The 50370-nt window shown below is 67.4% G+C and carries 40 protein-coding genes and 3 pseudogenes; 17 read left to right on the forward strand and 26 right to left on the reverse strand.

What is annotated here, in order from left to right:
- On the reverse strand, window positions 1-1123 hold a 1123-nt coding region (locus tag AX730_RS00580), incomplete at its 3' end, for a M56 family metallopeptidase (protein WP_232310136.1).
- A gap of 1 nt (window position 1124) precedes the next feature.
- A complete protein-coding gene (locus tag AX730_RS00585) occupies window positions 1125-1520 on the reverse strand; it encodes a BlaI/MecI/CopY family transcriptional regulator (protein ID WP_062350392.1) in 396 nt (131 codons plus the stop codon).
- Between the two features lie 164 nt (window positions 1521-1684).
- On the opposite strand from AX730_RS00585, the gene motA reads away from it, so the two are divergent.
- Together motA and motB are read left to right on the forward strand one after the other, a co-directional pair.
- Window positions 1685-2539, forward strand: a complete 855-nt coding sequence (motA, locus tag AX730_RS00590) for a flagellar motor stator protein MotA (protein WP_062350395.1) — start codon at window positions 1685-1687, stop codon at window positions 2537-2539.
- A 9-nt stretch (window positions 2540-2548) separates the two neighbouring features.
- Window positions 2549-3520 (forward strand): annotated as a pseudogene (motB, locus tag AX730_RS18240) (flagellar motor protein MotB); the annotation flags it as partial.
- 148 nt (window positions 3521-3668) lie between these two features.
- On the opposite strand, the gene AX730_RS18685 reads toward motB, so the two are convergent.
- On the reverse strand, window positions 3669-4214 hold the full coding sequence (locus tag AX730_RS18685) for a DUF6630 family protein (protein ID WP_062350493.1): 546 nt from the start codon (window positions 4212-4214) through the stop codon (window positions 3669-3671).
- Window positions 4215-4372: 158 nt separating this feature from the next.
- On the opposite strand from AX730_RS18685, the gene AX730_RS00610 reads away from it, so the two are divergent.
- The 4 genes from AX730_RS00610 to AX730_RS00625 all read left to right on the forward strand — a co-directional run bounded on the left by AX730_RS00610 (window position 4373) and on the right by AX730_RS00625 (window position 8477).
- Window positions 4373-5083 (forward strand): DUF6445 family protein, encoded by a 711-nt coding sequence (locus AX730_RS00610; RefSeq protein ID WP_062350403.1) that lies wholly within the window; start codon window positions 4373-4375, stop codon window positions 5081-5083.
- Between the two features lie 52 nt (window positions 5084-5135).
- Window positions 5136-5384, forward strand: coding sequence for a DUF3297 family protein (locus AX730_RS00615; protein ID WP_062350405.1), 249 nt, complete (start codon window positions 5136-5138; stop codon window positions 5382-5384).
- A 79-nt stretch (window positions 5385-5463) separates the two neighbouring features.
- Window positions 5464-5838 (forward strand): YciI family protein, encoded by a 375-nt coding sequence (locus AX730_RS00620; protein WP_062350407.1) that lies wholly within the window; start codon window positions 5464-5466, stop codon window positions 5836-5838.
- A gap of 233 nt (window positions 5839-6071) precedes the next feature.
- Window positions 6072-8477 carry a hypothetical protein gene (locus AX730_RS00625; RefSeq protein ID WP_062350408.1) on the forward strand — a complete coding sequence of 802 codons (2406 nt, stop codon included), beginning with the start codon at window positions 6072-6074 and terminating at the stop codon, window positions 8475-8477.
- Window positions 8478-8566: 89 nt separating this feature from the next.
- Here the strand turns inward: AX730_RS00625 and AX730_RS00630 are convergent.
- The 7 genes and pseudogenes from AX730_RS00630 to AX730_RS19285 form a co-directional block, all read right to left on the reverse strand.
- Window positions 8567-8898 (reverse strand): annotated as a pseudogene (locus tag AX730_RS00630) (VOC family protein).
- Window positions 8899-8908: 10 nt separating this feature from the next.
- Window positions 8909-9334: a YciI family protein gene (locus AX730_RS00635; RefSeq protein WP_062350410.1), complete on the reverse strand. Its 426-nt coding sequence runs from the start codon at window positions 9332-9334 to the stop codon at window positions 8909-8911.
- Between the two features lie 111 nt (window positions 9335-9445).
- A complete protein-coding gene (locus AX730_RS00640) occupies window positions 9446-11545 on the reverse strand; it encodes an SMP-30/gluconolactonase/LRE family protein (protein ID WP_062350412.1) in 2100 nt (699 codons plus the stop codon).
- A 75-nt stretch (window positions 11546-11620) separates the two neighbouring features.
- A complete protein-coding gene (locus AX730_RS00645) occupies window positions 11621-13348 on the reverse strand; it encodes a prealbumin-like fold domain-containing protein (protein ID WP_062350414.1) in 1728 nt (575 codons plus the stop codon).
- A gap of 283 nt (window positions 13349-13631) precedes the next feature.
- Window positions 13632-14372: a TonB family protein gene (locus AX730_RS00650; protein WP_083537611.1), complete on the reverse strand. Its 741-nt coding sequence runs from the start codon at window positions 14370-14372 to the stop codon at window positions 13632-13634.
- A 47-nt stretch (window positions 14373-14419) separates the two neighbouring features.
- Entirely contained in the window at window positions 14420-15376 is a 957-nt protein-coding gene (locus AX730_RS19280) for an isoaspartyl peptidase/L-asparaginase family protein (RefSeq protein WP_232310138.1), read from the reverse strand.
- 225 nt (window positions 15377-15601) lie between these two features.
- Window positions 15602-16444, reverse strand: a pseudogene (locus AX730_RS19285) (cyanophycinase); the annotation flags it as partial.
- A gap of 34 nt (window positions 16445-16478) precedes the next feature.
- Between AX730_RS19285 and AX730_RS00660 the strand changes: the two are divergent.
- The 3 genes from AX730_RS00660 to AX730_RS00670 all read left to right on the forward strand — a co-directional run bounded on the left by AX730_RS00660 (window position 16479) and on the right by AX730_RS00670 (window position 21293).
- Window positions 16479-17075, forward strand: coding sequence for an RNA polymerase sigma factor (locus tag AX730_RS00660; RefSeq protein WP_062350421.1), 597 nt, complete (start codon window positions 16479-16481; stop codon window positions 17073-17075).
- Window positions 17053-18102 carry a FecR family protein gene (locus AX730_RS00665; RefSeq protein ID WP_062350424.1) on the forward strand — a complete coding sequence of 350 codons (1050 nt, stop codon included), beginning with the start codon at window positions 17053-17055 and terminating at the stop codon, window positions 18100-18102. The genes AX730_RS00660 and AX730_RS00665 overlap by 23 nt, the downstream gene beginning before the upstream one ends.
- Before the next feature lie 98 nt (window positions 18103-18200).
- The gene (locus tag AX730_RS00670; protein ID WP_062350427.1) at window positions 18201-21293 is read left to right on the forward strand and encodes a TonB-dependent receptor; all 3093 of its coding nucleotides are present in this window, start codon (window positions 18201-18203) and stop codon (window positions 21291-21293) included.
- 67 nt (window positions 21294-21360) lie between these two features.
- Here AX730_RS00670 and AX730_RS00675 read toward each other — a convergent pair whose 3' ends face one another.
- On the reverse strand, window positions 21361-21921 hold the full coding sequence (locus tag AX730_RS00675) for a lysophospholipid acyltransferase family protein (protein WP_157074024.1): 561 nt from the start codon (window positions 21919-21921) through the stop codon (window positions 21361-21363).
- A gap of 40 nt (window positions 21922-21961) precedes the next feature.
- Window positions 21962-22396, reverse strand: a complete 435-nt coding sequence (gene arfB, locus AX730_RS00680; protein ID WP_062350434.1) for an alternative ribosome rescue aminoacyl-tRNA hydrolase ArfB — start codon at window positions 22394-22396, stop codon at window positions 21962-21964.
- Window positions 22397-22520: 124 nt separating this feature from the next.
- Here arfB and AX730_RS00685 point away from each other — a divergent pair, with 124 nt between their 5' ends.
- A complete protein-coding gene (locus AX730_RS00685) occupies window positions 22521-23078 on the forward strand; it encodes a DUF2059 domain-containing protein (RefSeq protein WP_062350438.1) in 558 nt (185 codons plus the stop codon).
- 114 nt (window positions 23079-23192) lie between these two features.
- Here the strand turns inward: AX730_RS00685 and ung are convergent, their stop codons facing one another.
- The 5 genes from ung to rhlB form a co-directional block, all read right to left on the reverse strand.
- Window positions 23193-23900 carry a uracil-DNA glycosylase gene (ung, locus tag AX730_RS00690; protein ID WP_062350440.1) on the reverse strand — a complete coding sequence of 236 codons (708 nt, stop codon included), beginning with the start codon at window positions 23898-23900 and terminating at the stop codon, window positions 23193-23195.
- 16 nt (window positions 23901-23916) lie between these two features.
- The gene (locus AX730_RS00695) at window positions 23917-24756 is read right to left on the reverse strand and encodes a response regulator (protein ID WP_062350443.1); all 840 of its coding nucleotides are present in this window, start codon (window positions 24754-24756) and stop codon (window positions 23917-23919) included.
- Between the two features lie 13 nt (window positions 24757-24769).
- Window positions 24770-25714, reverse strand: coding sequence for a permease-like cell division protein FtsX (gene ftsX / locus AX730_RS00700; RefSeq protein WP_062350447.1), 945 nt, complete (start codon window positions 25712-25714; stop codon window positions 24770-24772).
- Window positions 25711-26397, reverse strand: coding sequence for a cell division ATP-binding protein FtsE (gene ftsE, locus AX730_RS00705; RefSeq protein ID WP_062350449.1), 687 nt, complete (start codon window positions 26395-26397; stop codon window positions 25711-25713). Before ftsE ends, ftsX begins: the two co-directional genes overlap by 4 nt.
- Before the next feature lie 103 nt (window positions 26398-26500).
- The gene (rhlB, locus tag AX730_RS00710; protein WP_062350451.1) at window positions 26501-28204 is read right to left on the reverse strand and encodes an ATP-dependent RNA helicase RhlB; all 1704 of its coding nucleotides are present in this window, start codon (window positions 28202-28204) and stop codon (window positions 26501-26503) included.
- A 225-nt stretch (window positions 28205-28429) separates the two neighbouring features.
- Between rhlB and trxA the strand changes: the two genes are divergently transcribed.
- Both trxA and rho read left to right on the forward strand, forming a co-directional pair.
- Entirely contained in the window at window positions 28430-28771 is a 342-nt protein-coding gene (gene trxA / locus AX730_RS00715) for a thioredoxin TrxA (protein ID WP_062350453.1), read from the forward strand.
- A 212-nt stretch (window positions 28772-28983) separates the two neighbouring features.
- Window positions 28984-30684 (forward strand): transcription termination factor Rho, encoded by a 1701-nt coding sequence (gene rho / locus AX730_RS00720; protein ID WP_062350454.1) that lies wholly within the window; start codon window positions 28984-28986, stop codon window positions 30682-30684.
- A 160-nt stretch (window positions 30685-30844) separates the two neighbouring features.
- Here rho and AX730_RS00725 read toward each other — a convergent pair whose 3' ends face one another.
- The 6 genes from AX730_RS00725 to AX730_RS00750 form a co-directional block, all read right to left on the reverse strand.
- On the reverse strand, window positions 30845-33214 hold the full coding sequence (locus AX730_RS00725; RefSeq protein WP_062350457.1) for a TonB-dependent hemoglobin/transferrin/lactoferrin family receptor: 2370 nt from the start codon (window positions 33212-33214) through the stop codon (window positions 30845-30847).
- A gap of 124 nt (window positions 33215-33338) precedes the next feature.
- Window positions 33339-34772: a DUF2271 domain-containing protein gene (locus tag AX730_RS00730; protein WP_062350459.1), complete on the reverse strand. Its 1434-nt coding sequence runs from the start codon at window positions 34770-34772 to the stop codon at window positions 33339-33341.
- A gap of 34 nt (window positions 34773-34806) precedes the next feature.
- A complete protein-coding gene (locus tag AX730_RS00735) occupies window positions 34807-35709 on the reverse strand; it encodes an EF-hand domain-containing protein (protein WP_062350499.1) in 903 nt (300 codons plus the stop codon).
- Between the two features lie 25 nt (window positions 35710-35734).
- Window positions 35735-36535, reverse strand: a complete 801-nt coding sequence (locus AX730_RS00740; RefSeq protein ID WP_062350463.1) for a DUF4198 domain-containing protein — start codon at window positions 36533-36535, stop codon at window positions 35735-35737.
- A 291-nt stretch (window positions 36536-36826) separates the two neighbouring features.
- Window positions 36827-37717 carry an energy transducer TonB gene (locus AX730_RS00745; RefSeq protein WP_232310137.1) on the reverse strand — a complete coding sequence of 297 codons (891 nt, stop codon included), beginning with the start codon at window positions 37715-37717 and terminating at the stop codon, window positions 36827-36829.
- A 76-nt stretch (window positions 37718-37793) separates the two neighbouring features.
- Window positions 37794-38570, reverse strand: a complete 777-nt coding sequence (locus AX730_RS00750) for an energy transducer TonB (protein WP_198146945.1) — start codon at window positions 38568-38570, stop codon at window positions 37794-37796.
- A 160-nt stretch (window positions 38571-38730) separates the two neighbouring features.
- On the opposite strand from AX730_RS00750, the gene AX730_RS00755 reads away from it, so the two are divergent.
- Window positions 38731-40527: a monovalent cation:proton antiporter-2 (CPA2) family protein gene (locus AX730_RS00755; protein WP_062350473.1), complete on the forward strand. Its 1797-nt coding sequence runs from the start codon at window positions 38731-38733 to the stop codon at window positions 40525-40527.
- A gap of 10 nt (window positions 40528-40537) precedes the next feature.
- Here AX730_RS00755 and AX730_RS00760 read toward each other — a convergent pair whose 3' ends face one another.
- A complete protein-coding gene (locus AX730_RS00760) occupies window positions 40538-43831 on the reverse strand; it encodes an ankyrin repeat domain-containing protein (protein WP_062350476.1) in 3294 nt (1097 codons plus the stop codon).
- Window positions 43824-44081, reverse strand: coding sequence for a YcgL domain-containing protein (locus AX730_RS00765; RefSeq protein WP_062350479.1), 258 nt, complete (start codon window positions 44079-44081; stop codon window positions 43824-43826). The genes AX730_RS00760 and AX730_RS00765 overlap by 8 nt, the downstream gene beginning before the upstream one ends.
- A 188-nt stretch (window positions 44082-44269) precedes the next feature.
- Here AX730_RS00765 and AX730_RS00770 point away from each other — a divergent pair, with 188 nt between their 5' ends.
- The 4 genes from AX730_RS00770 to hemF are packed head-to-tail and all read left to right on the forward strand — an operon-like array spanning window position 44270 to window position 49735.
- Entirely contained in the window at window positions 44270-46612 is a 2343-nt protein-coding gene (locus tag AX730_RS00770) for a S9 family peptidase (protein WP_198146946.1), read from the forward strand.
- A gap of 3 nt (window positions 46613-46615) precedes the next feature.
- Window positions 46616-47176, forward strand: coding sequence for a hypothetical protein (locus AX730_RS00775; protein WP_062350485.1), 561 nt, complete (start codon window positions 46616-46618; stop codon window positions 47174-47176).
- A gap of 58 nt (window positions 47177-47234) precedes the next feature.
- Entirely contained in the window at window positions 47235-48758 is a 1524-nt protein-coding gene (locus AX730_RS00780; RefSeq protein ID WP_062350488.1) for a hypothetical protein, read from the forward strand.
- A 47-nt stretch (window positions 48759-48805) separates the two neighbouring features.
- Window positions 48806-49735 (forward strand): oxygen-dependent coproporphyrinogen oxidase, encoded by a 930-nt coding sequence (hemF, locus tag AX730_RS00785; RefSeq protein ID WP_062350502.1) that lies wholly within the window; start codon window positions 48806-48808, stop codon window positions 49733-49735.
- 18 nt (window positions 49736-49753) lie between these two features.
- On the opposite strand, the gene AX730_RS00790 is transcribed toward hemF, so the two are convergent.
- Window positions 49754-50245, reverse strand: a complete 492-nt coding sequence (locus AX730_RS00790) for a DUF421 domain-containing protein (RefSeq protein WP_062350491.1) — start codon at window positions 50243-50245, stop codon at window positions 49754-49756.
- Between the last annotated feature and the right edge of the window lie 125 nt (window positions 50246-50370).

Consider the following 50370-nt stretch of genomic DNA (forward strand, 5'->3'; position numbering starts at 1 on the left):
CGGGTACCTCGCGAGTGGAGACGATGACACGCGGGGCCGCGAGCGGCGCCCGCACCACGACCGGGTCCGCCTGCGGTGCGGGCGCGGCGACCGGCGTGGCGGGCGCAGCTGCCACCGGCGAACTGCTGGCGATCACGCGGTAGGGCACGACGCCGAGCAGCACGATGCCGACGGTGAGGGCCAGCGCACTCGTGCGCAGGGGCGAAGCGGTGTGCTGCAACATCAGCAGTCTCCTCTTGAGGATGCGGAACGTGGGGGACGCGCCGGCCAGCGCCGGCACCGGGGTGGTGGAGACGCCCAGCTTCACCAGCAGGCGCCCGTAGTCGCGTGGCGCATGGCGTTCGTCGGCGATGACGGCGGCATCGCAGGCCACTTCGCGGGCGAAGGCGTACTCGCGTGCGGCGAGGTGCGCAACGGGATGGAAGAAGAACAGGTGCTGCGCCAGCGCCGGCATCCAGGCCCACCACAGATCGCGGCGCTGCAGGTGTGCGAGTTCGTGGTGCAGCGCCATGCGCAGGTCGTCGCTGCCCATCCCGGCGAGGCCGGCGGCGGGCAACATGAGTACGGGACGCCACGGCCTGGCCAGCAAGGGCGAATCGATGTCGTCGCTGACCAGCAGGACGGGCTTGTCCGCGATGCCGAGGTGAGCCGTCAGCGCGTCATAGACGGCACGCACGCGTCGGTCACGGCACGCATGCGCTCGCTGCATCTGCCGGTGCAGGCGCAAGCCATGACGCAGTGTGTTCGCCAGCATCATCAAGACACCGGCCAGCCAAGCGGCGAACAGCAGCACGCTGGTATCGACGCGCGTTGCATGCGGCAGCGGCACGGGCGAGTTGGTGAAGGTCGCGACCGTCGTCGGCACGGCGTCGACCGCAGCGTTGGCCGTTGCCAGCACCACCGCAGGCTCCGCCGGCAGCAGCGGCAACGCGACCGGTGCATGCCAGAGCAACCCCACCACCATCTGCGTCGCGACCAGCCACCACAGCCAGACGCGCGTGCGGGCATCCAGCCGTGGCAGGTAACGGCACAGCGCCCAGACCAGCGCGGCGAGCAGCACCGACTGCACGCTTACCGTCAGCAGCCGGTCGAGCAGGGCGTCGAGAAAGGGGACCGGGTCCATGTCAGCCGTCCTTCCGCTTGGATTGCAGGCTGGCGACCATCGCCTCCAGTTCGGCGAGTTCGTCGTCGCTGACCTCGGTGCGCTGCGACATCCACGCCACGAACGGCGACAGCGAGCCCTGCAGCGTCTTCTCGACGAAGCTGCCCACCGCGTTGCGCATCAGGTCGTCGGGCTGCGCGGCCGGCGCATACCGGTACACGCCGTCGACCTGGCGGCGCCGCAGGTAAGCCTTGGCGCGCAGCCGCTCCATCATCGTCAGCACGGTGGACCGGGCCAGCCCGCGGGTTTCGCCGAACAGCGCCGCCACCTCGCCGACACTGGCTTCGCCGTGTTCGGAGAGATGCTGGAGCAGCGCCAGTTCCTGGTCGCCGATGGACTTGGGGGCCTTGCCGGGCATGGGATCGTCTCGTGACTACAGTTGTCGTCAACATGCCCGTGACGACAACTGTAGTCAACCCTGTCGAAAGTCACTCGCCCCCGCTGGCCGACGGACGGTCGCGACTCAAGAAACCGTCGCGCGGGCCGATGCAGGGATGGACCCCACCCCTGCGTCCTGTCGCCATGCTCATCATCGTCGGCTTCATCATCGTCATCCTGAGCGTGCTCGGCGGCTACATGGGTGCGCACGGCAAACTCGCCGCCCTGTGGCAGCCCTTCGAACTGGTCATCATCGGCGGCGCCGCGCTGGGCGCGTTCATGGCCGCCAACCCGACCAAGGTGGTCAAGAGCACGATCTCGGCCACGCTGTCGGTGTTCAAGGGTGCCAAGTACAAGTCGTCCGACTACCTGGACGTGCTGACGCTGATCCACGAAATGCTCAACAAGGCGCGCCGCGACGGCTTCATGTCGCTGGAGGAGCACATCGAGAATCCCGCCAACAGTCCGCTGTTCCAGAAATACCCGAAGATCCTCGCCGACCACCACCTGCTCGATTTCCTGACCGAGTGCCTGCGCCTGATGGTGGGCAGCAACATCGAGCCGCACGAACTGGAACCGCTGCTGGAGCTGGAGCTGGAGAAGCACCACCACGAAGCGATGGCCCCGGCGCATGCGCTGCAGCGGGTGTCCGATGGCCTGCCCGGCTTCGGCATCGTCGCCGCGGTGCTCGGCATCATCGTGACCATGGGTTCGATCGGCGGCGACATCGCCGTGGTCGGCGCGCACGTCGCCGCGGCCCTGGTCGGCACCTTCCTCGGCATCCTGCTGGCGTACGGCTTCGTCTCGCCGCTGGCCTCGGCCGTCGAGGCGCAGGCGGACCAGGACAGCCGCATGTACGAATCGGTGAAGACCGCCCTGCTCGCCTGCCTGCGCGGCTACAACCCGGCGGTGGCGCTGGAGTTCGCGCGCAAGACGCTGCCCTCGGACGTGCGCCCGCCGTTCGCCGAGTTCGAAGCCCACCTCAAGGCCAACAAGTAAGCCACGGCGATGAGCGAGCAACGTCCCACCATCATCGTCCGTCGCATCAAGAAGGTCGCCGGCGGCGGCCATCACGGCGGTTCGTGGAAGGTCGCCTACGCGGACTTCGTGACCGCGATGATGGCGTTCTTCATGGTGATGTGGCTGGTGGGTGCGACGACCAACAAGGACCGCGCGGCGATCTCGGAGTACTTCCGCAATCCCAGTCCGCTGAGCGGCAAGAGTTTCTCGCCCGCGCCCGGCCCCAACGGCCCCGGTGGCGCCAGCACGTCGATGATCAAGCTCGGCGGCACGATGGACCTGCCGAAGGGCGCGAGCGACATGCCGTTCGAGAAGTCGCCCGGCGAGAACCCGCAGCCCTCGGAAGAGCAGCAGAAGGCGCAGGAAAAGCAGCGTCTTGAAACGCTGATGCAGGCGCTGCAGGAAGCCATCGGCAAGAGCCAGGCGCTGGAACCGTTCAAGGACCAGTTGCTGCTCGACCTGACGCCGGAAGGCCTGCGCATCCAGATCGTCGACCAGCAGAACCGGCCGATGTTCGACCTGGGCGGCACCGTGCTGAAGCCGTATACGCAGACGATCCTCGCGGAGCTGGCCGGCTTCGTGAACCAGGTGCCGAACCACATCAGCATCACCGGCCACACCGACACCACGCGGTACACCTCCAGCCGCGGCTACACCAACTGGGAACTCAGCGCCGAGCGCGCCAACGCCGCGCGTCGTGCGCTGGTCGCGGGCGGCATGCAGGAGGACAAGGTGTCGCGCGTGGTGGGTCTGTCGTCGGCGGTGCTGTTCGACAAGCAGAACCCGCAGAACCCGATCAACCGCCGCATCAGCATCGTGGTGATGACCAAGGCCGCGGAAGACGCGCTGCAGGGCGAAGGCAAGCTGCTCGCCCCGGGCGCGCCATTGCCGGATGCCGACGTTGCCATGCCGGACGCGCCGGTGGATGCAGCCGCCACCGCGGCGACTCCCGTGCCCGCGCGCACGGACGACGTGCGCGGGATCACCGGGGCGAGTCAACGCCACGGCTTCGAGCAGCCGCTGTCGCATGACCGTGCCGGATGGCGGCGGGTCGGCATCGCGAGTCTCGGGCGTCGTGCCCAGCACGCGCACCATCACCGGCCCCGGCTCAGAACGCGTCGCTGCCCGGCCGGATCTCCACGCCCATCACGGCGGCCAGCTGTTGCATGCCGTCGTCATCGCGGCGCAGCGCCATCCAGCCGGCGTACGCATCACCGCCGGTGTTCCAGTTCCACAGCGTGTAGCCGTGCTCGCGCAGGCGGTCGTAGGCGATGGACATCAGCGCGGGCACGTCGGTGCCGTCGAGGAATTCCTCGTCGCTGGTGTCGCCGCCCCAGTCGATCTCCAGGGCGTAGCGCGCGGCCAGCTGGTTGATGCAGTCGATGAAGGACTCGGTGTCCTTCCAGTCGACGTAGAAGCCCGACGTCCAGTCGATGGCGTCCTTCAGCGTCCACAGCACCTGGTCAGGTTCGGCAGCCTCTTCGCCAGTGGCATCGCGGTACGCCGCGAACTGCCGCAGCGCGGTTTCCTCATCGCCCGGATTGATCAGCACCAGCAGGTTCCAGACCAGCGCCTCGGTATCGTCCAGGTCCATGTCGTCTTCGTCGTCGAAGGCATGGCGGAAATTGTCGTCGGGATCGAAGTCGTCGGGCAGGGTCATGGCGAGTGTCGCGGCAACGGGAAGGCGGCGCCATGGTACGCGCCGCACCCGTCCGTGTCCGTCATGCGACGCGGCCGCTTTGTACTGGCGTGCCGCCGGGTCTATCGTGGCGGCGCCGGCCCCGCGTGCCGGCCTGCCGGGGAGGCCGCGCCATGTTCAACCCCCGCCCTGCGGTACAGCAACTGGCCATCGGCCACGGCCACGTGTGCGTCGTCATCGACGATGCGCTGCTGGCACCCGAGCGGCTTCCCGCGTTCGCCGAGGCGTACCGCGAGGATTTCCAGCCAGCGCCGCCTGCCGTGTTCCCGGGCCTGCACCTGCGCATGCCGGAGGAATTCACCGACCTGCTGCACGACGTGCTGCGCGACCACGCGCGACGCGCGCTGGGCATGCGCCGGGTGTTGCGCAGCGCCAGCCGGCTGGCCATGGTGACCACGCCGGTGTCGCAGCTGGCGCCACCTCACTGGCAGCCCCGCCGGGCACGCGCGTTCGCGCCGGACCAGGGCATCGCGGTGGCGGAACTGTTCCTGTTCCAGGACCCCGCGCTGGGCGGTACCCACTTCTTCGTGCCGCGGGTGTCGCCGCAGCAGGTAGAGCAGCTCGAACACGATGCCGACGCGCTGTCGCCCGAGGAATTCTCCCTCCGCCACGCACTTGTTGCCGGCTATCCGCAGGCGTCGAGCTGGTGCTTCACCCATACCCTGACCGTGCCGGCCCGCTGGAACCGGCTGCTGATCCACGACGGCGGCGCGTTCCGCGCACCTGCCATCACCGCGCCCCCGCCACTCGCGCCCGATCCGCGCCACCATCGGCTGACATTGCAGGCCACGCTCGCCTGCAGTCGCCACCGCGTGAGCTGGTGACTGCCGCGCTTCGGGTATCCTTGCGCCCCCGATACCTGCACGACGCCTTCCCATGTCCGACACGCCTCCCGACCACCTGGCCTCCGATCCGCGCAGCCCGTTCTACAACGCCGAGGCGATGGATCGTGGCGTCGCCATCCGCTTCAACGGCGTGGAGCGCGACAACGTGGAGGAGTACTGCATCAGCGAAGGCTGGGTACGCGTGCCGGTGGGCAAGTCGAAGGACCGTCGCGGCAATCCGATGACGATGAAGGTCAAGGGCACCATCGAAGCGTGGTACCGCTCGCCCGCCGCCGAGTAAACAGCAGAGCTGCCGCGGCACGCGGCGTGAACACGACCGCGTGGCACAATCCCGGCCTGCACGCACGCCGGGAGAGCGCATGAAGTTCCTGCTGATGATCTACACGGACGATTCCCTGCTCGAGGCACTGCCTGACGGTGCGTTCGACCGGATGATGCACGGCTGCATCACCCACGCCGACGAACTGAAGGCGCAGGGCACGCTGATCGAATCGCAGCAGCTCGAGCACGGCAGCACCGCACGCACGGTGCGCGTACGCAACGGCAAGACCAGCATCGTCGACGGCCCGTTCGCCGAGACGAAGGAAATCCTGGGCGGCTACAACCTGATCGAAGCCGACAGCCTCGACGAGGCGGTGAAGATCGCGCAGGAATTCCCCTGGATCGGCACCGGCAGCATCGAGATGCGGCCGGTACGCGATTTCGACGAAGTCCGGCGGCGCGTCAGCGCCTGAGCGGCAGTCGCGGTCAGAGCAAGCCGGATGTCATCACGAACCTTCGAAAGGGGCTGCGGCTCGTCATTCCCGCGAAGGCGGGAACCCAGCGCCGTAGTCTTCTGATTAAGCCATGCCGAATTATCAAGTTCCAGCGTTGTGCGTGTGACCATGCGGCGGCTTTGCGGATGTCAACATTAGGGGTAGGTTCCGCCCATGGGCCGGGAAAGATCAACGGAGATACAGGGGACGCCATGAGCTTGATTGCAGCGCTCCGATCCGCAAGGACGGAAGAAGATGTCAAGGATGCCTACATCAAGGCCCTAGGACTGAAGAAGTACAACAAGGGACTGATTGACATCCGTACGGACGAGATTTGGTTCGAAGCCAAGGAAACCGCCACATCGACCACGTTGATGTTTGCGCAGCTTCTTTACTACGTTCGGGATGCACGCAAGAAGGGCGACCCCATTCCGCCGTTCCTAGCCGTGATTGATCGCGAGAAGGCCGCGCTCATGGAGACCGCCAAGGCACTGCCCATCCTTGCCGACAAGAGCATTCAATGGCCCAAGTCGGGTTCCGCCGTGAGCAAGGCCACCGCCGCACAGGCGGCGCCCTATGTTGAAACCCATTTCGTGGTCTACAAGCTGGAAGACCATGAGCAGGAGTTCGTGGCTGCGGTGAAGCACGCACTCAAGGCGGGCAAGTTCGTGCGTACGCCCATCACGCCGGACAACCTGCGGCAGGTATTCGACAAGTGGGTCGGCATGATAGGCCGGGAACTGGATGGTGTGGGAGAGTCGGACTATGCCCTGCTGTTCTTCGCCGACATCATGCACGACGGCAGCAAGGCGGCGATGGCGGACCTGCCTGCGCGCCTGCTGCACGAGGACGGGCGGCCGGTGTTCCTGCTGGGCGGCAAGACGTTCGAGTTAGCGAGCGACAAGGGTTATCGCAATTTCTGGGCCATCTATCACCGCCCTCCGGAGGAGGCGCATCGCGCCTATCTGCTGGAGCGACGCGACAGCCTGCTGCCGCTGGACGAGCAGCGCTTCAAAGGGGCGTATTACACGCCACTACATATCGTGGACAAGGCGTACGACCTGCTTGCGGAAACCCTGGGGAAGAACTGGCAGCAGAACTACATCGTGTGGGACATGTGTTGCGGCGTCGGCAATCTGGAGGTGAAGCATTCCAACCACCGCAACATCTTCATGAGTACGCTCGACCAAGCTGACATCGACGTGATGAAAGCCAGCCGCACCTGCGTGGCCGCCACCAAGTTCCAGTACGACTACCTGAACGACGACGTGAACGAAGCCGGACGTATCGACTACTCGCTTACCAACAAGGTGCCGCCCGCACTTCGCCAGGCGATCGATGACGCGAACGCGGGAAAGAAGGGAGCGAAGAGGATACTGGTCCTGATGAATCCGCCCTATGGCGAAGCGATGAACGTGGACAACACCACGTCTGCTGGCGCAGAAAATGCGGAATCAAAGAAAAACATCGCCACTACCCGTGTCGGCGCCAGCATGGAGGGCATGGGATACGCGTTGCGCGAATTGTTCGTGCAGTTCCTGATGCGAATTCGACGTGAAGTGCCCGGTGCGACCATTGCGATGTTCAGCACACTGAAATACGTCAACGCGCCGAACTTTGAACAGTTCAGGGCCCAGTGGACGGCCAGATACATGGGTGGATTCGTTGTCCATAGCAAAGCCTTCGATAGCCTGAAGGGGGATTTCCCGATCGGATTCCTTGTCTGGGACACCTCGCGCCGCCAGCCCGCACCCAGCATCGACACCATTGCACTCGACAGGGAAGGAAACGTCTTCGGCAAAAAGACGTTCTACCGCGAGGAAGTCCGAGCGCCTCTTTCGGAGTGGATCATTCGACCACGTTCGAACAAGGAAGATGCGCTCCCCTTGAAGAATGCGATCACGCCCACTACCAGCACCAAGGATGTCCGGGGCACCAAGTGGGCAGACGGAGCGATAGGGAGCATGATCGTTTTCGGAAACGATCTGCAACACGCAGCAAAAGGGACGGCACTGCTTTCTTCCGGCTACGGCAATGCCGGCGCATATTTCGTTACCGACGACAATCTCTCGAGGTCCTCAGTCATTTTTGCCGTGCGTCGCCTTATCAAGCCCACATGGCTCAATGATCGCGACCAGTTCCTGCAGCCCGAGGGCGACTTGCCGGAAGCCTTTGTTTCCGATTGCCTGGTGTGGATGCTTTTCAACGGGTCGAACCTGACGGCGGGTGCCGATGGACTCGAATGGGATGGACGATCATGGTCGTTGGTGAACCATTTCATTCCCTTCACCGAGGTGGACGTGGGCGCCCCGGGCCGATTCGAATCCGACTTCATGTCCCGGCACCTGTCGTCGAGGGCGCTGTCGATCGAGGCGCAGCGGGTCATGGACGAGGGTCGCTTGCTGTGGAAGACGTTCCATGCCACGAAGTTCGAAAAGAAGATCCGGGATGAGTTCAAGCTCAATCGCCCGGATGCGGGCTGGTACCAGATCCGGCGAGCGCTCCAAGCTCACGCCGAGGGCGAAACCACGGCGTTCGAGTCCTTTAAGGACGCATACGACGAACTAAGCAGGAAACTTCGCCCGCAGGTCTACACGCACGGGTTCCTGCGCGCATGAAGTGAGTCCAGTCAGGCGGCGTAGGGTCTTGGCTGCCTGCCATGTGTTCGTGATGGCAGGCCGAAGCCCGCCCTCTGCGCGATGGCACCTCACTCCGACGGCATCGCACCCTCGTCCATGTGCACGATTTCCCATTGGTGGCCATCGAGATCCTGGAAGCTGCGCTGGTACATGAAGCCGTAGTCCTTCGCTTCCAGAGGATCGCTTCCGTATGCGTGCGCGCATCGCATATCGCCTTGCGCGTGAAGCCCTGGAAGAACGGTTCCACCAGTAGCATCACGTAAATCGTGTCGCTGACGACGATGCAGCTCGCGTCGTCGTTGCTGAAGTTGGGGTTGGTGGCGTAGCCCAGCGCGTTGAAGAAGGCGGTGGACGCCGGCAGGTCGCGCACGGGCAGGTTGACGAAGAACTGGGGGGCCATGGCGTGGGCCTCACCGTTGGGTCTGCGACTGGATCTGCGCGGCGTGGCGCGCTTCCTGCTCGCGCAACTCGGGCGTCAGTTCGTCGCCGAAGTCATCGGCTTCGAACACCGGACGCAGCGCGATCTCTTCGCCGCCATCGAACGGCGCACGCTTGATCCATTCGATCGCTTCGTCGAGGTTGCGATCCTGCCACAGCCAGAAGCCGGCGATCAGCTCCTTCGTCTCGCCGAAGGGACCGTCGATGACGGTGCGCTGCTTGCCGTCGAACCGCACGCACGCACCACGCGACGTGGGATGCAGGCCTTCACCGGCCAGCATGATGCCGGCCTTGACCAGCGTCTCGTTGAACTTGCCCATCTCCGCCAGCTGTTCGGTGCCCGGCGGCCGTCCCGCTTCCGAATCGGTACTGGCCTTCACGATGACCATGACACGCATTGCAATCTCCCGTATGCGGACCGGGATGCTCCGGCCGCTTTCAGGACAACGACGAACCAGCGGAGCGCGGATCGACATGACCCGACGCAACAAGGGCCGCCGGGGTCTGCCTTACTGCAGGCGCAGTTTCAGGTCGCGACGGCCCTGCGCCTCGTTGCCGCTGTAATCGCGTGCGGTGATCCGCAGGGTGTAGTCGCCGGGCGGCAGCGCGCCCGCCTGCCACGTGCCTTCGGCCCACTGGCCGTCGCGCACGGTGTTGGTGACGCTGTACTTGAAGCGGGTCACGGCACTGCCGTGCACGGTGATGCCGCTGCCCGGTGCATAAGCGACCTGCACCGCATCGTCGGACGGCAGCCGGAGGAAATCGAGTGTCATCCGCGGCATCCCGAACCCGGCGACCGGCGTGCCATCGTCGTGCAGCAGCTGGTAGCCCAGCGCGTACAGGCCAAGCCGGCGACGCGGCAGGTTGCGGTCCACCTGGTCCCAGGCATCCACCACGATGCGCACGCCCTGCAGGTCGCGCGGCACCAGCACGCGGCCGTCCTGGCGCTGGTCGATGGGCTGGTCCAGCGTATCGAACAGCGCCACGTCGTCGATGCGCGGTGGATACGTATCGGTAAAGCCGGTGAAGCCGAGCGCGATGGCGTTGCGCTCGTATCCGGAGGGCCCGATCGACAGATGCACGTGCGCCATGCGGTTGATCGTGCCCAGTGCATCGCCCGCCGCGAAGCGGGTGCCGCGGCGCACCCGGATGCGGCTGGGATCGCCACTCAGGTCATGCAGCAGCTGGAAGCGCGACGGATCGAGCAGGTCGCCGCTCGGCGTGCGGCCGACACGCATGTGGATGTAGTCCAGCGACCCGACGCCAAGTCCTTCGCTGAGACCATCGAAGTTCCACGCGGCGGACGGACTACTGACCTTGCCGTCGGCGATGGCGAACACCTTTGCGCCGACATCGCCCCGGATATCCAGGCCGCCATGCAAGTGGTGCCGGCTCTCGCCCTGGTAGTCGCCACGCACTTCGCCGAGCGTGCCGACGACTTCGTGCCAGCCGTCCTGCGGCTGCAGCGGCCAGCGGCCCGCGGTCTGCGGCAGCGGATCGTCCTGCGACGGACCGACCACCGCGGGCGCCGGTGCCACGCCCGTCGCCTGCGGTGCGATGCGATGCACGCGATGGCTGCCGGCATCGGTGAAGTGCACGCTGCCGGCCGCGTCGATGGCCAGCCCGGCGGTGCGCGACAGGCGCTGTCCCGACACGTCGCCCGCGAGTGCGTGCCAGCGGCCGTCCCGCATCACCTGCATCACCCGCCCGGTGGACAGCTCCCCGACATAGAAATTGCCGTCATGCGTCAGCGCCAGGGACAACGGGCGCCGCAACCCCGCCTGGGTCGGCAAGTCCGGCTGCATCGGCAACGTCGTGACACCGCCTTGCGGTCCGATGCGGCGAATGGCGTCATTGCGCAGGTCGGCCACCCACACCACGCCGATAGCGTCCACCGCGACACCGGTGGGGGTATCGAAGCGCGCCTCGCTGCCCGTGCCATCGAAGAAGCCCGGCGCATCGCCACCAGCCAAGGTGGTGACCTGGCCGTCACGGCTGATCATGCGGATGCGGTCGTTGTAGGTGTCCGCCACGTAGACGCGCCCGCTTCCATCGACCGCGATACCGATGGGTCCGTTGAACTGCGCCTGCGCCGCCGGACCATCGCGGAAGCCGGCTTCCCCCGTGCCGGCGATCGTGGTCACCACGCCTTCCGGCGTCACCTTGCGGATCGCATGGTTGCCGGTGTCGGCGACATAGAGATCGCCCTGCGCGTCGCGCGCCAGCGCGGACGGGGTATGGAACGCCGCCGCCGATCCGGTGCCGTCGACAAACCCTTCGCGGCCACCGGCAAGCGTGGAGACCATGCCGTCGCGTGTGATGCGGCGGATGCGATTGGCGTCGCCCGCATCGGCGAGGTAGCGGGTGCCGTTTTCCATCACGACGATGCCCCACGGATCATCGAAGCGCGCCTGCATGCCGGCACCGTCCCGCGTACCTCGCACGCCATCGCCGGCTGCCAGCGACAGCTGTCCCGACCAGCCGAACGGCGTGATCGGCGTCCCTGCACCGGGGACGGGAACCGGGAAACGCGGCGTGACCAGGAAGGTCGCGGCCAGGGCGACGGTGGTCAGGATCACCACCGCCCACAGCCAGGCAGTACGGCTCATTGCATCAAGGCGGCGAAGAACGGAGCCGCATCATGGAGACTCGTGGCGCGCTTGGGAAGCGCGCTGCCGCTGGCCTCAGAAGCCGGTCGCGGTCACCTGGCAGGGAACGGTGAAGGTCACCGTACCGCCCGACGGGAGCATGGGCACCGCCACGCCACCACTGACGAGGCTGGGCAGCGCCGCAGCACCGGGACATGCCGCACCGCCGCTGGCCGCGCAGGTGATCGGGTTGCCGGACGCCGGACAGGTCAGGCCGGCAGCCGGCGTGTCGCTGACCACCGCACCATCGGCGGCTGCAGGACCGGCATTCGACACGACCACGCTGAAGTTCCTCACCTGCCCGCTGACCGCGGCACCTGCGGCGGTCGACTTCATCACCGACAGATCGGTCACCCGTGCGCTGTTGGTGATCGTGCAGACAATGGCCTGGCCCGCATGCGCACCGGTCAGCGTCAATGTGTTGCCGCTGAGGCTGCCGCCACTGCACGACCACGCGCTGGCGGTGTAGGTCCGCGCGTTGCCCGCACCCAGCGTCTCGGCCAGGGTGATGACGTTGCCCGGCACGACCTGCACGGCGACGCCGGTATCGGTTTCGGATGCCGTATTGGCGGTGGACGACAACGCCGCGTTGTTCGCGCCGCCGGTCGCCGACAGCGCCGCGGTGTCGTTGACGGCCGCGTTGACCCACGTCTTGGCCAGCGCCAGCGTCGCCGTCGCGCTGTTGGTGAACGTGCAGGTGATGGTCTGGCTGGTGCCGTAGCTGGCGGCGGCGATGGCGACCTGGCGCGTCGCCGTATTGACGGTTGCCGGCACCGTGGCACCGCTCTGGTCCGTACAGCTGCCGGCGGTCATCACGTAGCCGGCCGGCGGCGTGGATTCGCTCAGCGTGATCGCGGCGGCGTGGTTGGTGATCGGATAGGTCGCGGACGACACGGGCGTGTTCTGCGCCGTGGTCGTCAGGCTGAAGGACGGCGTCAGCGCGCCGCTGGTGGTGAACGGGAACGTGCCGGTACCGCCCACGGACTGCTTGCGCACGATGAGGCTGGAACCCGGGAAGCTCCAGCGCAGTTCCAGTTCGTCACCGTCGCCGCGCGAGCCGATCATGTCGACCCGGAAGGTCAGGCTGGTGATGCCGGTGCCGTTGAACCGCACCGAGCCGCAGCCGGTGCCGTTGTTGGTCGTGGCGCACTCGGAGCTGCCGCTGCCGCTGAACGTGCCGGTGACGGACCGATAGAAGCGATCCTGTCCTGGCTCGACGACGAACTGAGCGTTGCCGTTCAGGCGCTCCAGCGTCACCGCACTGCTCTGCGCGTTGAACGATGACAGCTCCCACCGCGTGCTGTTCGGCCGGTTGTTGTCGTAGAAGCCGCCGATGCGATCGACGTGCAGCACCGGATTGTCGACCGGCTTGCTGAAGGTGACCACGTAGTTCCGCGCGCTGCCGCTGTCGAACACCATGGTCAGCGACGTGCCGCCGCTCACCGTGGCGCCATAAGGATCGCTCCACCGGTTGGTGGTGTTGAAGGTGCCGTTCGAGTAGGCCTCATCCGCCGTGCCGGTGAAGGTCACGGTGATGCCATTGACGGTGGCATTGGCCGACGCGGTGCCGTTGGTCGTCCAGGCCGTCGTGATCAGTGCCAGTGCAGACCCGGCGGCCAGCAGGCCAGCGATCAACAGGCTGGCCTGTGAGACGCGACGACGCCAGCCGCTCGGCGAAGCGGCGGTGTTCGGGGCGAAGGAAGACGACAGACGTGCGGAACGTGCGCCTCGCGGGCGCAGGGCAGCAATAGCGCGGTACGACATCGACGAACGGATCCCCTGACGCTTCTGTGGAAGAGGCGCTCCCCAGGTCCATCCGACAACGGACCCTTACCGCTTGCCCCCTGTGGCAAGCCGACCCAAGACGCCTTCCAGGCAAGGAGGGATCGACCGCAAGTGTGACGCGTATCCTAACTTACAGTCGTCACATTTGCGACATGGGTCACATTGCAGCCGTTTGCACATCGCCCTCGCTGCTGCCATGGCATGGTGTACGCGGCGGCCCGGGAGTTCCACCCGGCATCGGCACGGCAACGATCCCGCCAGATCAGCCGGTGGTGATCGGCTTGAACGGAGAGTCCAGCACGACCGGGCGTTCGGGATCGGCATCCTGACCCGTGACGGCGCGGCACTCCGCCGAGTCGAGCATCTCCGCCCTGCGTTCTCTGTCGAGGCGCCGTGAGGTACTGCCGCCCAGGGAGAAGTCCACGGGCATGGCCAGTTGCGTCGCGACCGGTCGGCCGTCCACTTCCTCCGGGACGTAGCGCAGGCTCGCCACCCAGTCCCGGAGCGCCTTCTCGAAGGACTTGAGTGATCCGGAGCGGGTTTCGATGGCGCCGACGGTCGCCTGACCGTCCGTGCCCACGTTGACCATCACCCGGAAACTTCCCTCCCGGTTAGATCTAGCGGCATCGACCGGATAGCGTGGCGCATGCGGAACCAGCGCAGCCCCAGCGAGCGCCGGGCCATTGGAACGGTAATCCAGCGCCATGCGCATGCCCCCATCCACTTGCGGAACCGCACAGGCATCCAGAAAGACGTAGGTGACCCCTGCCTTGTTCTGGCCATCGACACGTGCGGGCTCGAAGCGCCACTGCAGCAGGCGTTGCTCGACCTGGTCGCGCACGATCTTCGGCAGCCGCTCATTGGGCACGACCTGCTGCGGCACGCCCTGATCGTCCAGGACCACGCGCGCGTTGGCGTAGAACCTGACCGCTTCGTTCTTTGTACCCCCTGCCGACGCTGCGGACGCGAACGCCAGCAGACCGATCCACAGCATCCCCTTCATGCCCGACCCTCCCTGATTGGTGGGCCGAGCATAGCCGCTACCGCACCTCAGCGCGCGGGCAGCGGGTCTTCCTTGTAGATCGCCAAGTGCGGCACGCCGTCGGCGCCGATCCAGCCGCGGTACATGCCCTCGGTATTGAACGGGAACGCCATGCTGCCGTCAGCACCCAGCGCGATGGCGCCGCCGTCGCCGCCGGCCTTGGGGATGTCGCGGTTGATCACGCCCTCGGACGCACGCGCGATGCTGTGCCCGGCCAGGCGCACGCGCGCGCAGACCTCGTGCGCGGCGGCGGCGCGGATGTAGTACTCGCCCCAGCCGGTGCCGGAGAACGCGCAACGATCGTCGGCCCACGTGCCGGCGCCGATGATCGGCGAATCGCCCACGCGGCCGTAGCGCTTGTTGGTCATGCCGCCGGTCGACGTGCCCGCCGCCAGCTGGCCCTTCGCGTCGAGCGCCAGCGCGCCGACCGTGCCGAAGTAGGCCTTGCCCGGCAGCTCCAGCGGCGTGTTGCTCGCCTGCGCCTGCTTCTCTTCCTTCAGCGCGTTCTGCAGTTGCTGCCAGCGCTTCTCGGTGCGGAAGTAAGACGGATTGACCAGCGTCACGCCCTGCTCCTTCGCGAAGGCTTCCGCGCCTGCACCCACCATCATCACGTGACGCGACTTCTCCATCACCGCGCGCGCCAGCGTGATCGGGTTCTTGACCCGGTGTACGCCGGCGACCGCACCGGCCTTGCCGGTGGCGCCGTCCATGATCGACGAGTCGAGTTCGTTCTTGCCGTCGTGGGTGAACACGGCACCGCGACCGGCGTTGAACGGTGGCGCGTCTTCCAGCACGGTGATGGCGGCGGTCACCGCATCGAGTGCCGGCTTGCCAGCCTTCAGCTGCGCATGGCCCGCGCGCAGCGCCGCTTCCAGCGCCTGGCGTGCGGCCTCTTCGTCGGCCGGCGTCATGCCCGCGCGCTCGACACCCGCACCACCGTGGATCACCAGCAGCGGCGAGTCCATCGCCACCAGCACGCCATTGCGCACGGCGTAGTGGCGTTCGGCGGCCGGCTTGTCGACGCGGCCGCTCGGCAGGTGCAGCACCGAGTCGACGCCGGCGATGACGGTGTCGACGCGATCGAGGTTCATCGCTTCGTCTTCGACCTGCTTCTGCGCGAAGCCGCCCTTCACTATGGTGGCACCAGCGCCCGGCGCGGTGGCGTACACGCGCGCGCTGCCATCGCCTTCCACCGCGACGGCGGCATCCTCGTCCACACCCAGACCCAGGATCGGCCGCCCGGCCATCGACTCGGCCTTGGCGACGAAGGCGATCAGGCGACCCAGGCGGTTGCGTTCGCTGAAGTGCGTATCCGTCAGCACGCCCTTCAGCAACGCCAGCTGCAGGAAGCCCGTCTCGATGGTGTTGTCGGCGCCGAGCGGATCGGCGAGCGCGCGCGGGCTGATCTGGCTGCCGCCGTCCATCGCGCCGTACAGATACTCGCCCTGCATCGCCAGGCCGGCGCTGGTGCCGCCGAGCGGCTTGCCTGCGGCGACATGCGCGTCGAGCGCCGCGCCGACCGGCGTGCCGCGCCAGTAGCGCACGTAGCGCGACTGGTCGCCGCCGGCCAGGAAAATGCCGTCGGCGCGCTTCAGGCTGCGCAGCACGGCGGGATCGCTCGCGCTTTCGCGATCACTGAAGACATACGTCTCGACCGACACGATGCCACCGACCTCGTTGAAGAATTCTTCACCGATCTCGCCGGCCTGCGACGCGCGCAACACGACGATGTGGCCGTTGCCCGCCTTCTTCATGAACCAGTGCATCGCATCGAAGTTGCGGTCGCCGCCGCCCATCAGCAACAGGCCCGGCTGCACCTGGCCCGGCGTCTTCGCGCTGATGTCGCCGAGCACATAATGCGCAGGTTCTGCGGCGAGCGCCGGCAAGGACAGGGCGAGCGCCACCACGCAGATCGCGCCGCGCTGCAACATGCCGAAGACAGACACCATGCCGTACTCCCAAGGTCGAAGGTCGCGGCAGGATGCCACGCACCGATGCGATGTGGAGACGAAGCGGCGGCCGTCTTCCCCCATGCGTGATCGTGCATCCTTGGGCTAGAGTGCGGCCATGCCCACCGAATTCGACGACTGGTTCGTCCGCGAGGTCCTCGTCCACGAACGCGCCCTCGCGTTGTTCCTGCAGCGCGCGTGGCCGCATCGCGACGAATGGCACGACCTGCGCCAGGAAGTCTACGCCCGCGTCTATGAAGCCGCCTCGCGAGTACGGCCGGATGCACCGAAAGCGTTCCTGTTCGCCAGCGCCCGCCACCTGATGACCGACCGACTGCGCCGCAGCCGGGTGGTGTCGATCGAGCCGGTGGGTGATTTCGAGTCCTCGAACGTCTACCTGATCGACGAGGTGTCGCCCGAACGGTGGACCGGGACCCGGCAGGCGCTGAAGCGCGTGGTCGAGGCCCTGGACAGGCTCCCCGACCGTTGCCGCGAAGTGGTCTGGCTGCGGCGGGTGGAGGAACTGCCGCAGAAGGACGTCGCCCGGCAACTGGGCATCAGCGAGAAGACCGTGGAAAAGCATTTGGCTAAAGGGATGCGCCTGATCGCCGACCATCTGTACGGCGGCGACGCCGTGCGTGCGGCGGACGGGCGAAGGAAGGCCCGGAGCGTCATGGACGAGGACGACGGACATGACCGACAGCAGACAGATTGAGCAGCAGGCTGCCGACTGGCTGGTCCGCCGCGATGCGGACGGCTGGACGGCGCGCGAGCAGACGACACTGGACGGCTGGCTGGGCGAATCGCCCCGCCACAAGGTGGCCTTCCTGCGCCTGCAATCCGCCTGGGCCGAAACCGGCCGCCTGCAGGCCCTGGCCGCAGGCTTGCCAGCGGGTACGCTGCCACCGCGCCGCTTGTCTGCCGACAGCACTGCGGATGCGCGCCCGGACCTGCGTGGCATCACCTTTGCACCGCGGCATGGCGCCGGGCATGGCGCCCGCATCCCGGGTTGGCGCAACGTCGCCGCCGCACTGACGCTGGTGGCGGCAGGGTCTGCCGCGTGGGGCGGCTGGCAGATCAGCGGACGCGAGCAGGCGCAGTACGCCAGCACCGTCGGCCAGATCCAGACAGTGACACTGCCCGATGGCTCCACCGCCACACTGAGCAGCGACAGCCGGCTGGATGTCCGCATCAGCCGCGGCGAACGCAACATCGCGCTGCTGCAGGGCGAAGCGTTCTTCGACGTGGCCCATGACACACGCCGCCCCTTTGTGGTGGAAACCGGGGGACGCCGCGTCGCGGCCGTCGGCACGCGCTTTTCCGTCCGCCGAGACCCCGGGGCCGTGCGTGTCGTGGTGACCGAGGGCAAGGTGCGGCTGGAAAGCCAGGCCGGTGCCGATGGCCGTGCACAGCCGGTGTCGCTGTTGCCGGCCGGCAGCGTGGCCACCGCCGGCCGCAACGGCGTGCTGGTGCGCTCGGTGCCCGTGGCGGACGCGGAGCGCTACCTGGAGTGGCGCGACGGCTTCCTGACCTTCGACGACACCTCGCTGGCGGAGGCCGCGAGCGAATTCAACCGCTTCAACACCCGCAAGCTGGAACTGGCCGACGCCACCGTGGCCACGCTGCGCGTGGGCGGCAACTTCCGCTGGTCCAATGCCGAAGGGTTCGCGCGCCTGCTGGAACAGGGGTTTCCGGTGCGCGCGGAACGGCACGAGGACCGCATCGTGCTGCACACCCGCTAGACCGGTTCCCTCGCGACAAAGGTCATGGGGGGATTTGCGCGGTTCGTTCGTCCTGATAGCCAATAGGTGCCATACCGAGCACCCCGGGGAGAGAGTCCATGCGGTACCCAATGCGCGTCCTGTTGTTGAGTACGGCCTGTAGCGTGGCACTCGCCGCGCAGGCCCAGGCGGCCCCCGGCCGCATCGACCTGCCTGCGGGCGACCTGACCGCGGCGCTCAATACGCTGGCCAAGCAGTCCGGCACGCAGATGGTCTATCGCTCCGACCAGCTGAAAGGGCGACGCACCAGCGGGGTGCAGGGCGCCGCCACCACCGACCAGGCGCTGGACCGGCTGCTGCAGGGCAGCGGCTTCCAGGCCAAACGCGACGCGTCCGGTGCCGTGCTGATCGTGCAGGCCGATGCCACGCCCCGGCGCACGCCGGCGCCGCCCCGTCCCGCGCCACAGGAGACGCCTCCCGGCGGCGGTGTCGCACAGGCCGAAGAACCCGTGACCCAGCTGGAAACGCTGCAGGTCACCGGTTCGCGCATCAAGCGCGCCGAGATCGAAGGCCCGGCACCGATCACCGTGGTGACGGCGGAACAGATCCAGGCCGCTGGCCTGACCTCCGTCGCCGACGTCCTGCGCTCGCTCAGCCAGAACAGCGGCAGCGTTTATGGCCAGCAGAACACCACCAACGCTCAGTCCACGCCGGGTGCGCAGGCGGTCGACCTGCGCGGCCTCGGCCCCAATCACACCCTTGTCCTCATCAACGGTCGCCGTGTCGCCGATTTCCCGCTGCCGCTGAACGGCCGCAGCAACTTCACCGACATCGGCAACATCCCGCTGGGCATGATTGACCGCATGGAAGTGCTGACCGGCAGCGCTTCCGCCGTCTACGGGTCCGACGCCATGGCCGGCGTCATCAACTTCATCCTCAAGAAGTCCATCGACGGCACCATCATCGACTACCGCTACGGCGATACCGAGCGGGGCGGCGGCGAATCCCACAAGCTGACGCTGACCACCGGCTTCGAACGTGGCAACTTCAACGGCATCGTCGGCGTGGAAGTGATCGACAAGCGTCCGCTGTGGGGGTTCGATCGCCGCAACCAGGATTCGACCTTCGACGCGCCGACAGCGGAACGCCGCCTCCCCCGCATGACTGCCCAGCTCTACGACTGGGACAACGATCTCAACGTCGCGCCCACCGACAACTGCGCCGGCATGGCCGGCCTGAACGAAGGGACCACGGTGCTGGCCGAGGATCCCGAGTACGGCCCGTACTGCGGCAGCGACCGCGCCATCGCGTATCGCACGATCCAGAACGAGCGCAAGGGCATCACGGCCTACGGCGCATTCGGATTCCGCATCAACGACAACCTGTCCTGGTTCGCCGACGTGCAGGCCGGGCGCCAGACCGTCAAGCTGCTGACCGGCACCAACGGCAACCTCGCCGCCAGCGACCACATGGGCTGGGAATTCCACGATCCGGCTTCAACCAACAACTATCGCAACAAGGTCTTCTATAACGCCAACACGGAACGGTACGAAATCTGGTCCCGCCAGTTCACGCCTGAAGAAACCGGCGGCCTGCGCAACCGCATGAATACCACCACCCAGAAGACGCTGGCGGTGACCACCGGCTTCGAGGGCACGTTCGGCGATGCATGGAACTGGGAGGCGGCCTACAACCATTCCGAATACAAGGCCGACGTCAAGATGCCGCGCATCCGCGCGGCGGCGGCCAATGCGCTCTTCCTCGGCCCGCTGCAGGGCTACGACGATGATGGTTACGCAATCTACAATGCGGATCCATCGCGCCTGTTCAGGCCACTGACAACGGCCGAGTTCGATTCGATCGCCGCCATGTCCACGTGGAGTCCGGTGGCGAAGAACGACAACGTCAGCTTCACCGCGGACAACTCCAGCCTGTTCTCGATGCCGGCCGGCGACGCCGGTTTCGCCGCAACTCTCGAATACGGTCGTCAGTCCTATCGCATCAATCCGGATCCGCTGGCGCTGACCGAAGATGCGTACTACGGGCCGCGGTACGGCAACGGCAGCGGCGACCGCAACCGCTGGAGCGCCGCAGCCGAGTTGCGCCTGCCGGTGGCGTCCACGCTGGAAGCCAGCCTGGCGGGACGCTACGACCGCTACAGCTACGGCAACAAGAACCCGGGCAAGTTCACCTACAGCGCGGGACTGGAGTGGCGGCCGGTCGACACGTTGCTGGTGCGCGGCTCCTACGGCACCGGCTTCCGTGCACCGGACATGCACTACCTGTTTGCCGGCGACGACTACTACCGTACCCGCTACGCGACCGACTATTACCAGTGCCGGACCGACGAACCCGGGTTCACCGATGCCGAGTGCTACGACGATGGCAGTTGGGACGGCGCCACGTTCGATGTCTACAACGGCAACATGAACCTGGACGTCGAGACCAGCAAGTCCGCGTCGGTAGGCTTCGTCTGGTCGCCGACCGCCAACTTCGACCTGGCCATGGACTATTACAGTATCCGTGTGATGAACCAGGTCCAGACGCAGGACCGCGAGCTGCTGCGCATCACCGAGGCGGACTGCCGTCTCGGCGTCACCGATGGCGGGCAAAGCGTCGACATCGGCTCGCCGACCTGCGTGGACGCGCTGGCCCGCGTCATCCGCGACGCGGACGGCTACATCACCAGCGTGCGCTTCAGCCCGATCAACATCGCCAACGAGGAGACGTCGGGCGTGGACGTCACCGCCAACTACCGGCTGCAGACCGCCAGTGCAGGCGACTTCCGCTTCAACGGCAGCTACACCTGGGCCAACAAGCACACGCGCCAGCGTTATCCGGGCGATCCGGAAGAAGACATGCTGGACGTCGGCTTCAGCGCCACCACCCTGCCCCGCCACAAAGGCAACATGGGCGTGAGCTGGGATCGCAATGCGTGGGGCGCCAGCTTGTTCGGCAACTATCTTGGCAAGGTCGCCAACTACGCCAACAATGCCTGGACCGGCGCGACCTGGCGCTTCAATGCCGGCACGCGCTACGACATCACCGACCATCTGCGCGTGTCGCTGACCGTCAACAATGTGCTGGACAAGATGCCGCCGCGCGACGCGACGTGGTCCAACTACCCGTACTACGACACCTCCTGGTTTGACTCCATGGGCCGCAGTTATTACCTGCAGGTCACCTGGAAACTGGGTGGCGCAAAGCTGTAGTCCGGGAGCGCATCGCAAACAGAAAACCCGCCTCACGGCGGGTTTTCCTTGTTCGCACCGCTCCGGCTCATACCGTCCCGCGATTCTTCCCCTGCCACGGCCGGTACCACTCGCGGATCGCGGCCATGTCAATTTCCATGTCGCCGGTCGGGTAGTACACATCGCCAATGCCGACCGTCTTGTCCGGATAGTTGAAGTACGCCATCAGGATGGGGACCTGGGCCTGGTGGGCGATCTTCAGGAAGCCGCCCTTCCACTTGTCCACGCGCTTGCGCGTGCCTTCCGGGGTCAGCGCGAACCACATCTTCTCGGACTGCCGCAGCATGCGCACCGCCTGCTCCACCGTGCCTTGCGGCGAGCTGCGGTCCACCGGCACCACGCCCAGCTTGCGCAGCAGCGGCGACAACGGCCACCAGAACAGCTGCGCCTTGCCGAGCACGCGCACCTGGAAGCCCATCGCGATCTTCGCCGCCATGCCCCAGATGCCATCCCAGTTGGACGAGTGCGGCGCCACGATCATCACCAGCTTCGGGAGGTCCGGCAGCGTGCCGGTCACCTTCCAGCCGAAGGTGCGCAGGAACGTGCGCCCCATCCAGCGGGTGAACCGGTTCGGCGGCACCTGCGGCATGTTGGGTGGAATGCGCGGAATGATGTCGTCGCTCAAACAGTTACTCCCAATGGCTTTTCTGCGAACGGCCACGCTTGACGTCGCTGCGCTCGCGCTTGGCGTCCAGGCGGCGCGCCTTGGCGGCGCGCGAGGGCTTGGTGGCCACGCGCTTCTTCGGCACCGCCAGCGCGGCGGCGATGATCGCCGCCAATCGCTCGCGCGCATCCTGCCGGTTGCGGTCCTGCGTGCGGAAGCGCTGCGCGTCGATCACCAGCACGCCCTCGTCGGTCAGCCGACGGTCGCGCCTGGCCAGCAGACGCTCGCGCAAGGCATCCGGCAGCGACGGCGAACCGGCCACGTCGAAGCGCAGCTCCACTGCCGTCGCCACCTTGTTGACGTTCTGCCCGCCGGCACCACTCGCGCGCACGAAACGCTCGACCAGTTCGTCGTCAGGAATCGCCAGTGTCGGCGTGATGTCGAGTGCGGTACTCCCCATGCCTGCGATTGTAGTCAGGATGCGTGTCTGTTCGCAGTGCAGCTGGGGTGATTGGCCGACGATTAACACCAGATTTACTCCCTGGCAGGCACCCTGTGGCCCCGCTCGACGCCGCACGCACCGCATGACCCGTCCGCCGCTGAATGCCTTCCGCCTGCCTGCCTGCCTGCTGGTGCTCCTCACCCTGGCGTTCGCCGGACCGGCATCAGCCGCTGAACCCACCGATGCGGACATCGACCGCCTGCTCACGGCCTCGCGCGCCGAGAGCCTGCTGGCGGGCGTCGTGCCGCAGATGGAAGCGGTGCAGCAGCAGGAGTTCGACAAACACTTCGCCGGCAGGGAAATGACCGACGAACAGAAGGCCGAAGTGGCCCGCATCCAGGCCAAGACCCAGGAGATCGTGCGCAAGGCGCTGTCGTGGGACGAGATGCGGCCGGTGTACCTGGACGTCTACAAGAAGACCTACACGCGCGACGACGTGCGTGCGATCACCAAGTTCTACGAAAGCCCCGCGGGCAAGCGCATGCTCGACAAGAGCCCGGCGCTGATGCAGAACATCATGACCGCCGTGCAGCAGAAGATGGTGCCGATGCTGGAAGAGCTGCAGGGCGAGATCAGGAACATTCCGGTCACGCCGCCCCCGCCGGTATCGCCGCCTCAGAAGCGCAGGCGCACGCGCTGAGTCCTGGGCGTGGCTTCGCGTGGCGTGGGAGCGACGCAAGTCGCGATGAGGCCTTGCCGGTAGATCATCGCGACTGACGTCGCTCCCACAACAAGACACAGCACACTGCGCGCTTCACAGCGCCAGCTGGTCCCGTGGCGGCAACTGCCAGTCGATCGGCGCCTGCCCGCGCTGCGCGAGGTACTGGTTGGTCGCGGAGAAATGCCCGCAGCCGAGGAAGCCGCGATGCGCGGACAGCGGCGACGGGTGCGGCGCACGCAGCACGCGATGGCGCCGCGTGTCGATGACCTTGCCCTTGGCCTGGGCGTAGCTCCCCCACAGCAGGAAGACGAGGTCTTCGCGCTCGCGCGCCAGCGTTTCGATGGCATGGTCGGTGAAGCCTTCCCAGCCCTTGCCCTGGTGCGCGCCCGCGCGACCGTCTTCGACGGTCAGCACGGCATTGAGCAGCAGCACCCCTTGGCGCGCCCACGGCAACAGGCAACCGTGGTTGGGCGGCGCGATGCCCAGGTCCGCGTTGATTTCCTTGTAGATGTTCAACAGCGACGGCGGCACCGGCACGCCCGGCAACACCGAGAAGCAGAGCCCATGCGCCTGGCCGGGACCGTGGTACGGATCCTGTCCGAGGATCACCACCTTCACGTCGTCGAACGGTGTGGCATCGAAGGCGGCGAAGATCTGCGGCCCGGGCGGATAGATACGCGCCCCGGCGGCCTTGCGCTGGCGCAGGAACGCCGACAACTCGCGCATGTCGGGCCGTTGCAGCCAGTCGCCGATGTGCGCCTTCCACGAAGGGTCGAGCTTGATGCGGTCGTCGTCGGTCATGCGGATCGCACGCGGGTCATACCAGCGCGCGGGTTTCGTCCATGCGCGCCAGCCGTAGCTGGAACAGCACCTTGGTCACCAGCAGGCGTTCCGCGATCGGCTTGAGCACCAGGTCGTTGGCGCCGGCCTGCAACAGTTCGGCCTGGTTGTCGCGGTTGCTGTCGCCGGTCATCACCAGGATCGGCAGGCGCCGCTTGCCGTAGGCGAAGTCCACGCGGATGCGCTGCACGATGTCACGACCGCTCAGCTCGCCCTTCAGGATCACGTCGGTCAGCACCAGGTCGAACTTGTGCGTGGACAGGCCCAGCGATTCGGCGGTGAGCAGCGCGAAGGCATCTTCCGCCTTCATCACGTGCACGACGTTGAGCGATTGACGCTCCAGCATGCGTCGCGTGGTCTCGGCGACGACGCGGCTGTCCTCGATGTAGAGAATGGTGGCGCCGACCACCGGTTCGGGCTGCACGTAGCCGCGGATGAAGGTCGCCAGCGCCTCGTGGCCCAGCGCCTTGTCGAAATAGTCGGTGACGAACTCGGTGAAGCGCCGCTCTTCCAGGTGCTGCTGCGCGTCGCCCGACACGACGATGACCGGCACGTACGCCTGCCCCGCCGTCTCACGCACGCTGCGCGCGATTTCCATGCCGTCGCCATCCGGCAACGCCAGCGCCGTGGTGACCAGATGCACTTCGCCGCCCGCCAGCGCCTCGCGTGCTTCGGCGATGCTGGCGCAACCGATCACCTGGACGCCTGGCAGTTCACGCTGCAGCACATCGGCAATCAGCTTGCGGACCAGCTTCGACCCGTCCACCACCATTACGCGGGGCGCGTCGCTGATCAGGTGCCGGAGCTCTTGGGCCATGAAGGTGCGTGCGTCAGGTTGCAGTCGGACGAGTCTGACGCAAGAAGTGGCCGGTCACCAGCCATGCGCCCAGCCAACCGATGACGGTAGCCGCCACGACCACCGCGGTGGCGCCGACGGCATCCAGTCCGACCAGGGCGAACGGGCTGCCGTAGCTCTTCGCCAAGGCAGCCAATGGATCGCGCAAGGCCAACGCCGCCAGCGTCAGCAGGCCAAGGGCCGACGCACCGGCGGCCAGCCCGTACCACGCACCCAGGTAGATGAAGGGGCGACGGATGAAGCCATCGCTCGCTCCCAGCAACTGCAGTACGCCGATCTCCTCGCGCCGCGACTGGATGTCCAGGCGGACGGTATTGCCGACCACCAGCAGCGCGCCGAGGCCGAACAGCGCCGCGAGCACCCAGACCAGCCGCTTGCCGAAACCCATCCATCCGGCCAGCCGTTCGCGCCAGGCCGCATCATGCTGCAGCAGGTCGGTTTCCGGGAGCGCCCCCAGCGCGGCGACCAGCCGTGCCTCGTCGCCCTCGGGCACCACCACCAGCAGGCTCGGCAGCGGGTTGCCGTCGATCATGTCCAGCGAAGCACCCAGCCCGCTGCGTTCGCGGAATTCCGCCAGGCCCTGTGCAGGCGTACGCAACTCGACGCGTGCGACATCGTCGCGACCGCGCAGCGCCTCCGCCAGCGCCTGCGCCCGCGCGACGGGCGTGTCCGGCGTCAGGAACAGGTCGATCTCGCGCGACTGCTGCACGTCGCCGGCGAAGTGGCCGACATTCTGCAGCGCCAGCCACAGGCCCAGCGGCAGCACGAAGGCCACCGCCATCACCCCGATCGTCAGCAGCGTCGCCCACGGGCGGCGCACGGTGCGACCCAGGCTGGAGACGAAGCTGTAGAGATGCTGGTCCAGCCAGATGCCGAAGCCGGAGCGCGCCTGCGCGCGGCTGTTCTTCGCGTCGCTCATTCGGCCAGGTCCGCGGGAGAGATGTCGTCGGCCAGCTTGCCGTGGTCGAGGATCAGCACGCGCTTCTTCATCCGCTTCAGCAGCGACAGGTCATGGCTGACCACCAGCACGCTGGTGCCGCGCTCCGGCATGGACGCGAACAGCGACATGATTTCCGCCGCCAGCGTCGGATCGAGGTTGCCGGTCGGCTCGTCCGCCACCAGCAGGCGCGGTTCGGCGACGATGGCGCGCGCGATGCCGACACGCTGCTGCTCACCGGCAGACAGTTGCGTGGGCAGCGCGTTCTCGCGATGGCCCAGTCCCAGGCGCGCCAGCACTTCGCGCACGCGCTTGCCGATGTCGCCACGGCGATCGCCGCGCAGGATCAGCGGCAGCGAGACGTTCTCCATCACCGTGCGGTCGGTCAGCAGGCGATGGTCCTGGTAGACCGCGCCGACCTCGCGGCGATGCAGCGGAATGCGGCCTCCGCGGACCTTCAACAGGTTCTTGCCGGCAAACAGCACCGCGCCGCGGCTGGGCCGCTCGCTCAGGTGGATCAGTTTCAGCAGCGTGCTCTTGCCGGCACCGGAATGCCCGGTGACGAACAGCATCTCGCCCTCGGCCACCTCGAAGCTGACGTCCTCCAGCGCCGCATGGCCGCCGGGGTACTGCTTGCTGACGTTTTCGAATCGAAGGACGCTCATGTCCGTCGATTATGCCGGAGCGGTCGCGACGCTGGCGATGGCGCCGCGCAAAGAAAAAGCCGGGACATGCCCGGCTTCTCTTCGCTACGCACGATGACGGGGCTCAGCCGCCGGACACCAGCGAGCGGATCTTGCGGCCCAGCTTGGTCAGGAAGCCCGCATTGTCGTCGGCCGACTTCGGTGCAGCCGCCGGCTTCGCGACGACCGGCGCGGGATTCGCCACGGCGCCCTCGGCACCCTCGAGCGGGCGGCCATGGCGACGACGACGGCGCTTGCGCGGCTTGCGCTCGCCTTCCGGCAACGCGACCGCATCGGCGCGGACTTCTTCGGTCGCCGGCCGCGGCGCCAGCGGCTTCGCCGCTTCGCCTTCCGGACGCGGCGCGCGCGGCGGACGCGGTTTGCCATCGGCCGAGCGCGGACCTTCGCGCCGACCACCCTCGCGGCGGCCTCCGTCGCGGCGGCCTCCGTCGCGACGACCGGCACCGCTGGATCCACCCGGCTTGCGGCCACCGCCACGACGCTCTTCGTCGGCCGCCTTCTGCTCGCGCGCCTCGCGGAAGATCTGGCTGACGCTCTCTTCTTCCTCGTCGCCCTCGCCGGCGGCCGGCTTCGGACGTTCCGGACGCGGCAGTGCGGTCAGCAGTTCGGCCGTGACCGGCTCGGATGGGATCTTCTGCTCGATGTAGGCCTCGATATCGGGCAGCGACATCGCATAGCGCTCGCAGGCGAAGCTGATCGCGTCGCCCTCGGCGCCGAGGCGCGCAGTACGACCGATGCGGTGCACGTAGTCTTCGGCATCGAACGGCAGGTCGTAGTTGAACACGTGCGACACACCGTCGATGTGCAGGCCGCGCGCGGCCACGTCGGTGGCCACCAGCAGCTCCAGTTGGCCGGCCTGGAAGCGCTTCAGCAGCGACTCGCGCTTCTTCTGCGGCACGTCGCCTGACAGCACGCCGACGCGGTAGCCCGCGCGTTCCAGCGCACGCGCCACGCGTTCGACGAACGCCTTGGTGTTGACGAACACCATCGTGCGCGCGCCTTCGCTGCGCGACAGCAGGCCGATCAGCAGCGGGATCTTCTCTTCGTCGGCCGGGTAGTACAGCTTCTGCCGCACCTTCGCCGCGGTGATGAACTCGGTCTCGACGACGAGCTTCTCCGGCTCGTTCATGTGCTCGTACGCCAGTTCCAGCACGCGGTGCGACAGCGTGGCCGAGAACAGCAGCGTCTGCCGCGTGGTGCGCTCGGGCATGCGCCGCAGCAGGAAACGGATGTCCTTGATGAAGCCGAGGTCGAACATGCGGTCGGCTTCGTCCAGCACGCACATCTCGCACGCGTGCAGGCTGACCACCTTGTGCTGCTTGACGTAGTCGATCAGGCGGCCCGGCGTGGCGATGATGACGTCGACGCCCTGCTGCAGCAGTTCACGCTGCTTGTCGTAATCCACGCCACCGTAGACCAGCGCGAAGCGCAGGCCGAGGTCGGCGCCGAACTTCACCGCATCCTTGTGGATCTGGATGGCCAGCTCGCGGGTCGGCGCCAGGATCAGCGCGCGCGGATCTTCCGGCTTGCGCTCGGCCAGCGCCGGGCGGGTCAACAGGCGATTCATCACCGCGACCAGGAAGGCCAGCGTCTTGCCGGTGCCGGTCTGCGCCTGGCCGGCGACATCGCCGCCCTTCAAGGCGACCGGCAGCGTCATCGCCTGGATCGGCGTGCAACGGGAGAAACCTGCGCCTTCCAGGCCGGCGAGCAACGCCGGATGCAGGTCGAACGAGGAGAACGTGATGTCGGTTAACGGTTTGTCGCTCATGCCTTCTTCTTTGCGTCGCTGTGTTCCGCGCGCGTCTCGTATGAATGCGGTGCGTGTGCTTGCATCGGCCGTAGCGGCGTCGCACACTGCGCCCCCTGTGCCGGGTTGCGCGACCCTCTGGGAAGCCTTGAAAAGGTCGCGGAACGCCCCAGTTTACCCCAATCGTGGTGGCCGTCCCGGCCCTACCCCGTCCGCGCCAGCCCGCGGACCCCGCAGGAGATCCCCGTGAGCGACAAAGTGACCCACGTCGGCGATGCCGATTTCGATGCTGCCGTGCTGCAGTCCGGCGAGCCGGTGCTGGTGGACTTCTGGGCCGAATGGTGCGGTCCGTGCAAGATGATTTCCCCGGTCCTCGACGAGCTGGCCGAGACCTACGGCGGCAAGCTGAAGGTCGCCAAGGTGAACGTGGACGAGAACCGCGCCACCGCCATCAAGTACCACGTGCGCTCGATCCCGATGCTGCTGCTCTTCAAGGATGGCCAGATCCAGGCTACCCAGATCGGCGCCGTCGGCAAGGGCCAGCTGACCCAGATGATCGACAAGGCGCTGGGCTCCCAGGCTGCCTGAACCGGTCCGCGAGTCCCATGGACGTGGGGCTTGCCGGCTGAATCCGCTCGAACCCGCCGCCGTGGCCCGGCTTGCCGCCACCCCGGGCCGGTGTTAGTGTCGGACCCGAATTCCGGCGCAGGGGATGCGCCGCACCCATCTGAACACCCACTCTTCTTCACTTCACCCCGCCGCCGCAACGCCGGCGCTCGCCACTAGCGAGGATTCGCAACTTGTCCGACAGCATCAACGAAACCGGCGCCCCCGCCGAGAAGCGCGTGCTCAAAGCCCGTGCCCCGAAAGCCCCGTCCGCCGATACCGCCGCGCCCACCGAACGCGCGCACGACCCGGCGCCGCAGCTTCCGCTGCCACCCGTCGCGGCTGAACACGCTCCGGCACCCGCAGCGCCTGCTGCACCCGCACCCTCCCATGACGGCGGCGCCCCCGCCCCACAGGCGGAAGGTGGCGGCGGCCAGCACGAGGGAAGTGACCAGCGCGACGGCAACCGCTTCAACAACGGCAACAACAACAACCGCCGCGACCGCTTCCGCAACCGCCGTGAGCGCAACCGCGAGCGGCAGGGCAACGACGGCATGCCGCAGGACGGCAACGGCGGCGGCCAGGACAACTTCATGCCGCGCCAGCAGGCGAACGTGCCGGAGGGCTTCCCCCAGTATTCGCTGGGCGACCTCAAGCGCATGCCGGCACCGAAGCTGCTGGACATCGCCGAGCAGCTGAACATCCAGGAAGGCGTCGCCCGCGCGCGCAAGCAGGACGTCATCTTCGCGGTCCTGAAGGTGCTGACCCGCCATGGCGAAGGCGTCGCCGCCGACGGTGTGCTGGAAATCCTGCCGGACGGCTTCGGCTTCCTGCGCGCCGCCGAGGCCAGCTACCTGGCCGGCCCGGACGACGTCTACATCAGTCCCAGCCAGATCCGCCGCTTCAACCTACGCACCGGCGACCACCTGGCCGGCCGCATCCGCTGGCCGAAGGACGGCGAGCGCTACTTCGCGCTGTCGACCATCGACACCATCAATGGCGAGCCGCTGGAAGCGTCGAAGAACAAGGTGCTGTTCGAGAACCTGACGCCGCTGTTCCCGCGTCGCCGCTTCACCCTGGAGCGTGGCAACGGCTCGTCGGAAGACATCGCCGGCCGCATCCTCGATCTGATGGCGCCGCAGGGCAAGGGCCAGCGCGCGCTGATCGTGTCGCCGCCCAAGGCCGGCAAGACGATCATGATGCAGCAGATCGCCACCGCCATCACGACCAACCACCCCGACGTGCACCTGATCGTGCTGCTGGTGGACGAGCGTCCGGAAGAAGTGACCGAGATGCAGCGCACCGTGCGCGGCGAAGTGGTCAGCTCGACGTTCGACGAGCCCGCCGCGCGCCACGTGCAGGTCGCCGAAATGGTGATCGAGCGTGCCAAGCGCCTGGTCGAGCACAAGAAGGACGTGGTGATCATGCTGGACTCGATCACCCGCCTGGCCCGCGCCTACAACAACGTCGTGCCCAGCTCCGGCAAGGTGCTGACCGGCGGCGTCGACGCCAACGCGCTGCACCGCCCGAAGCGTTTCTTCGGTGCCGCGCGCAATGTCGAGGAAGGCGGTTCGCTGACCATCATCGCCACCGCGCTGGTCGAGACCGGCAGCAAGATGGACGAGGTGATCTACGAAGAGTTCAAGGGCACCGGCAACAGCGAAGTGCATCTGAACCGTCGCATCACCGAGAAGCGCGTCTACCCGGCCATCGACATCAACCGCTCCGGCACGCGCCGCGAGGACTTGCTGATCGAACCGGAGCTGCTGCAGAAGATCTGGATCCTGCGCAAGCTGCTGCACCCGATGGACGAGATCGCGGCGATGGAGTTCCTGCTGGACAAGATGAAGAACACCAAGTCCAACGACGAGTTCTTCAGCTCGATGAAGCGCTAAGCATCGGAAAGTCCGGCATCGCCGGATCGGAAAACGAAAGCCCTGCTGGAGCCTTGAGACTCAAGGATGACAGCAGGGCTTTTAAGTTGGCGAAGGGCGCGTCATCAGCGGACGCCTACGGGCGGGCGGCGCGGCCGAGCCGCCCCCGCCCTTCACGGGCTCAGAACGACCAGCTCAGCGCCACGCGGACATTGCGCCCCGGTTGCGACCAGCGCCCGATGCCGGCGGCGCTGGTGGAACCCGAGAACACCGCATTGCCGGCGCCGGCGGTGCGCACGCGGTTCCACAGGTAGTACTCCTTGTCGAACACGTTGTAGACGCCGGCGGTCAGGTGCAGGTTCCTGGTGATGTCGTAGCTGCCGAACAGGTCCAGCAGCGTGTAGGTCCGCGCCTTGTAGGCGTACACCGGCACGACCTCCGCGCCGTAACTGCCGTTGGTGATGCTCCGGCCGTAGTCGGAGGGATCCTTGTCTTCCTGGTGGGTGACGTTGGCGGTGAGGTTCCAGCGGCGCGACGGGGCGACATAGTTCAGTCCCGCCACCAGCTTGGCCGGGATGATGCTGGCCAGCGGCGCGCCGTCATTGTCTTCGCCCTCGTTGTACGCGTAGGCAAACCGCGCCATCCAATCGTCGGCGAGCAGCCACATGCCCTCCGCTTCGATGCCCTTGACCTTCACCTCGCCACGGTTGATCGGCATCGTGTAGATGTAGCCGTTGGTGACGACGGTCTGGCCGCCCACGGTGGTGCGGTACTGCACGGTCGGATCGCCGACGAACTCCGCGCTGTCGATGAAGTCGCTGTAGGTGTCGTTGAAGGCCGACACGCCCAGGCGCAGGCGGTCGCTGCTGTAGCGCCAGCCCAGCTCGACGTTGAAGCTGCGCTCCGCACCAAGATCCGGATTGCTCTTGCCATCCGGCACCGTGACGATGGCGCCATCGGACACGCGGGTGACCTGCGTGGTCGACGAGGTACCGTACATGTCGTTGACGCTGGGTGCACGGAAACCACGGCCGACCTGCGCCCACAGCGACTGGGTGTCGGTGATGCGGAAATCGGCGCCCAGGTTCCAGGTCGGCGAACGGAATTCGGACACGCCGACGCTGCCGCCACCATCGGTGTAGCCGGAATCGCCGCTGGAACTCGGACGCACCTTCGGCGTGTACTTGTAGCTGTCGTAACGCAAGCCGCCAGTCAGCGTCAGGCGATCGTCCAGCAACCGTACCTTGTCCCGCGCGTAGACCGTCCACGAGGTTTCCTCGGTGTTCGGCCACAGCGACGGGTCGGTGTCGCGACTGACCAGCTGGCCCGCGTTGTTCCAGCGCGAGTCGACCGAGTTCCAGTCGATGTCCGCCTGCTGCCAGGCCGCACCGTAGACCAGCGCATGACGCAGGCCGCCGGTCTCGAACACCTTGTCCAGATCGATCGCGATGCGGTCGCGATCCTGCGTATCCCAGCGGAATTCCTGACGCGAACAGAGCGCCGCCGCCGAGCATCGGGTGCCGCCCGACGTGCCGCTGGCGACTAGCACGTTGGTCTGGCCCTGGATGTAGTTCTCCTGCCGGTCGACCGTGGCTTCGAGCGTGTCGAACGCCGCCACGTCGGCCTTCCAGGTGTACTTCAGCCCGTAGCGGTCGCGATCGCTGCGGTCCACCGCGGAGCGCTCGTAGTACGAGCCGACGCCATCGCTGCGGGTCCAGTTGTCGACGTTGCCAGTGCTGCGCGCGCGCTCGTAGATCAGGCCGAACGTCTGCGTGCCGCTGATCAGGAAATTCACCTTGGCCAGCAGGTTGTCGCTTTCGCGATCGATGGGATCCGGCGTGCGGCGGCCCGGGCCCATCCGGTTGATCGTGGTGTCGTACCAGGATTCGGTCTCGTGGCCTTCGCGCTTGGTATAGACCAGCAGCGACTCGACCCTGCCCGTGCGGTTGGCGAACGTCAGCGTGCCGGCGTTTTCGTCGTTGCTGCCGGTGTAGGCGTACTTGATCGCTCCCGCCGTGTCGTTGCCGGTGGGCTTGAGGAAGTCGGACGGATCCTTGGTGGTGAACATCACCGCGCCACTGAGCGCGCCGCTGCCGGCGGTGATCGCATCGGCGCCCTTGATGACCTCCATGTTCTTCACCGCTTCCATGTCGACGCTGCCACGCCCGGAACGGAAGAACTCGTACGGCTGGTAGGTGCCCGGGTCCATGCTCTGCGGGAAGCTCAGGCCATCCAGCGTGATGGACACGCGGTCGGCCTCGAGGCCGCGGATGTTGAAGCCGTTGAAACCGGCACGGCCCAGGTCGACCATCTCCACGCCCGGCACGTAGCGGATCGCATCTTCCATGCTCTGCGCGCCCTGCTGCTGCAGGTCCTTGCTGCTCAGGCTGGTGACATTCTGGTTGGCGGACTGCTGCCGCTCACGCTGTGCTTTTACTTCGATCGTATCCAGGGTCTGCGCGCCGTTGGGATCGGCGGCGGTTTCCGCGTGCACGGGCAGGGTAAGGGCGGACGCGATGGCCAGCGCCAGCAGGTGGGGGGAGAACTTCATGGTGCAACTCCACAGTCAGGAAAGAACATGCGCTTCGATGGGAGCGCTCCAGTCCTGGCTGCGGCCGCAATGGCGGAAATACGTCGCTGGGATGGCGCGGGATCGCGCCGGAAAAGAATGGCGGCTACGTCTTGTCGTAGCGCAGGACCAGGCGACCGATCTCGGTCTGGCCCTGTTGCCGCAGGGGCGAGGTGGCGCCGCCCAGCGGGAACGGCAGCGCGATGTCTTCGTGGCCGCCGTGTTCGCGTGCGGCCTCCACGCGCAGTACGTAGCGCCCGGCGGGCATCGCCCGCCCACGGTCGTCGCGACCGTCCCATGCCAGCGTGTACTGCCCGGGCGCACGTGTCGGACGCGCGATGCCCAGCGCGCCCGCGGGATCGTTGCGGCCGTAGTGCCGCCACCAGCGCGGCAGTTCGCTCAACCAGCGCGAGCGGTCGCCGAGCACGTGCAGCTGCCGCACTGCGCGCCCATCCTCATGCTCGATCCAGACCGCGAGATAGGGCTTCCGGTAGCGATCCACGGCGTTGGCCGGGATCTCGTAGTCGATCAGGACCGGAACCGGCGGCGCGGACACCGCGCCAGCGTCCAGTGCGGACGGCCAGCGTGCCGACGCGAAGGGGATGCCGGCATCCGACACCACCAGGGCCGCCGCGCCTTCGATGCGGTCGACCAGGGCGATGCCATCGCGGATCGGCATCACCGTCAGCGCCGTCGCCAGCGCATCGGCGGTAGCGGCATCGTTGGCGATGACGGTGGCGGCGGGCGCGTAGCTCAGGGGCCAGCCGTCCTGCGGATCGAGGATATGGCTCAGCTGGCGCCGTCCGATGGTGTAGCCACGGCTGTGGTGACCACTGGCGGCGATGGCTTGCGAGGCCAGCCGCACCTGCGCGATGCCGGGCTGGTTGTCGACCGGCCGCTTCGGGTCGGCCACGTCGACGCGCCATGCGTCGCCGCGTTCCGGATGCCCCCAGTAGACGGCATCGCCACCGATGTCGATGCGGATGCCGGAGGCCCTGGGCGCGGCACGCCGCGCGCGTGCGAGGGCCCGGTCCAGGATGTAGCCCTTGGCGATGCCGTCCACGTCGAAGCGCAAGCCGATGGCCGGATCGAGCATGCCTTTCGGCGCGGCATCGATGGCCGCCAGCGCGCGTGCCTGACGGCGCAACACCATGCGCTCGGGCACCTGGTCGTCCGCATCCGCCTGACGCCATTGCGCGATCAGTGCGCCGAGGCGGCAACTGAAGGCGCCGTTCGTTTCGGCTCGCCAGTGTTCACACCGCGCGAGCACGTCGGACACCGCCTCGGGCAGGCGTTCGGCCGCGAGATGGCCATCGTTGTAGCGCGACAGGGCACTGTCCTCGCGCCACGTACTGAGCTGCTGTTCGAGGCGGGCGATTTCACCCAGTGCAGCATCGACGGCGCGCGATGCGCGCATCTCGTCGCCATCGACCTGCATCTCGAGCGACGTGCCCAGCACACCTTCGCGCTGCACCTGCACGGGCGCGGCAGCCAGCCCGGGGCTGGCCAACGCCAGCCACAGGCCGATCCCCCGGATCATGCTCGACGGTCGCATCCCCACGCGATCTCCCTGCTCAGTTCGCGGCAGGCCGCTCTGTACGCGCGGGCGGCGGCAGCTTGGCGTCGGCGGCGTCCACCACGCCATCGCGGTTGCGGTCGGCCGCATCGAACGTGCGCTTGCCCGACACCTGGTACTCGGCGAACGTCATCTTGCCGTCCTTGTCGGTATCCAGCGCACCGAAGCGGACGCGCGTCTGCTTGTCCGAACCGCCGGTCTGCGTGGCGATGTGGCGATCGAGGCGATCCTCGTATTCGGCCAGGTATTCGTCCTGGGTCAGGCGACCGTCGCCGTTGCCATCCGTCCGCGTGAACTGCGTCGTGCGCGCCTGGTCGAACTCGCCCCGTTCCACCTTGCCATCGCCGTTGCCGTCGTACAGCGCCAGGAAGCCCTCGGCCGTGTGGCTGCTGGGGAGGGCGAGGCGATTGGGACGCCGGTCGAAGCGCTCGGCGGCGGCCGCGGTCTTCGTGCCATCGTCCTTGGCGTCCTTGCTGCCTGCCAGTGCTTTCTGTCCTTCGGTCCACACGCGCTCGCCGGAGGCGTCGAACTCCGCGCGCGACACGTGGCCATCCTTGTCCGTGTCCAGCGTGGTGAAGCGGCGCCTGGTCTGCTCGACCTGTTCGCCACGGCCCTGCTCCATTTCCTCGCGCATGCGGTCCTCGAACTCCTGCACGTATTCCTCCACGTCGACGGTGCCGTCGCCGTTCGCATCGGTCGCGTCGAAGCGCGTGCGGCGGAACGCATCGAACTCGGCCCACGTCAGCGTGCCTTCGGCATTGGCGTCGTGCTGCGCGATGAACGCTTCGATGTTGTTGCCATGGCCGCCGACCAGCGGACGCGGGGCGGGCGATTGCTGGGCGAAGGCGGGAGCGGACAGCAGCGCGCACACGCACGCGCCGGCAAGCAGGCCAGGTTTCATGGACATCTCCGGGGAAGTGGGGGAATTACTGTTCGAGCACGCGGAACGTCAGCGTGTAGCTGTTGCTGTACTCGTCCACGGGTGCGCCGGCCGGCGCCTTGGTGCGGTGGCGCGTCAGTGCGAGCCAGGTACCGGCGCGCTCCAGCTTCACGCTGGCCTTGCCCTGCGCATCGGTCAGTACCGTCACCACCTGCGGCTTGCGGTCCGAGGTCCACACGGCTTCGGTGAGCTCGATCTTCTGGTCCGCCAGCGGCTTGCCGTCGTACTGCGCGGTGAAATCGAAGGTCTCGCCGACGAACAGATCATTGGGATGGGTGGTCGGCACCAGTTCGATGCCCTTGCCACGCGCCTTCAGCGCCGCGCCGCCGGGTTCGCCGACGGTGACGAAGGTTTCCGCGAGCGTCAGCGACTGGAAGTTGGAGATCACCTTCGCGCCGGCCGGGATCTTCGCCGCCGAATCGCGCGAGCTTTCCTGCTTGCCGTTGATTTCCCAGGTGCGGAACATCGCGCCGAGGCGCGGCCCGGTGCTGAAGCGGTAGGTGCCGGCCGCACCCTTCGGCAGCGTGTGCTCGGCGACCGTGCGCACCTTCAGCAATTGCACGGTATCCAGCGCGACGTCCTTGCCGTCCGGGCCCGTCACGGTGAACCGGCTGTTGTCGAACGCGGTTTCGGGGATGAAGAAGGTTTCGGCGAACGCGGCATCGAGCGCCACCGTGTCACCCGCGCGTGGCGCGAACGTACTCGGCGCGAGGTAAGGCGTGTGGGCCGAAGCGGTTGCGGCGAATGCGCAGGCAAAAATGCCGGCGAAGAGGGGCGCCAGTCTCATGTGCGGGTCCTGTCAGGCGGTGAATCGCTGGCGGGACCGGGAGAGACGGCCGAATGCTGGCTTCGGCGGAAAGTATGAACAGAATCGGGAGGCGTGACAAGCGAGTGAAAGCGCTGCAAGCCTGCGCACCCCGTTCGCGCGCGGGGAACCGGCGATGTCGCGCTGCGATCCCGCCGCCTCGACCCGGGACTAGCGCGGGTCGAAGGTCACCAACATTGGATCGCATCGCCTGCGGTTGCCGGCGTGGCCGCGATCGCGTGCGAGTGTTGCGTTCTGTTGCGTGCGGTCGCGTCAACCCGACTGCAGTGGCGTACGCAACCGCAACCCTCGACCGACGGGATAGAAGCCGCCGGCGATCATCGCGTCGGGGGTTTCGCCTGGCGCCAGCTCTCCCGTTCGCCACGGCACCTCCTGACGCGGACCGGGCACGTAGGCATCCCACTCTCCATAGCCCGGCACCTTGTCGCCGTGCATGGAGTAGTCCACGGGCACGCGCACCACCCAGTAAGGCTCGGCGGCCATCGGACCCTGCGTCGGCGGCTTGAAGCTCCAGTCCTTCGCCGCAGTCAGGGCAGATTTGGACAGCACGTTGCGCATGTAGTCCATCTGCTTCTCGCGACCCACGATCTGCAGGTTGATCTGCTCCGCGATAGCATCCTCCACCTTGCCGTCGCGCCCGATCCTCAACACGACGTAGACGGTTCCGCGCGCGCCCATCTGTGCAGCGGGCGCCGGATAGAGTGGCGGCTTCAGATGGTTGGGACGAATGGTCGATTCGTCTTCCAACGCGATGCGCTCATCCGGCGTCATCGCCTCCTCGCCGAAGTAGGCGCCGCGCAGTGCGATCTGGTAGCTGTCTTCGGACACCTTTTTCGCGACCACGCGCAGGCTCATCCTCGCCTTGGCCCTGCGGGCGACGCCATCCACCATCACCGGTTCGAACTGCCACTCGGTGCCAGCGCGCTCGACGAGCGTCTTCACGGCAGGCGGCAGCTTCTCGGGTTGATCCAGCTCCAGGCGACCGACGCTGCCGTCCGGCTCGATGTAGGTATAGCCTGTCACCAGCATGCTGCCTTCGATCTGCTGGCGAACCTCCTTGACGCCCGCCCACGCGGCAAAAGAAAGACCCGCCATCGCCGACCAGAGAACCCAAGCCGCCGTCCTGCGCATCACCTTGTCCATCTCAAGCATCCTTGTTCTGCCCACGAAAAATGAAACTGTCGGCGCCGACCGTCGCAACCGCCGGCGCCCCGGCCCTTCAGCTTTCTCCGGCCAGCGGCGTCAGAAGCCGCAGGGCCTGCCTGTCCAGGATGCCTACCATGCCGCTTTCCAGCGCTTCCGGCGAACTCTTCGTCAACTCCGCGTCGACCCAGTCCGCCGTGGTCCGCGGCCCGGGGACGTACGCGACCCAACGACCGTACTTGATTCCCATGCCGCCCATCATGTAGTCCACCGGCACGCGCATCGTCCAGTAGTCGGCAGCGCCGGATTCGACCTGACTCGGCGGCGTGAACGACCAGTCGCGCGCAGCCTGCAGCGCGGAGGTCGCGAATGACCGCCGCATGCGCTCCATCTCGGGCGCCGTGGCAAGGATGCGCAGGTTCACCTGCTCGGCGATCGCGTCTTCGACGCGGCCATCGCGCCCGACCTTCAGGATCAGGTAGACGCTGCCGGAGGCGCCTGCTTTCGCCATTGCGACCGGATAGCGCGGCGGCATCATCCTGCCGTTGTCGGACGAGCTGCCTTCCGCCGTGCTGAAGGCACTGAAGGACGCCGCCTGCACCCGCATCTCGTAGCCTTCGTCCTCCTGCTTCTTGGCCACCAGCAACACCCGCATCTTGTTGCGCGCACGCACCGAAGCGCCCTCGTGCTGCAGGGGTTTGAACTCCCATGCCGGAATCTGCTGCTGCAGGAACGCGACGACGCCCGGCGGCAGTTCGTCCACCTTGTCCAGCGTGTGCTCGATGACGCGGCCGTGCTCGCTGACCATGATCTCGCCCGTCACCGCCATGCTGACCTCGATCTGCTTGCGCATGGCACCGACCCCTTGCGCACATGCGCCCTGGGTCCACGCGAGCATGCACGTCGCCAGCAGCATGACCACCCCGAACCTCCGCCCCATAGCGCGCCCCTCATCCCTGGAAGCAGGCCCGGTCCGAGCCCGACCGCCGCATACTATCCCCGCGAGGTGAAGCATGCACGGTAGTGGTCTGGAGTTGGCGCTGGTGTTCCTGCTGGCCGCGGTCATCGCGGTCCCGGTGTTCAAGCGCTTCGGGTTGGGGGCGGTGCTGGCCTACCTGGTGGCCGGCGTGGTGCTGGGGCCGGACGGGCTGGCGCTGGTGCGGGATGCTGACCGCATCCTCAATGCGGCCGAGATCGGCGTGGTGATGATGCTGTTCGTCATCGGGCTGGAGCTGTCGCCGTCGCGGCTGCGGGTGATGCGCAAGCCGGTGTTCGGCGCCGGCGGACTGCAGGTGCTGCTGAGTGCGCTGGTACTGGGCGGGATCGCACTGGCATTCGAGCATCACTGGAAGACCGCCCTGGTGATCGGCCTGGGACTGGCACTGTCGTCCACCGCGGTCAGCCTGCAGTTGCTCGCCGAGCACAAGGAACTGACCAGCGAACACGGCCGGCTCGGTTTCGCGATCCTGCTGTTCCAGGACCTGGTGGCGATTCCGCTGCTGGCCGCCATTCCGCTGCTCGGCGGCGCGAAGAACGAGACGCTGACGTGGACGATGGTGTTCCACGCGGTCGGCGCCATCGCGATCGTGATCCTCGGTGGCCGGCTGGTGTTGCGGCACCTGTTCCGCGTGGTCGCGCGCACGCGCATGCCGGAGGTGTTCACCGCCACGGCACTGCTGGTGGTGCTGGGCATCGCCTGGTTCATGCAACTGGCCGGCCTCAGTGCCGGCCTGGGCGCATTCCTGGCCGGCGTACTGTTGTCGGATTCGGAATTCCGCCACGAACTGGAATCGCAGATCGATCCGTTCAAGGGTCTGCTGCTGGGCCTGTTCTTCATCGCCGTCGGCATGGACATCGACCTGGATGCGGTGGTCAAGCAGCCGGAACTGATTACGGCCGGTGTGGTGATCCTGCTGACGGTGAAATTCGGGCTGCTGTTCGGCATCGGCCGCTGGCCCGGGCGGATGGAGCCGCGTGGTGCGCTGATGCTGGCCGGCACGTTGTGGCTGGGGGGCGAATTCGCCTTCGTCGTCTTCAGCGAAGCCGCCCGCGTGAAGCTGATGGACGCCGAACTGCGCAACCAGCTGACCGCCATCGTCGGCGTGTCGATGGCGTTGACCCCGTTGCTGCTGCTTGGCCTGCATCGCCTGCTACCGGTCGCGACGACGCGATCGCGTCCCACCTCACGCGGCTTCGATGAGATTCCCGACGAGCAGCCGCAGGTGCTGATCGCCGGCATGGGGCGCTTCGGCCAGATCGTCGCGCGCCTGCTGACGGCGCAACGCATTCCGTTCGTCGCGCTCGAGCACAGTCCGGAAACCGTGGACACCCTGCGGCGGTTCGGCAACATCCGGCTGTACTACGGCGACCCGACGCGGCCCGACCTGCTGCGTTCGGCCGGCGCGCAGCACGTGAAGGTGTTCGTGATCGCCGTGGACGATCCCGACACCAACATCAAGGCGACGCGACTGATCCGCCGCATGTATCCCGATGCGCGCGTGCTGGCGCGCGCGCGCAACCGCCAGCATGCATGGCGGCTGATGGACCTGAGCGCGGAGGCCTACCGCGAGACGTTGGGATCGAGCCTGGAGATGGCGCAGCAGGTCCTGGTGGAACTGGGCCTGCCACCGGAAACCGCGGCCGAACACACGCGACGCTTTCGCCAGCACGACGAGAAGTTGCTACGCGCGCAGTACCTGGTCTACGACGACGACGGCGCGGTGATCCAGACCGCGCGCGATGCGGTCAGCGACCTGGAGAAACTGTTCGAAGCCGATGCGACCGGCGAGGACGCGCCGCCGGCGAGATAAGGTCGCGCGGTCAGCCGCGATCGCGCAGGAACCGCGCCATCGATGCGCCCGCACCCGGCGTGGCGGGGACGAATTCGGCCGCCACGTCGATGAAGCCCCGCATCACCGCGATTTCGCGCGGCGTGCGATTCAGCGTGTCGCGCAGTTCGGGATCGGCACCGGCCCGCAGCAGGCGGCTGACCACGCGCAACAAGCCATGCAGCGACCCCAGGTGCAGCGGACCGAAGCCACGCGGATCCTGCACGTCCAGCGACACGCCCTCGTCGAGCAGGCGTTCCAGGCCGGCGAGCACCACTTCTTCGTCGCAGGCGGTGCCGGGTTCGGCGCGCGAGCCGAGCAGCAGCAACAGCGGCGTCACGGCACCTGCGGCGACCTGCTCGGATTCGGCTCCGGACAGCAGCAGCGTGTCCAGCAACGCCACCAGTCGAGGCTTTTCGCGGGCGGTGAAGCCGTAGAGCGCGGCGCAGTGCAGCGGCGTCAACCCCTGCGCATCGCCGGCCTGCACGTTGGCGCCCGCGGTGATCAGGCGTGCGGCGATTTCCGGCAGGCCGAGTGCGGCGGCCAGCATCAGCACGGTCACGCCACCCGGCAGGCGGTGTTCGATATCGGCACCGGCGGCGAGCAACGCGCCGACGATCTCCATCTGGCGCATGCTCACCGCGGCCGACAATGGCGTGGCGCCGGTGTTGGCGGCCCGCTGCGGGTCGGCACCGCGTGCAAGCAGCAGTTCCACGGTGGACGCGAACCCGCCACCGGCCGCACGCAACAAGGCCGTGCATCCCTGCGCATCGGGCGAATCGACATCGAATCCCAGATCCAGCAGGCGACGCACGGCATCGCGGTCACCCGCCACCGCCGCGGCAGGCAGGTCGGCCGGGCGCAGTGCACGCCGCGGCAACGACCAGATGCGCCAGTCGAGCCAGTCGGCGAGGTCGCGGCGACCACAGGCCAACGCGACCCCGAGCGGCGTCTGCCCATCCGCCGCGCGCGCGTCGGGCGATGCGCCCTTGGCGATGAGCTGCTTCAGCGCGGTTTCGCGACCCAGCACCGCCGCCAGGTGCAGGGCGGTCATGCCATGGCTGTCGCGCGCCTCGCGGTCGACACCGATATCGAGCAGCCGGTCGAGCAGCCGCTGCCAGCCCAGGCGCACGGCCAGCGACAGCGCAGGATCGCCCTGCGATGACGGCGCAAACGGATCAGCGCCGCGTTCCAGCAGGTCCAGCGCGCAGGACTCCAGCGCCCGCGCGGCCTGGTCGTCCGCCGCGCAGGCCGCCATGAAGCGCGCCAGGCCGCCGGCGCCCGCCGGGGACACGCCGTGCGACAGCAAGGTCGCCAGCGCGGGCATGCCCGACGGGCCTTGCGACAGCAGCGAGAACAGCACGGTATCGCCGCGCGCATCGCGGCTCTCCGGGCCCGCGCCATGACGCAACAGCCAGGCCAGGCGCACGGGGCGCTGCATTTCGGTGTCGTGCAGCAGCGCGCCGAGCTCTTCGCGCGAACTCAATCGCGCCAGCGCTTCAAGTCCATCGAACTGGCCGCTCGCCAATCCCTCGCGCAGCAAGGCGGAGGGCGCGCGGTCCGGCGGCGTCTCGTCGTCGGCCGTCGCCACTGCCGTGGGCAACGCGTAGCCAGGATCCAGCGCCGACACCAGCGCCCAGCGCCCCGCTTCGGCGGCGACGTCGACCGCCCGCCGGTCCTGCGTGTCGGCCAGTGCGGCATCCACGCCCCACTCCAGCAGGCGGCGCACGAGGGCGGGAGACGCGTGTTCGGCCGTGCAGGCCAGCGCCAGCGCGGTGCGGCGATCGACGTCCACTGCATGGCGGTCGGCACCTGCAGCGGCCAGTTTTTCCAGCACGGTCATGTGCGCGCCCCGCGCCGCTTCCAGCCAGGGCGTGCGCTGTTGTCCGTCGCGCGCATGCACGTCTGCCCCGGCGGCGAGCAGCGTCGTGGCGATCTCGGCATGGCCGGCGTACGCGGCCTCATGCAGGGCGCTGCGGCGCTGCGCATCGCGTGCATCGACCTTGGCCTTGTGCTTGAGCAGCAACTGGACGCCGGCGGGATCGTCTTCTTCCGTGGATGCGGCGGCGAGCAGCACCGGCTGCCCGCCGTGTGGATCGGGTCGGGCACCGCGTTCCAGCAGGAACTTCGCCAGCCGCCAGTTGCCGGCCACGCAGGCCACGCCCAACGGCGTGAGGCCATCGTGGTTCAGCGCATCCAGTTCCGCAGCGGCATCGCGCAACAGCGCCACCACGCCCGGATCGGAACTGCGGGCGGCATGGTGCAGCGGCGTGTTGCCGTCGGCATCGGCGATGCGGGGATCGGCACCGTTGGCAAGCAGCGTGGTGACGGCATCCGGCCGACCGTGCCAGCTGTCGCGCGTCGCCGCGAGCAATGGAGTGACGCCCGCATGCGCATGATTGAGGTCGACGCCGTGCGCGATCAGCGTACGCAGCAGGCGCAGGTCGGGCAGTACCGCCGCCAGCGCGCCGAGGCTGCGCTGGTCGCGCGCGCCCTCGGCCGGCAGTGCATGCAGGTCCGCGCCCGCTTCGATGAACTCCAGCGCGCGGTCGACGCGACCACTGCGCGCGGCATCGAACAGCGCCTGCTCCAGATCCAGGACCTGCGCCGGAGCCTCGCCGGTGGGGGCGGCGAACGCCTCGTCGTCGTTATCCGGCATCTCGACCACCGGCAGCACGCCTGCACCGTCCAATCGCTGGACGCCCCAGTGCAGCACCGGCAGCAGCAGCGCGTAGGCCGCCGCGACACCGGCACGTGCCGCCTCCGGCACCAGCCAGGTCCACGCCAGGCACAGGCCGCCGCCGACCGCGAGCGACAGCAACGCGGCGACTGCGAGGCCCCGCCACGCATGGAAGTCGCGCTCCACCAGGCCACGCCAGTGCGCGGACAACGCACCGCCATCGCGTTCCAGCCCGTGCCACAGCGGCCACGTCCGCCACAGCCCCACGATCACCGCGCCGATCACGGCGCTGACGCCGAGCGCCGCCGGCAGGCTGCCGCTGTCGTGGAGCGACGCCAGCGGCCAGGCCAGCAATGCCGCACTGGCGGCGAAGGCGACCGCCCAGGCCAACAGCAACGCGGGGAAGTCTTCCCGCCACGCACGGTCGGGCGCCAGCACGCGCGTGCCGCGCAGCCATGACACGCCCAGCGCGATCACCGGTTGCGCCAGGCAGGTCGCGATCGCCGCAACCACGCCCCCCACCCATCCACCGACGCCGGCCAGCAGCAGGCCTGCCAGCAAGGCAACGACGGCAACGGGACGGGGCTGCAGGCGCGACTCAGGCATCGGTACGGACGCGTGGATCGAGTGGTGGCGGGAACTGGACGTGGAAGCCACGCGCGCTCAGGTTCTCGCGGACGACGGTGGCGTCTTCGCGCGCCAGCGTGCGGTCAGGGGTCAGCGCCACTTCCAGCACGAACGACAGGTCGCCCAACTGGGTGCGCAGCGGTTCGGGAACGAGGGTGAAGTCATCGCGCTTCGCCAGGTAGACGAACGTGTCGGCCTTGCGCTGGCTCTTGTAGACGTAGGCTTGCATCCGCGCGTATCGCGCCCCGCGAGTGGACAAGCGGGGATTGTGCGGGAAATGCCGTATGCGCGAAACCCGCACCGGGTTCACGCCAGGGCATGACCATCGGCCGCCGGCTCGCGCGGAGGGGGCTGGTAATCTTGGCCCCTTCACCTCGCAATAACGGATGTCCGATGCGCCCCGCCCTGCTCGCCTTGCTGCTGCCGCTCGCCCTTGCCCCCTCGGCACATGCCCAGACGTCCACGCCGTTGACGATCGAACAGGCGATGGCCGAACCGGACTGGATCGGGCCACCGGTCGAGCGCGCGTGGTGGGCCTGGGACGGCAAGCAGGTGCAGTACGAGCTCAAGCGCGACAACAGCGTCGTGCGCGACACCTTCGAACAATCGCTGGATGGCGCCGTCGCGCGCCGCGTCGGCGACGACCAGCGGGCCGCGCTGGATGCCGCGAACCCGATCTACGACGCGACCCGGCAGCGCATGCTGCTGTCGCGCAACGGCGACCTGTTCGTGCGCGACCTGCGCAACGGCTCGCTGACCCAGGTCACACGCACCAACGAGGCCGAACAGCAGGCCCGCTTCGCCCAGGACGGCGCGGTGATCTGGCGCGCAGGGGCCACGTGGTATCGCTGGACCGCCGGCAGCGGCACGTCCACGGTCGCCGAGCTCAAGGCCGAGCGCGATCCGCTGGCTCCGCCCAAAGCCGATGCCCTGCGCGAGCAGCAGCTGCGCACGATCCGCACGCTCGCCGACGACCGCGCCCAGCGCGAGGAGGCGCAGAAGCAGGCCGACACCTGGCGCAAGGCCGACAGCACCCGCGCAGCGGCACCCATCTACCTGGGCGCCGAGGTGGAGATCGAATCCAGCTCGCTGTCGCCGAATGGCCGCTGGCTGCTGGTGGTGACGCGCAAGAAGGGCGCCGATGCCGGGCAAGGCGGCAAGATGCCGATGTACGTGACCGAATCCGGCTACGAGGAATTCCAGAACGTGCGCACCCGCGTGGGCCGCAATGCGCCGGTGCCGCATGCGCTGTGGCGCGTGGACCTGGCCGACGGCAGCGTGAAGCCGCTCGCGTTCGATTCCCTGCCCGGCATCGACAAGGACCCGCTGGCCGCGCTGCGCAAGAAAGCCGGCCAGGAACCGCTGAAGGGCAACCGCGACGTGCGGGTGGAAGGTGGCCGCGAGGGCGATGCCGTGGCCTGGACGAACGACGGCACCCAGGTCGCCGTGCAGGTCCACGCGGTGGACAACAAGGATCGCTGGATCGCCACGGTCGATCTGCCGGGCGCCCGCCTGCAGCCGCGCCATCGGCTGACGGACGATGCCTGGATCAACTGGGCCTTCAACGAATTCGGCTGGCTGCCCGACAGCCGCACGCTGTGGCTGCTGTCCGAGGAGTCCGGTTACTCGCATCTCTACACCGCCACCGGCACGGAGAAGTTCCGAGCACGCACGAGCGGCAAGTGGGAAGTCTCCGAGCCGGAGATCGCGCCGGACGGCAACGGTTTCCTGTTCCTCTGCAATCGCGCGTGGCCGGGCGACTACGAAGTCTGCAAGCTCGATCTTGCGAGCAACGCGCTGCGCGAGGTCACCGCACTGGACGGTGTGGAGAACTTCAGCACATCGCCCGATGGTCGTCAGTTGCTGGTACGCCACTCGCGCAGCTACACGCCGGCGCAGCTGTCGGTGCTGGGCATCGAAGGCGGAAGCGCAAAGCCGCTGACCGATACCCGCACGGCCGCCTTCAAGGCACGGGAGTGGATCGAGCCGCAGTACGTGCAGGTGCCGTCGAAGCATGGTGCCGGCGTCGTCTGGGGCAAGTACTACGGCCCGAAGACGATGGATCCCGGCAGGCGCTATCCCATCGTGATGTTCGTGCACGGCGCGGGCTACCTGCAGAACGTCACCGCGCGCTATCCGAACTACTTCCGCGAGCAGATGTTCCACCAGCTACTGGTGGAGCGCGGCTACGTCGTGCTGGACCTGGACTACCGCGCCAGCGAGGGTTACGGCCGCGACTGGCGCACCGCGATCTACCGCAACATGGGCCATCCGGAACTCGAGGATTACCTGGACGGGCTGGACTGGCTGGTCGAGCAGAAGCAGGGAGACCGCGACCGCGCCGGCATCTACGGCGGCAGCTATGGCGGCTTCATGACGTTCATGGCGCTGTTCCGCGAGCCCGGCAAATTCAAGGCCGGTGCCGCGCTGCGTCCGGTGGTGGACTGGACGCAGTACAACCACGAGTACACCAGCAACATCCTCAACACGCCCGAGCTGGACCCGGAGGCGTACCGTGCGTCGTCGCCCATCGAGTACGCCGCCGGCCTGCAGGACCACCTGCTGATCGCGCACGGCATGATCGACGACAACGTGTTCTTCAAGGACTCGGTGGTGCTGACGCAGAAGCTGATCGAACTGCGCAAGGACGACTGGGAACTGGCGGCCTATCCGCTGGAACGGCACGGCTTCACGCGGTCGGACTCGTGGCTGGACGAATACAAGCGCGTGCTCAAGCTGTTCGAGCAGAATCTGAAATAGCCGATGGCCTCGGTTCCGGCCAGCGCGGGTTCGGCGTTCGTCACCGTCACGGCGAAAGTGTCGATCGCGATCGGCATCGTCGCCACGCTGTACGCCGCGATGCAGGTCATCGCGGCGCTGCTGCTGCTCGGGCAGGTCGATCTCGACACGGTACTCGGCTTCCTGGCGACACAATCAGCGCCTGCCCCCGTGCTGTGGGTACTCACGCACCTCACGACGATCGCCGTCGGCTTCCTGCTGGTCTCCGCTGCGTTCCTGGCGGTGTCGGTCGGCCTGCTGCGCCGTCGTGCGTGGGGATGGTGGGGCTTCGTGGTTTTCATGGTCATGGGCGCAGCGGCCAACTTCGCCGGCATCGCGGCAGTCGATGGCGCGTTCTCCTGGGCGCAGGCGTTGCCGCCGCAACCCGGAATGGAGCAGATGCGAAGTGAACTCGCCGCGCTGCGCGTCATGTCACTGGCCGCGATGTGGGTGACGGCGCTCGTGTTCGCCGTACTGCACGGACTGGTGGTCTGGCAACTTTGCCGACCCGACGTGCGTGCAGAGTTCGATATTCGCGTGAGTTGAGGTTCGCGCGTAGAGCACCGCGGATAATGCATCTCCCTGCACGAGGCGATGCATCTTCATGTCACGAAAACTCCCGGCGTTCGCCGTCTTTGCGTCGCTCCTTCTGACCTCTGCCTGGGCCCGCGCCGCAGACGTGGCATGCGGCCTCTATCAGGATCGCGACAAGCCCGATGCCCGCTTGATCATCGAGAGCGCAACCCACGCCAGCGAACGCAGTTCCACCGTTGCACCTCGCCACTATCAGTACCGTCGCGCCGGCGATGCCCTGTACATGGTCGACCTGGATGCGGGGTACGTCTCCCGCTTCACGGTGCATCCGGACGCCCGCCTGAGCGACGAAGCCGGATTCAACCACTATGCATTGGTCCAGCAGACGGAGTGCGCCGCGGTGGTTCCTCCCACGCCCGGGCACACGTGCCGCGCCGATCTCACCGCCTGTGCGGAACGCGTCTACGATGCCGACGAAGCCACGCTGGGCCGCTGGTGCACGGTAGAAGCGCTGCCTTTCGCCTGCGACAAGCTGATCGATCTCTACCGGCGTCAAGCCAAGACGCCCCGCCCGCAAGACCCCTCACCCGAGATGCCCGCCGCATGCGACGAGCGCAGCCCGGCATTTTCCAAGCAGGAGTGCCTGGCCAAGGTCGAACAGCTGATGGGCCAGTCAATCGCCAGCGGCATGCTGGACGCGGTGGCCGGCATGTCCGCCGACCAACCGACGCTGCCGCCACTGCAGCTCGACCAGGCCGCCTCGATGTGTGCCGACACCGGATCGGCCACCGTCTGCAACAGCGCGGCCAGCGTATTGTGGAATGCCGGCCGCTACCTGCAGGCACGCAGCGCACTGGAACTCGCATGCGCTCAGGGAGAGGACGCCGACGCCTGCGTCCATGCCGAAGCGCTGCTGGCATTGGATGCACGGGACGAGCGAGCCGCGCCAGCGAGCAGCTTGCCATGTGGCCGATTCGTGGCCGCCACCGGTTTGTTGTCCGAGCTCGGCTTCGGGGACCGAGGCCTGGTGGAGGGCACGGTCGGCAGCCGCTTGCGAGCACGCCTTCAGGATGGCCTGGTCCGGATACGCCACGACAAGGGCGGCGATTTCGTGTTCCGGATACTGGATACGAATCGGCTGCTGGGTATCGACAGCTGGAACGAATTCTCCCTTTACGAACGTCAGGGTGCAGCGGCGACGTGCAGTGCACCGATGACGTATGAGGAAGTCCCGCTGCAAGCGGATTGCCCGGCGATCCTGCAGCCCGGCGGCGCACAGACCTGCTGCGATGCGGGCAAGCTGCAGGGGTGCAACGCCCTCGGCCACCAGCATGCATTGAGCGGCGACTGGGTGTCCGCCAAGCCCCATTACCTGAAAGTGTGCGAGGCAGGCGTTCGTGCGGGCTGCGAGAACCTGCTGCAACTGTACGTCAACGCCAACGACGATGACGTTGCGGCATCACTGGACGCCATCTGCGCGCGCCGGCCCACGCACGTCGCCTGCGATGTAAAGGAAACCGCCAACTGGGAGGCGCTCGGCATGGCCCGCGCGATCCGACAGTTGAGCGACGAAGCGGATGCCGAGCGCGATTGACCCCCTTGATGGCGTGTCGCCTCGTGCTGCCCGGTAGAATGAACACCATGAACGACATCACGCCCGTCCGCGACTACCTCATCGACCTGCAGGACCGCATCTGCGCCGCCATCGAAACCGCCGACGGTAGCGCACGCTTCCGCGAGGATGCATGGGCGCGCCCAGCGGGCGATGCCTCGCCCATCCGTGGTGGCGGTCGCACTCGCGTACTGCGCGACGGTGCGGTCTTCGAACAGGCGGGCATCGGGTTCTCCGACGTGTCGGGCGACAAGCTGCCACCCTCCGCGTCCGCCCATCGGCCGGAACTTGCCGGCGCGTCCTGGCGCGCCGTGGGGGTGTCGTTGGTATTCCACCCACGCAATCCCCGCCTGCCGACCACACACGCCAACGTGCGCCATTTTCGCGCCGAGCGCGATGGCGAAACCGTCGCGTGGTGGTTCGGCGGCGGTTTCGACCTGACGCCGTTCTATCCGGTCGACGAAGACGTCCGCCACTGGCACCAGACCGCACGCGACCTCTGCGAACCCTTCGGTGGACAGGCCCGCTATGAAGCGCACAAGCAGTGGTGCGATGAGTACTTCTTCCTCAAGCATCGCAACGAGACGCGCGGTATTGGCGGCCTGTTCTTCGACGACCTGAGCGATGACTTCGACCGCGACTTCGCGTATCTCCGCGCCGTGGGCAACGGCTTCCTCGACGCCTACCTGCCCATCGTCACGCGCCGAAAGGATGCGCACTACGGCGAACGCGAGCGGGAATTCCAGTTGTATCGCCGCGGCCGCTATGTCGAGTTCAACCTGGTGTACGACCGCGGCACGTTGTTCGGACTGCAGAGCGGGGGGCGCGCCGAGTCCATCCTGATGAGCCTGCCGCCACGGGTGCGCTGGGAGTATGGCTACGCGCCCGAGGCCGGCAGCGACGAACAGCGACTACTCGACTACCTACGGCCACGCGACTGGCTGGCCGAGCCGGCCTGAGTTCAACGACGGGCGCGACTAGGACGGTTGTCGCGCCACCACGGTGATATGTCCGTTGTTCTCCAGCACCGCCAGGCGGATGTCGTCCAGGTCCAGGCAACCGGCGTCGCGCATGGCCTTGTCGAAGTCCTCACGACTGATCAGCTCACGCCGCAACACGTCGCGATAGACCTGCCCGTCCCGCGCCAGTAATACCGGCGAGCCCTCCACCCAGCGCTCCACCTTCGGCGATCGCGCCGACAGGAAGCCGACGATCCAGTTCAAACCGATCAGCGTGGCCGCGAGCAGCAGGCCACCGCCAACGGAGGTGTCCTGGCCAAGCAATGCGTTCTGCACCGCGTTGCCGAGCAGTACGACCAACAGCATGTCGAACGGCGTGAACTGGCCCATCGCCCGCTTGCCGGTCATGCGGATCATCGCCAGCAGGATGAAATACACCACGCAGGCCCGCAGTACGAACGCCCACCACGGCATGGCGAGTTGGAACATCTCGGCAAACGTCGCGCTCATGCGTCACCCCCGCGGCATAGGACTGCGCGCACGGTAGCGCACGCGACCTGGCAAACAACAGGCAATAAAAAGCCCCGCAGACCAGGGGGAGATCGGCGGGGCTTTTTATTGCCTGTTGTTTGCCA

It is taken from the genome of Pseudoxanthomonas mexicana (assembly GCF_001556105.1).
GTDB lineage: Bacteria > Pseudomonadota > Gammaproteobacteria > Xanthomonadales > Xanthomonadaceae > Pseudoxanthomonas_A > Pseudoxanthomonas_A mexicana_A.

Coding starts and splice junctions, on each gene's coding strand:
- AX730_RS00585 (WP_062350392.1), bottom strand. CDS start 1,520: ATGCCCGGCAAGGCCCCCAAGTCCATCGGCGACCAGGAACTGGCGCTG.
- motA (WP_062350395.1), top strand. CDS start 1,685: ATGCTCATCATCGTCGGCTTCATCATCGTCATCCTGAGCGTGCTCGGC.
- AX730_RS00610 (WP_062350403.1), top strand. CDS start 4,373: ATGTTCAACCCCCGCCCTGCGGTACAGCAACTGGCCATCGGCCACGGC.
- AX730_RS00615 (WP_062350405.1), top strand. CDS start 5,136: ATGTCCGACACGCCTCCCGACCACCTGGCCTCCGATCCGCGCAGCCCG.
- AX730_RS00620 (WP_062350407.1), top strand. CDS start 5,464: ATGAAGTTCCTGCTGATGATCTACACGGACGATTCCCTGCTCGAGGCA.
- AX730_RS00625 (WP_062350408.1), top strand. CDS start 6,072: ATGAGCTTGATTGCAGCGCTCCGATCCGCAAGGACGGAAGAAGATGTC.
- AX730_RS00635 (WP_062350410.1), bottom strand. CDS start 9,334: ATGCGTGTCATGGTCATCGTGAAGGCCAGTACCGATTCGGAAGCGGGA.
- AX730_RS00640 (WP_062350412.1), bottom strand. CDS start 11,545: ATGAGCCGTACTGCCTGGCTGTGGGCGGTGGTGATCCTGACCACCGTC.
- AX730_RS00645 (WP_062350414.1), bottom strand. CDS start 13,348: ATGTCGTACCGCGCTATTGCTGCCCTGCGCCCGCGAGGCGCACGTTCC.
- AX730_RS00650 (WP_083537611.1), bottom strand. CDS start 14,372: ATGAAGGGGATGCTGTGGATCGGTCTGCTGGCGTTCGCGTCCGCAGCG.
- AX730_RS19280 (WP_232310138.1), bottom strand. CDS start 15,376: ATGGACTCGCCGCTGCTGGTGATCCACGGTGGTGCGGGTGTCGAGCGC.
- AX730_RS00660 (WP_062350421.1), top strand. CDS start 16,479: ATGCCCACCGAATTCGACGACTGGTTCGTCCGCGAGGTCCTCGTCCAC.
- AX730_RS00665 (WP_062350424.1), top strand. CDS start 17,053: ATGACCGACAGCAGACAGATTGAGCAGCAGGCTGCCGACTGGCTGGTC.
- AX730_RS00670 (WP_062350427.1), top strand. CDS start 18,201: ATGCGGTACCCAATGCGCGTCCTGTTGTTGAGTACGGCCTGTAGCGTG.
- AX730_RS00675 (WP_157074024.1), bottom strand. CDS start 21,921: ATGCCGCAGGTGCCGCCGAACCGGTTCACCCGCTGGATGGGGCGCACG.
- arfB (WP_062350434.1), bottom strand. CDS start 22,396: ATGGGGAGTACCGCACTCGACATCACGCCGACACTGGCGATTCCTGAC.
- AX730_RS00685 (WP_062350438.1), top strand. CDS start 22,521: ATGACCCGTCCGCCGCTGAATGCCTTCCGCCTGCCTGCCTGCCTGCTG.
- ung (WP_062350440.1), bottom strand. CDS start 23,900: ATGACCGACGACGACCGCATCAAGCTCGACCCTTCGTGGAAGGCGCAC.
- AX730_RS00695 (WP_062350443.1), bottom strand. CDS start 24,756: ATGGCCCAAGAGCTCCGGCACCTGATCAGCGACGCGCCCCGCGTAATG.
- ftsX (WP_062350447.1), bottom strand. CDS start 25,714: ATGAGCGACGCGAAGAACAGCCGCGCGCAGGCGCGCTCCGGCTTCGGC.
- ftsE (WP_062350449.1), bottom strand. CDS start 26,397: ATGAGCGTCCTTCGATTCGAAAACGTCAGCAAGCAGTACCCCGGCGGC.
- rhlB (WP_062350451.1), bottom strand. CDS start 28,204: ATGAGCGACAAACCGTTAACCGACATCACGTTCTCCTCGTTCGACCTG.
- AX730_RS00725 (WP_062350457.1), bottom strand. CDS start 33,214: ATGAAGTTCTCCCCCCACCTGCTGGCGCTGGCCATCGCGTCCGCCCTT.
- AX730_RS00730 (WP_062350459.1), bottom strand. CDS start 34,772: ATGATCCGGGGGATCGGCCTGTGGCTGGCGTTGGCCAGCCCCGGGCTG.
- AX730_RS00735 (WP_062350499.1), bottom strand. CDS start 35,709: ATGAAACCTGGCCTGCTTGCCGGCGCGTGCGTGTGCGCGCTGCTGTCC.
- AX730_RS00740 (WP_062350463.1), bottom strand. CDS start 36,535: ATGAGACTGGCGCCCCTCTTCGCCGGCATTTTTGCCTGCGCATTCGCC.
- AX730_RS00745 (WP_232310137.1), bottom strand. CDS start 37,717: ATGGACAAGGTGATGCGCAGGACGGCGGCTTGGGTTCTCTGGTCGGCG.
- AX730_RS00750 (WP_198146945.1), bottom strand. CDS start 38,570: ATGCGCAAGCAGATCGAGGTCAGCATGGCGGTGACGGGCGAGATCATG.
- AX730_RS00755 (WP_062350473.1), top strand. CDS start 38,731: ATGCACGGTAGTGGTCTGGAGTTGGCGCTGGTGTTCCTGCTGGCCGCG.
- AX730_RS00760 (WP_062350476.1), bottom strand. CDS start 43,831: ATGCCTGAGTCGCGCCTGCAGCCCCGTCCCGTTGCCGTCGTTGCCTTG.
- AX730_RS00765 (WP_062350479.1), bottom strand. CDS start 44,081: ATGCAAGCCTACGTCTACAAGAGCCAGCGCAAGGCCGACACGTTCGTC.
- AX730_RS00775 (WP_062350485.1), top strand. CDS start 46,616: ATGGCCTCGGTTCCGGCCAGCGCGGGTTCGGCGTTCGTCACCGTCACG.
- AX730_RS00780 (WP_062350488.1), top strand. CDS start 47,235: ATGTCACGAAAACTCCCGGCGTTCGCCGTCTTTGCGTCGCTCCTTCTG.
- hemF (WP_062350502.1), top strand. CDS start 48,806: ATGAACGACATCACGCCCGTCCGCGACTACCTCATCGACCTGCAGGAC.
- AX730_RS00790 (WP_062350491.1), bottom strand. CDS start 50,245: ATGAGCGCGACGTTTGCCGAGATGTTCCAACTCGCCATGCCGTGGTGG.